General features: G+C 44.7%; 31 protein-coding genes and 1 tRNA gene. 20 read left to right on the forward strand and 12 right to left on the reverse strand.

The window, feature by feature from the left end:
* The 3 genes from EII32_RS09045 to EII32_RS09055 all read left to right on the forward strand — a co-directional run.
* The coding region (locus EII32_RS09045) for a transposase (protein WP_233582361.1) at window positions 1-374 on the forward strand (374 nt) is incomplete at its 5' end.
* A 172-nt stretch (window positions 375-546) separates the two neighbouring features.
* Window positions 547-810 carry a hypothetical protein gene (locus tag EII32_RS09050; protein WP_125235105.1) on the forward strand — a complete coding sequence of 88 codons (264 nt, stop codon included), beginning with the start codon at window positions 547-549 and terminating at the stop codon, window positions 808-810.
* 22 nt (window positions 811-832) lie between these two features.
* Window positions 833-1,228: a DUF4840 domain-containing protein gene (locus EII32_RS09055; protein ID WP_158611164.1), complete on the forward strand. Its 396-nt coding sequence runs from the start codon at window positions 833-835 to the stop codon at window positions 1,226-1,228.
* A gap of 399 nt (window positions 1,229-1,627) precedes the next feature.
* On the opposite strand, the gene EII32_RS09060 is transcribed toward EII32_RS09055, so the two are convergent.
* The 7 genes from EII32_RS09060 to EII32_RS09090 all read right to left on the reverse strand — a co-directional run bounded on the left by EII32_RS09060 (window position 1,628) and on the right by EII32_RS09090 (window position 12,750).
* A complete protein-coding gene (locus tag EII32_RS09060; protein WP_125235107.1) occupies window positions 1,628-3,103 on the reverse strand; it encodes a leucine-rich repeat domain-containing protein in 1,476 nt (491 codons plus the stop codon).
* Between the two features lie 959 nt (window positions 3,104-4,062).
* Window positions 4,063-5,376, reverse strand: a complete 1,314-nt coding sequence (locus tag EII32_RS09065; RefSeq protein ID WP_125235108.1) for a DUF1302 family protein — start codon at window positions 5,374-5,376, stop codon at window positions 4,063-4,065.
* 1 nt (window position 5,377) lies between these two features.
* Window positions 5,378-6,157: an outer membrane lipoprotein-sorting protein gene (locus EII32_RS09070; protein ID WP_125235109.1), complete on the reverse strand. Its 780-nt coding sequence runs from the start codon at window positions 6,155-6,157 to the stop codon at window positions 5,378-5,380.
* A gap of 71 nt (window positions 6,158-6,228) precedes the next feature.
* Window positions 6,229-8,580 (reverse strand): efflux RND transporter permease subunit, encoded by a 2,352-nt coding sequence (locus tag EII32_RS09075; RefSeq protein ID WP_125235110.1) that lies wholly within the window; start codon window positions 8,578-8,580, stop codon window positions 6,229-6,231.
* 23 nt (window positions 8,581-8,603) lie between these two features.
* A complete protein-coding gene (locus EII32_RS09080) occupies window positions 8,604-10,334 on the reverse strand; it encodes an ABC transporter ATP-binding protein (RefSeq protein WP_125235111.1) in 1,731 nt (576 codons plus the stop codon).
* Window positions 10,335-10,356: 22 nt separating this feature from the next.
* On the reverse strand, window positions 10,357-12,111 hold the full coding sequence (locus EII32_RS09085; RefSeq protein ID WP_125235112.1) for an ABC transporter ATP-binding protein: 1,755 nt from the start codon (window positions 12,109-12,111) through the stop codon (window positions 10,357-10,359).
* Window positions 12,112-12,135: 24 nt separating this feature from the next.
* Window positions 12,136-12,750: a TetR/AcrR family transcriptional regulator gene (locus EII32_RS09090; RefSeq protein WP_125235113.1), complete on the reverse strand. Its 615-nt coding sequence runs from the start codon at window positions 12,748-12,750 to the stop codon at window positions 12,136-12,138.
* Between the two features lie 372 nt (window positions 12,751-13,122).
* On the opposite strand from EII32_RS09090, the gene EII32_RS09095 reads away from it, so the two are divergent.
* On the forward strand, window positions 13,123-13,848 hold the full coding sequence (locus tag EII32_RS09095; protein WP_125235114.1) for a nitroreductase family protein: 726 nt from the start codon (window positions 13,123-13,125) through the stop codon (window positions 13,846-13,848).
* 209 nt (window positions 13,849-14,057) lie between these two features.
* On the forward strand, window positions 14,058-16,130 hold the full coding sequence (locus tag EII32_RS09100) for a M6 family metalloprotease domain-containing protein (RefSeq protein WP_125235115.1): 2,073 nt from the start codon (window positions 14,058-14,060) through the stop codon (window positions 16,128-16,130).
* 23 nt (window positions 16,131-16,153) lie between these two features.
* Here EII32_RS09100 and EII32_RS12160 read toward each other — a convergent pair whose 3' ends face one another.
* Entirely contained in the window at window positions 16,154-16,318 is a 165-nt protein-coding gene (locus tag EII32_RS12160) for a hypothetical protein (RefSeq protein ID WP_158611165.1), read from the reverse strand.
* Window positions 16,319-16,434: 116 nt separating this feature from the next.
* On the opposite strand from EII32_RS12160, the gene EII32_RS09105 reads away from it, so the two are divergent.
* From EII32_RS09105 to EII32_RS09155, 11 genes are all read left to right on the forward strand, one after another.
* Window positions 16,435-16,941: a hypothetical protein gene (locus EII32_RS09105; RefSeq protein WP_125235116.1), complete on the forward strand. Its 507-nt coding sequence runs from the start codon at window positions 16,435-16,437 to the stop codon at window positions 16,939-16,941.
* Between the two features lie 159 nt (window positions 16,942-17,100).
* Window positions 17,101-19,209 carry a methionine--tRNA ligase gene (metG, locus tag EII32_RS09110; RefSeq protein WP_125235117.1) on the forward strand — a complete coding sequence of 703 codons (2,109 nt, stop codon included), beginning with the start codon at window positions 17,101-17,103 and terminating at the stop codon, window positions 19,207-19,209.
* Window positions 19,210-19,287: 78 nt separating this feature from the next.
* The gene (locus EII32_RS09115) at window positions 19,288-19,629 is read left to right on the forward strand and encodes a hypothetical protein (RefSeq protein ID WP_125235118.1); all 342 of its coding nucleotides are present in this window, start codon (window positions 19,288-19,290) and stop codon (window positions 19,627-19,629) included.
* A gap of 115 nt (window positions 19,630-19,744) precedes the next feature.
* Window positions 19,745-20,176: a hypothetical protein gene (locus tag EII32_RS09120; protein WP_125235119.1), complete on the forward strand. Its 432-nt coding sequence runs from the start codon at window positions 19,745-19,747 to the stop codon at window positions 20,174-20,176.
* A 396-nt stretch (window positions 20,177-20,572) separates the two neighbouring features.
* Complete coding sequence (locus EII32_RS09125) at window positions 20,573-21,808, forward strand: hypothetical protein (RefSeq protein WP_125235120.1); 1,236 nt, start codon at window positions 20,573-20,575, stop codon at window positions 21,806-21,808.
* Window positions 21,809-21,968: 160 nt separating this feature from the next.
* A complete protein-coding gene (locus EII32_RS09130; RefSeq protein ID WP_158611166.1) occupies window positions 21,969-26,777 on the forward strand; it encodes a carboxypeptidase regulatory-like domain-containing protein in 4,809 nt (1,602 codons plus the stop codon).
* A gap of 522 nt (window positions 26,778-27,299) precedes the next feature.
* A complete protein-coding gene (locus EII32_RS09135; RefSeq protein WP_125235122.1) occupies window positions 27,300-28,565 on the forward strand; it encodes an aminotransferase class V-fold PLP-dependent enzyme in 1,266 nt (421 codons plus the stop codon).
* 152 nt (window positions 28,566-28,717) lie between these two features.
* Window positions 28,718-29,188: a DUF4252 domain-containing protein gene (locus tag EII32_RS09140; protein ID WP_125235123.1), complete on the forward strand. Its 471-nt coding sequence runs from the start codon at window positions 28,718-28,720 to the stop codon at window positions 29,186-29,188.
* Complete coding sequence (locus EII32_RS09145; RefSeq protein ID WP_158611167.1) at window positions 29,178-29,714, forward strand: RNA polymerase sigma factor; 537 nt, start codon at window positions 29,178-29,180, stop codon at window positions 29,712-29,714. Before EII32_RS09140 ends, EII32_RS09145 begins: the two co-directional genes overlap by 11 nt.
* A complete protein-coding gene (locus EII32_RS09150) occupies window positions 29,698-30,162 on the forward strand; it encodes a hypothetical protein (protein WP_125235125.1) in 465 nt (154 codons plus the stop codon). The genes EII32_RS09145 and EII32_RS09150 overlap by 17 nt, the downstream gene beginning before the upstream one ends.
* Window positions 30,159-30,608 carry a DUF4252 domain-containing protein gene (locus EII32_RS09155; RefSeq protein WP_125235126.1) on the forward strand — a complete coding sequence of 150 codons (450 nt, stop codon included), beginning with the start codon at window positions 30,159-30,161 and terminating at the stop codon, window positions 30,606-30,608. Before EII32_RS09150 ends, EII32_RS09155 begins: the two co-directional genes overlap by 4 nt.
* A 58-nt stretch (window positions 30,609-30,666) precedes the next feature.
* Here EII32_RS09155 and EII32_RS09160 read toward each other — a convergent pair.
* Window positions 30,667-30,738, reverse strand: a tRNA-Arg gene (locus EII32_RS09160).
* Window positions 30,739-31,187: 449 nt separating this feature from the next.
* Here EII32_RS09160 and EII32_RS09165 point away from each other — a divergent pair.
* From EII32_RS09165 to EII32_RS09185, 4 genes are all read left to right on the forward strand, one after another.
* Window positions 31,188-33,542: a polyribonucleotide nucleotidyltransferase gene (locus EII32_RS09165; RefSeq protein ID WP_125235127.1), complete on the forward strand. Its 2,355-nt coding sequence runs from the start codon at window positions 31,188-31,190 to the stop codon at window positions 33,540-33,542.
* Window positions 33,543-34,885: 1,343 nt separating this feature from the next.
* The gene (locus EII32_RS09175) at window positions 34,886-36,481 is read left to right on the forward strand and encodes a leucine-rich repeat domain-containing protein (protein WP_125235128.1); all 1,596 of its coding nucleotides are present in this window, start codon (window positions 34,886-34,888) and stop codon (window positions 36,479-36,481) included.
* A gap of 3 nt (window positions 36,482-36,484) precedes the next feature.
* Window positions 36,485-38,236, forward strand: a complete 1,752-nt coding sequence (locus tag EII32_RS09180; RefSeq protein ID WP_125235129.1) for a leucine-rich repeat domain-containing protein — start codon at window positions 36,485-36,487, stop codon at window positions 38,234-38,236.
* Window positions 38,237-38,247: 11 nt separating this feature from the next.
* Window positions 38,248-38,445, forward strand: coding sequence for a hypothetical protein (locus EII32_RS09185; RefSeq protein WP_125235130.1), 198 nt, complete (start codon window positions 38,248-38,250; stop codon window positions 38,443-38,445).
* A 529-nt stretch (window positions 38,446-38,974) separates the two neighbouring features.
* On the opposite strand, the gene EII32_RS09190 is transcribed toward EII32_RS09185, so the two are convergent.
* The 3 genes from EII32_RS09190 to EII32_RS09200 form a co-directional block, all read right to left on the reverse strand.
* Complete coding sequence (locus tag EII32_RS09190; RefSeq protein WP_125235131.1) at window positions 38,975-39,613, reverse strand: thymidylate synthase; 639 nt, start codon at window positions 39,611-39,613, stop codon at window positions 38,975-38,977.
* A 25-nt stretch (window positions 39,614-39,638) separates the two neighbouring features.
* Window positions 39,639-40,469 (reverse strand): DNA adenine methylase, encoded by an 831-nt coding sequence (locus EII32_RS09195; RefSeq protein WP_125235132.1) that lies wholly within the window; start codon window positions 40,467-40,469, stop codon window positions 39,639-39,641.
* Window positions 40,470-40,535: 66 nt separating this feature from the next.
* Window positions 40,536-40,769, reverse strand: coding sequence for a hypothetical protein (locus EII32_RS09200; protein WP_125235133.1), 234 nt, complete (start codon window positions 40,767-40,769; stop codon window positions 40,536-40,538).
* Between the last annotated feature and the right edge of the window lie 411 nt (window positions 40,770-41,180).

Genomic DNA, 41,180 nt, shown 5'->3' on the forward strand with positions numbered 1-41,180 from the left:
GGGATAAGAGAGTATGGTCTGTTTTTACAAAAGTGCCATACGGAAAAGTGTTTGCCGACAGGGGATACATCAAGCAGGAATTATTTGAGAGTCTCTTTGACAGGGGGATTCACCTTGTGCATGGGCTTAAGGCCAAGATGAAGAACAAACTCATGCCCATATGGGATAAGATAATGCTCAGGAAGAGATACATCATAGAGTGCATAAACGAGCTGTTGAAGAACAAGGCTGAACTTGTGCATTCAAGGCATCGCTCCATACATAACTTCATCATGAATCTATGCTCGGCGCCGGCGGCGTATTGCTTCTTTGACAACGAACCGAATGTACTACCGGTATATGTGGAGAATACAAGGCAATTGCAACTTTTTTAGAAACGGATTATCCCGAACTGGCGTATAAATCAATAAAATACAAACAAAATCCGCTATGATTACCAAATTTTATGATGAATTCTTATCCCGAACTCGCGTATATAATTATTAAATACACGCGCAATAATATCATATAAAAAAGCGTTATTTAAAAAACAAATTTTATATGAATATGAAAAATATTAGTTTGCCGAGAATAATGGTGGTGGGAATTATGACATTGGCATTCTCATCTTGTTTCAATAACGGATACCATGTTGAGAAAAAACTTACAACAAAACAGAAAGAGGATTTCGGAAATACCATAAAGGGTGAATATAAAGGTAAATATATTATATATTACACCAATGCAGAATCCGGTTATACGACCGGTGAAAACGGTAAGGTGAACAAGAGCGGAAAAGAAAATAGAAAATGTCATAATGACTGTCGGTGACTACGATTTAAGATCGATAGCGATGCATAAATTTCCCATAAGCATATTGTCGAACATTGTGGATGCTGATGCCGACCTAAGCAAGGCTCTTGCATCATTGCCGGATATGGATCTCTCTGCCAAGTATCATATCAATTACGAAACTAACTACACAGACATTTTGTTCTACATACAGCCAAACGCGTTATATCTCACGTTGAACTACCGCGGAGCAGACCATCACATACGAATTGAATTTGATAACAGCAATCGTGTATATTGTTTCCATCCGAAAGACCTTGAAAAACAACATGCCTTTAAATCTGTAAACGATATAGTAATGAATCTCTTGGCAATATACAACGGGGCAAAACTCGTGCAGAAGTTTGACCTTTGGGAAGGCAATGGAATGTATGTAATGTTCGATATTGACAATTGAAACTTATAGTTGAAACTAATCATGAGACCGCATGACCTCCCCCAATGATTTAGTCTTTAAAGAACAAAAAACGAAACAACAAAAATAAAATTCACGTTTTATTTGCATCTTACTTAAAAAACACTTACCTTGACACTCGCATTACAGTATCATGCTGTTTTTGCCGGACTTGTAGTTCAGTTGTTATAGCGACAAACTCATAATCCGGAGGGCTCCGGTTCAAGTTCAGGTTGGTTCACATTAAAAATCAGGGAATTAGTCGTCCCTTGAAAACTATATTTCAGCGTGAACTTCGATTTTACAAATTTCGTGCAGAAATATAGTTTTCAAGGGACGACTAAATAATGAACATTCGATAGGTTTCAGCCTACCAAATGGCCATTACGCTTGTTTTTATTTTTACAGAGACACTTTATAAGTATTCTTTCCCACTTGCGCCAAATAAAACCCTGTTGGCAATGGGATTTCAGCATGGCTTGTCATTTTTCCTTTCCATACCGTAGTTCCACTTATATTGTAAATGTTTACCGATACGGACTCGTAGTTTCCGTTGCCCGTGGCATCAATACACAGCATTCCGTTGCTACCATATACTTTATATGCTGTAGTTGGCACATCAGGTGTGATGATTGAAGAAGGCCATTGCCATTCCTCCAACTCAACAATGTCCGGGAAATCTTTGAACACTTCTGACTGACGGTAAGCCTCTGCCGAGCCCTTGGGAACATAAAGAACTGCATTGTTTACAGACGACTCGAAAGGCATATGTGCGAATACGTCTGTCTTTGCATTGGTTTTAGGGGGAATTATTGGACGTGCATACACCTTCCGCAACTTAGAATTGTTCCAAAATGCTTCTCTTCCTATAAAAGTCACGCCCGCCGGTATATCAATAGAATCCAAAGGGGCTGAACAGAATGATGTTATTCCTATGTAAGTAACGGTGGAAGGAATGTCTATTTTTTTTAACTTGGTGAGGAAAAAAGCTCCATTACCTATTCGGGTTATATTATCGGGAATATTTACTTCCTCCAATGCACTGCACCAATGAAAGGCCATATCACCTATTTCCGTCAGTTTGTCTGTTAAGATGGTAGCTTTTCGCAATCCTGCGACAGAGGAATAAGTTTCTTTGAGCACTCTTACATTTTTTGGTACAACCACTTCTTCTATGGTGTTGATTCCATAATACGCTGACCCATCCAAGACTTCAACGGTTTCGGGTAATATGGCAACCGCAGGATTGATCTTGGTGCAGCCATAAAATACACAATTGTGCAATTCACGCAATTTAGAAGGTATATTAACCTCTTTCAGATTGACGCAATTCGTAAACAAATAATCGTTAAGAATTTCAAGATTATCAGGTAGTCTTACTTTTTCAAGTTTATAGCACCAAGCAATTGCACTTTCACCTATTTCTGTTACGTTTTCAGGAATAACCAACTCTTTTAGTACAACATTAAAATTTAATGCCTTGCTACCTATTTTCTTTAGAGTTTTGGGTAATTTAAGGCTTATCAGGTAAGTTCCGTGGAACGCATCGTTTATCAGGGTGTCGCCTTCCACTCGGGCATCTTCTAAATCCAAGTGGCGCAGATTGGTTCGTGGGTCATCTTCCATTCCTTCATCATCTTCCTTTATTTTTTTGATTAATGTTTTCTTATCCAGTTTAGGATCGGGCCAACACAAGCGATGAAGGAATTTGATATCTTTGTTGTTGAGCGTACCTGTAACCTTTATGCTCTTAAGTTGGTTGGCATTTTCCCCTATGACATCCTTCAACGTTCCCGGAGTATCCACATGATATTCCTGCCCATAGATGACGCTTGTACATGTAATCAATAAAAGCCCCAAGTAAATTTTTAGTCTCATATTTATTCTGTCTTATTATTTGAAAAATGAGGGAAGCGTACATCAAATACGCTTCCCTTTGATATAAATTACTCTTTCACGAACTTTGCGGTTTCCTTAGTATTTCCGTTTCTTTCCATCACAGTGACAATGTAAATGTCCGGTGACAAATTGGAAACATTGATTCGCATTTCTTTCTTTGCACTGCCAACATGATATTTACCGTAATTCATTTGGTTCTGTGCACCTGCAGTACAACGGGTCGTACTCGTATTGGTCGGCTGTCAATGTTCTGACATATCCCTCGTAGGAATTTAATTTTATATTTCCACTTGTGAGAATATCTGAAACTTTCCCTGCTTCATCCTTGTAAAAGGATAGAATTATTTCATCTTGGGACAACGTCTTTGCGATATCAGTCTCACAGCCTTGTGCCTGCATGCTTAAACTGTACACAAAAGCAAGTATTAGAAGTATAAAAGATTTCTTCATGATGACATTAATTTTAAGTTAACAATTAAAAGTTACCCCATAACGGATTCTTCTCCTTTCTTGAAGTATGGTGTTAAAATTAAACTTTAAATTATTAGGTAAATCTATTATTTTCTCGAATTTATTAATGTACCTCACAAATATATACAAATCTTTTTATTTTCGCAAATTATTCATAAACTTTCTTGGTTTTTCTCTTCTTTTTATCGAGTTCGGCATTAAAATTCTTGTTAAATTCATCGATAATACAGAAGATTTCCGGAGTGTCCTTGAACGAAGTGAAAAACTTTGTACTCGGTAATAATGGCGGATTTTGTTTGTATTTTATTGATTTTGAACACCATAAAGATGCAACGGTTTCCGCATATTACCAAATTTCATGATGAGTTTTGATCCCGAACTCGCGTATTTATAGATATAAAGTTGCGAAAAAACGTTTCACTACTACAACTTTTTAAGCACTTTTCTTATGGCGAACTCATGTAATATTAAAAACTATATTTCATTTTTATCCATGCTTCGGAATTTTCCCCGTACATGGCAAACACTCCTTTGTCGGCATGGAAAAAGTCGTGTCCTGCGGTGAGTTCTATCTGGTCGTTAAGGGAATATGAAGCCGAAAAGCGGTTGAAGACACCACCGTTTGTCACATCTATATATGCGAAGGTGGAAAGTTTCAACGTGTTTCGCAGCAGTTCTTTCGAAATTCTTGCCGTGGCAAGTCCGGCATTGCGACGTACGGAGAGACCATCGATGTTGCCCGATGTGTATTTATGGCAATACTGCATGCTGACATTCCAGTCGTTGGATGGATACCAATCCATACCCACGAGGGCGTTGAGAGTGTTGCGCCGTGCCACATCTTGTCCCAAACCACCTCCCTGCGCTTCTCCGATACAGCCTGCGATTTCGCCACGAAAGACAAACTGACCGATGGGCAACGAACAGTCGGCACCCAGCATCGTCATACGACGATATTTTCCGTTTACTTGCAGCGACTGCCCGTCTTCCGACAAAAGCAAACAAAGAGCAGGCATTTTGTTCCATGTTCGCAAGGCACTCACAGAGAAGTCTATCCCTCTGAGATTTACAGTTATTTTTCCGCCGAACTCCATATTCCCGAATCTCTTTTCCGGTTTGCCGCTTTCCAAGTCAATGGTATATGGAAGTGATACGTACGGTAACCGAACAGCCCACGGATTGCGTTCGTTTGTAGGCAGAACAAAAAAGTCAACCACGGGATTGCACACAGCCTCGAAAGTTACCGAATGCAATGTGTACTTCGCACGCAGTGCATTTACCGGAATGCGTATGTCGTCATAGTCTTGTGCAAGAAACTCGGTATAGTCAAACGGCGACACGCGGTCGGTAACGCGTATTGCGTCTGCCACACCCCATACGATAATCTGTCGTCCCACGCGCAGATCGAAATTCCCCTTTGCGTAGGACAGATAAGCCTCGCGCAGTTCCACTCCGGTACGTTCTTTCAATATTCCGTTGTAGGTGGCGTTCACGGACAGAAAAAGAGATGCCGTGCCTTTTTCAATCTTCACTTCTCCCCGTGCACGGGTTCTTGAAGCCATCCAATCGGTTTTCCCCTCGGTTCTTACGGCATGGTAAGTGTCAAGGAAACCTTTTGCCTGCACTTGCAAAGCGTTGTCGTCAATATCCTCGACTTCTTCCAACGGAGTATATTCCGATTCTGTCGAAATATTCTCTACCGACAATGTGTCAATTCGGGCTTTTGCTTGTACCGAGAGCATCGGCACAAGCAAAAGAATCCATAATCGCAGTATTTTCATATCATAGTCCTTTCTCCAATTTCGAAACGGTGAACAGATTGGGTGAAACTTTCACATTGAATTTCTGATTATTCATGCGAATGATGGTTTTATGCCCGGTCTGTACATTTATCATCTGCATTAGGTGCATGGTCCAAAATCCCTGTACTTTCTCTATGTTTGAGATTGTGAGTTGACGATGCAGTTTGTTCAGTTTGTCGTAGTATTCCACCTTTACAGCCATGAGGTAGTCCTGCCTAATCCATGTTACTCGCCGTGCATAAATTTCGTCTTTGTCGTTGGGTACAGACTGCACCACCCAACATTTGTGACTGCCCAGCGTTTCCTCTCGCAGAAATTGGTGTTTCTCCTCGTCCACGCTTCTTGTGCTCATGTCATTGTATGTAAAGTCGCTGCCCATGAAATAATCGGTCTTTGACGATTTTCCGCTGATTCGCCTTGTCTTTTTCATTGCAGGGAGGTACAGCCACTTGTCGTCTGTCTTGTTAGGATTGTCATAGTCCCAAGTGAGAAATCCGGTTCCCTTTACATCGCCGGGATAGGTAAAGAACATGATTTTCTTCGTATCCTTTCCTTCGTCTATTGCCCACGATTCGAGCTTTCGCACGCGCTTGTGCCCGCTTTTCTGGATGAGTGTCATTTCGATGGTGGCATAGCGTGTGTCGCCGTCGGCACGGTTTTTCACTTTCTGCATGATGTCTCTGCCCGACAGCCCTGCTGCCTGTGCGCTACAAACCGCCAGTATGGCGATGAGCGATAATGTAAAATGTCTTGTTTTCATTTCGTTGTATGATATTTATGATTGTTATATTCTGGTTTTTGTTGTTCCTTGGGAAGTCCTCTTGTCGTTCCTTAGGAAGTCTTTTGGTCTTTTCCGAATACACGCAGGTATTTGAAGAGGATCGGCGTGAGAAACAGGTCTGCCAGCAACGCCGACACCATGCCTGCCACGGCGAGAAATCCCCAGTTGCACATCTGTGTGGCATCGGAGAAGATGAAACCGGCAAAGGTTGCCGAAATGATTGTCGTGGACATTACGATGGCGAGTCCTTCGGTACGGAAGGTTCTGTTTATGGCTTCGTCGTAGTTGTTGCATCTGTCGTATGCCACATGGCTGTGGTTGATGAAGTGAATGGTGTCATCGACTGCAATACCCAATACCATAGGTATGAGCGAGGCGGTCATCATGTCGAGCGGATAGTCCAACCATCCCATCATGCCCCCAACGATTATGGCGGGTGCAATGTTCGGTATCATGCCTACGAGTCCCACTTTCCAATTGCCGAAGATGAGCACGAGGATAACGCCTATTACTAATACCGACAACAACATCGACCACATCTGTCCGCGTTCGACATACTGTTGCATCACTGTAAACTGCGGAATGTTGCCCACCACCGAAACGTGTGCGCCGGGAAAGAGCCTGCGTGCCTCTTCCTGCAGCATGTTCATTTCCTTCTCTGCCTGATTGGAGTTGTAATTGTCCAGTTCCAGTTGCAGTCGCAGCCGCTTGTAGTCGTAGTCCATCCAGTATTCCGACTCCGTTCCTCCGGCATTCTCGTAGAGCAGCAGTAGCTGTGCCACCATGTCGGAATTATCGGGAATACGATAGAATTGCCGCTCGTTTCCGTTTAGCGTGCAGTTCATGTCTTTTATTATGTCGGTGATGGAATTGTGGCGTTTTGTCAGTTTGTACCCTCCGGCAATCTCCGACAGACGGTCGAGTTTCTGCAAGTTCTCCGGTTTCTTGGCATCATTCTCATGCGGCAGTGTTATCATAAGGTCGTAGGCATACATCGATCCGAGTTCGGTCTCACATAGGTCGAGGAAATTCTTAACATAAGGAATCTTCCGCCCCATGGTCTTCTCTATGTCGAACGCCGGCTCTATGAAGAAAAGTCCTATGCCGCAGAATACGGTCAGCACTACCGATGAGGCGATGACAGAGCGATGATTGCGCATTATGAAACTGCCGGACCGTTCGAAGCGTTTGCCGATGTATCCCTCGAAACTTTTGGACATGTCGGCATAAGGTTTGCGATCTTTGCCGAACGACAATACGATGGGTGTGATGAGCAGACAGGTAAGCAGCACGGCAAGCAGGCACAGTGAGGTGTTGATGCCGATGGCTTTCATCGGGACTATTTTCATGGATAGAAAAGTCATCATGGCTGCAATGGTGGTAAGTCCCGACAGCAATACACCCCAACCCGTTTCGCCCACGGCTTCTCTGATGGATGCTTTTCGCTTTCCGGTTTCGACAAACTGCGTTTTAAAGAAATTATACAAGTGAATGTTGTAGGCTATGGAGCAGGCAAAGGTAAGAATCACGGCAATCATTGCAGTACTCATGTCGATGTAAAGGCCTGTCCAGCCGATTATTCCGAAGCCTATGAGAAGTCCGAAAACAGAGGTGAGCAGCGGAGCGATAACACCGCGCGGCGAGCGTGTCACCACGAGCATCACGATGATGGATACTATGAAAGCGAACAAGAACAGCCGTCCCAACTCGCCTTTGAGATAAACGAATTTCTCATAAGCCAGATACGGCATTCCCGCTGCGTTGGGTGACAGTTCGGCATATTTTGCCTTGCCGATGATGTGTCCTGCCTCCTTTCCGGTAATCATGTCGGGAGCGATGTTGCTTGTTTTCTTCCAGACACTGTCTTCGGGGAATGGGCGCAGTTTTACCATAATCCACGTCATGGTACCGTCTTGCGACACCATTTTCTTTGCCAGATACGGCTTGCTGTATGCTTTCCGTCGGATTTCACCAAGTGATGCATTGTCCGAAGGTATCTCGTCAGGCACAATCTGCTCTATTGTCATGCCCTCTTCCGTACCCACGGCAAACTCGATGTCGGTCAGCGACGTTACTTTCTCGGCATACGACAGACTGTCTTTCAGTTCGTTGCTGAGTTCCCGGATGAGCGTGAGGCTGCGTTTGGAGAATATGTCTTTGTTCTTTACAAGTACCGCCACATAGTAGTCGTTGCCGAATATGGACTTGAACTCGTTAGTTTTGAGAAGCATCGGGTCGTCGCTAACAAAATAGTCGTCGAACGATGTTTTCATAATAATGCGTTTCGTGCCTGCGAATGAGAAGGCAATGAGAACTGCAAATATCCCTGCTACCACAAGACGGTGGCATAGAATCCAGTCTGCAAACTGCTTGAATTTACTGTTGATTTTTACGATTTTCATTTTTGTTATATTTCTTTTTATTGTTATTTATCGCTGTTTTCTTGTTGAAGTTTCACCATTCGTGCGAACTCGCCGTTCTTTGCCATCAGTTCGTCGGGCGTACCCTGTTCGCTTACCATTCCTCCGTTAAGAACCACTATATGGTCGGCATTGCGTACGGTTCGCATGCGGTGGGCAATGATTATGACGGTCTTGTCGCGCACCAGTTCGGAGATACCGGCTTGTATCTTTGTTTCGTTCTCGGCATCAAGGCTTGCGGTGGCTTCGTCCAAGAGTATTATTGGAGCATTCTTCAGAAGAGCGCGGGCAATGGAGATGCGCTGACGCTCGCCTCCCGAAAGCGTTTCTCCGTTTTCGCCTATTATCGTGTCGTAACCGTTCGGCATGCGATTGATGAAATCGTCGCATTGTGCCAATCGTGCCACACGGCGCACTTCCTCGTCGGTGGCATCGCGCTTGCCTATGCGGATGTTGTCGGCAACGGAGGCGTTGAAAAGCAGTACATCTTGAAATACAATGGCATAGTTTTTAAGCAACGTTTCGGGATCAATCCCTGAAATGTCTTTTCCGCCTACCAATATCTGTCCGCCATTGATGTCCCAAAAACGTGCGGCGAGTTTGGTGGCAGTACTCTTTCCGCCACCCGACGGTCCCACGAGGGCGGTCACCTCTCCCTGACGGGCTTTGAAAGAAACGTTTTGCAATATCTGCTTTTCGCTTTCGTATGCGAAACTTACGTTGCGGAACTCAATGTCGTATCCGTTTATCTGCACTTCCTTGTCCCCCTCTTGCGCCGGCATCGCATTGATTTCCTTCACGCGGTTGATGCGCACGTCGAGAAAGGCGAGTATGGCAAGATTGTTGCACACTTCATGAATGGGGTTATAAACCATTGCCGAGGCTATAAGAAATGCCAGATAGGTAAACACCGACACATCGCCGTACTGCAGCAGCCATGCTCCCACGAGAATAACCGACGGCATGCCCAATTTCAACAACACGGCAGAAAGATTGACGAGTACGCCTGCCACCAATTCGTGGTCAAGCAAATCTTTTTCGTAGTTTTTCAGACGTTGGTCGAAACTGTGGCAATATTCCTGCTCGCCGCTGTACGACTTTATTTCCTGTACACATTCGAGTCCTTCCTGTATTTGTTCGGTAACACCTCGCTTTACATGGTATAGGTGTACGAAAGCTTTGGCGAGTTTATGTCTCGATAACAGCAGCGTAGCCACGCCAAGCGGTACTACCCAGAAGAGAGCGGAAGCCAATCGCCAATCGTAACTGAATAGTCCTGCGGCAATGAGGATTATGCTCAACGCGGAAGCGAATATCTGCGGAACGGCATGCGAGAAAATATGTTCCAGTTGCGTGCAGTCTTCCATTACGGTAGAGGTGAGGTCGGAAAGGTTGCGTTCGCCGAAAAATGCCAGTGGCAGTCGGCGCAGTTTCTCCGCTATGCCAATGCGACGTTGCGCACTTTCGGTGTATATGGCTGTGTAGGTGCTGTCGTACTGCCATCGGCATATAATAAACATCACCACCGCCAATCCTGTTGCCAACAACAGATAGAACCACAACGTATGCGGCTGCATTTGCGGCTGCGTGCCGATGTATTCCATTAGGAATAAGAACAAATAAGTGGGTGGCAGCATTAACGCAAGGTTGAGCAGCGTTGAGAAAACTATTCCTCGCCGCAGATCCTTTGCCCCTTTTTCCGACAGGGCGAAACGGTTTTGAAAGTATCTTGTCATTGTCGTATGTGTTTTTTAATGTTTACAGTTTCCATGTTACCGATTTTTGGTATTCGTTCCACATATTATAATATATATTCTTCCGTATCATCAGTTCATCGTGGGTACCCTGTTCGGCAATCCTGCCGTTCTCCACCACCACGATGTTGTCGGCATTCCGCACGGTTGTCAGTCTATGGGCTATCATCAATACGGTCTTGCCGTGAGTGAGATGCGCGAGGGCTTCACGGATGAGATGTTCGTTTTCGGGGTCGGCAAAGGCAGTTGCTTCGTCAAGCAGTACGATTGGAGCATCTTTAAGAATGGCGCGGGCAAGGACAATGCGTTGTTGTTCGCCGCCGGACAGGTAAGTGCCTTCCGCACCGATTATGGTGTCCAATCCCAGTGGCAGCCGGTCGATAATCTCACGGCTCTGTGACAAATCTATGGCACGATTCACCTCTTCGATAGTTGCTTCGGGACTGCCGTAACGTATGTTTTCCAAGACAGAGGTCTTGAACAGTCGGGTATTCTGAAAAACGAATGACACATTACGCATCAGTTCCTCCTTGTCTGTCTGTCTCACGTCTGTTCCGCCGATGCTCACGCAGCCTTCCCTTACGTCCCAAAAACGGGGAATTAGTCTTGCGATGGTGGTTTTTCCGCTGCCGGAGGCTCCCACAAGTGCCACCGTCTTTCCTTCGGAAATGGTAAGATTTATGTGGCTTACGGCATCTTTTTCCGCTCCCTCGTACCGGAACGAAACATCATTAAGACGTATGTCGAATGCCTTTATTCTCTCCGGTGTATCGCAGTCCGGAAGCGGCGGCACACAAGTGAGTTTTTCTAATCGTTCCACCGCTTCGTTCGCAAGAAACAGGTTCTGACTGAGATGCATCGCTTTCATTACATTTGCAGAGATAATCGGTGCAATCAGCACATAAAGAATAATATCGGCAATGATGCCTGCCGTTTGTCCGCCGTGTTCCAACAGTATAATACCTGTCGGCACGAGAAAGAAAGCGAAAGCATTAATGGCGACGGTGTATGCAGACATCGGTTTGCGCCACAGAAGGGTGAATCTTATTACAAGGTCGCGGTAGTTGATAATGCTGTCATAAAAACGCTTGAACGAGAACACCGTTTGTTGAAAGACTTTTACCACGGGGATGCCTCGTACATATTCCACTGCCTCGGAACTCATTTTCTCCTGTGCGTCAAGATACATTCGTTGGAAATGGTTGTTTTTCGGATTCATCATATATCCCATGATGCCGAAAGCACATACAATCGGCACCATCGAGGCAATGCCCAACTGCCAGTTTACTGCGAGCAGGAGAATGATTACTCCAATCGGAGCGACAATGCTTCCGGCCGCATCGGGCAGTATATGTGCCACGAAAGTGTGTGTCTGTCCGGAATCTTCGTCTATGATTTTGCGCATCTGTCCCGTGTTATGCGTGTCGAAGAATCCCGGCGGCACACGCATTAGCCGTTCCATCGCACTGCGACGCATGTTGGTTTCTACACGGAAAGCGGCAAGGTGTGAGAGCATAAGGGCTGCGAAATAGAGCAGCACGTTTACTACGGATACCACGAATGCCGCAAGGGCATAGTTCCATACGGGTGTGTCTGCAAAATTGTTTTCCTCTGTGAGCAATGTGCGCACCACAAGCCATAAAAGAACAAATGGAACGAGCGACAGCAACCCGTTTACTGCCGAAAGTACCATGGAACAGGGCAGCAGCAGCCTGCGTTCTCCCATGTAAGTTCCTAAACGTTTGAGAGTTTTTATCATATCCTTATATATTTAAAATAGTTTTTACGGTTTTATTAGTTCTTTCCAGCCCGCCATGCTATAAGCCGCATATTGTTTTAGTGCACGAACCATTTCCCTATCATCATATTCCTCGTGTTCCACAAGTTCGGAAAGAACGCTCGTCCAAGTGGAACTGACAATGTGTAGGAAGAAAGGAGAAATGTCAATGTTTATGTGCGGATAACGCTCCTTTATAAGTCGCAGGTATTCTATGCCTGTTCTTGTTTGATGCTCGATAATTCTGTCTTTATATCCGGCAAGTGATGTTCCTTCGGCATTGAACAACAGCAACCGTAGTTCGGGGCGGAAGTTCTTTACTAGCGTATTCATTGCAATGATGTATTCGTCCTGGATTTTTTTTGAATTGAACACATCGAGTCTCAGATGCCTTTCCGAATTATGCGATTGTATATAACGGTCGAGTGTATTGATGAGCGGACGAAGTACTTCGCGGAACAATTCGTCCTTGCTGCCGAAATAGTTATACACGTTGCCCACGGCAATACCCGCCTTGCCCGCTATCATGCGAACTGAGGTGCATCTTACGCCGTGAGTGATGAACTCCTCGCGAGCAATCATGAGAATGCGTTGTCTTATGTCATCTTTCAATGTCTGCATATAAAGTGAGATTTATCAATAATGAACAACGTCCTTTTTCGTTCATAAAAAAAACGCACCATTCTTCGTTGGAACGGTGCGTTTTACACAATGGGAGTTTATGCCCATGTCGTATTTGGTGTTTATTTCTTATCATAAGATGAAAAATTTTACTGCTGCAAAAGTAGAAAGAAACATAGAATGCAACAATACCTAAAAATTGTGATTTTAATCAATGGTGTCTCAAAGTACATTTTGTAAATCATGTTTCAAACGTTGTGTCTGTTATATTTATTAACATAATATTTTGTATTTATTATCAGGAAAAACATATCTTTGCATGACAACTTTGTGTAAATAAACATTTTTTAAAATAGAAATTAGGAGGAATTTATGTCATTGCGAGAGATATTGGAGCATAGACGCGCCGTTAGGAAATACGATGCGACAAAGTTTGTTGACGAAGAAAAAGTAAAAGAGTGCATACGTCTTGCCACGTTGGCACCCACGAGTTCCAACATGCAACTTTGGGAATGCTACCACGTAACCAACCCGGAGGTGTTGAAGCAGTTGGCAACGGCATGTCTCGGACAAGGTTCGGCAAAGACTGCACCGCAAATAGTGGTGTTCGTTACGCGGCAAGACAGATGGAAAAGTCATGCCGATGCAGTACTCAAAGCAAATATAGAGGAGATAAACCTTAACAGTCCGGAGGAGCGTAAGGCACATCGCATAGCCATGCAGGAAGATTATTATGCAAGATTGATGCCGTACAATTATAAGCGGTTCTTCGGCTTGTACGGCATGTATCGAAAACTGGTAATTCAGACAAAAGGCATGTTCCGCCCCGTGAAACGTCAGATTTCGGAACATGACATGCGCGTTGTCGTACACAAGAGTTGTGCACTTGTCGCGCAAACTTTCATGTTGGCAATGAGCGAGCAGGGATATGATACATGTCCGCTGGAAGGATTCGACAGTCTGCGCGTAAAGAAAATACTGCACTTGCCGAGCGACTGCGGCATCAACATGGTTATTACATGCGGCGTACGTTCCAAAGGAGGAGTGAGAGGCGACCGTTACAGGCTGCCCTTGTCGGAGTTTTATCATAAGGTGTAAATATCGAAATGTCGTTCGGTATCGTGTGCGGGGAACCATTTGCAACGCTAATTGCTTATTTGCGAAATGGTTGCACGATAGGTGGCGTTGTCGGAATGAAATGTTATTAAATCATAATTCTGTTTGGATAATAAATGAATTTTAATATAAAGAGTTATCTTTGCAAAAGTATTAATTATCATCAAGGAAAACACAATTAAAATAGAAGAATGAAAAAATTATTTTACTCGCTGGCAATGTTGTTTATTGCAATTACGGCGACGGCCATTCCCGCCAAGAAAGGAGTCAAGACCACATTGAAACTTACGGACGGAACGCAGGTGGTTGCAGAACTGCGTGGTGATGAGTACGGACATTACTACGAGGCCGCAGACGGCAGAGTCTTTGTGGAATCTGAAACACCTAACATTTTTACCGTTGCCGACAAGGCAAAACTCATTGGTAAGGCCGATGAAAGAAGGAAAGCACGCGATGCCCGCCGTGCTGAAAGACGGAAAGAGTTCGGAGTTCCCACGTCATATACCGGCAAGAAAAAAGGTATCATAATACTTGTCAACTTTGCCAATAAGACATTCAAGACGGAAAACAACAATGCACTCTTCCAAAGAATAGCGAATGAAGAGAATTTCTCAGAAGGATCATTTGTAGGCTCTGTACATGACTATTTCAGTAAGCAGAGTAACGGGAATTTCGACCTCACTTTCGACGTGGTGGGTCCGGTGACCGTTTCCAGAAACGATTCGTATTACGGCAGTAACGACATATATGGAAATGACCTGCGCCCACAAGAGATGGTGGTAGAAGCATGCAATCTCGTGGCAGACATGGTTGATTTTAAAGATTACGACTGGGACGACAACGGTGAAGTGGATCAGGTTTATGTCCTCTACGCAGGTAAAGGCGAGGCGGACGGCGGACTGCCGGTCACAATATGGCCGCACGAGTGGGAACTTTCTGCCACGGGCAAGGTTCAGAACATAGACGGAATGCGCATCAATACATACGCTTGCGGACCGGAACTTAACGGATCGGGAAAAATAAACGGCATAGGAACATTATGTCACGAATTTACGCATTGTCTCGGACTCCCCGACTTCTACGATACGGGATACCAAAACTTCGGGTTGAATGCATGGTCGGTAATGGACTACGGGTGCTACAACAACAATGGTTTCACACCGTGCAACTATACCGGATACGAGAGAATGTTCTGCGGTTGGGTAAACCCCACCGAACTTAAGGCTCGCAACACCACGGTGACAGACATGAAATCGATGGACGATTTCGGAGAGGTGTTCATCATGCGCAATCCCGGACATGATGACGAATACTATATCTTGCAGAACGTGCAGCAGAAAGGATGGGACTTGTATGCAAAAGGCAAAGGACTGCTGATTATGCACATTGACTATAACAAGGATATATGGAAGAAAAACAAAGTAAACTCAAGTTCGTCGCGTCAACGATGCACAATCTTCCCTGCCGACAATTATCTTAACGCCAATTCGCTCGCCGGCGACCCATTCCCCTATGGTTCGAAAAACAGTTTCGGTAACGGCACGTTGCCTTCTGCCAAATTGTACAACAATAACAGCGACGGTACGAAGAAAATGAATATTGAAATAACAGACATAAAGATGAGTAGCGACGGAACCATATCGTTCAACTTTGTTAATAACAATGAGGGAGCAGAAGAACCGGAAGACTTACTCTTCAAAGAGACTTTTGACAAATGTGCAGGTACAGGAGGAAATGACAACAAATGGAAAGGAGGGATAGCAAACGCGGCATTCGTTCCCGACAACGATACATGGACCGTACAGAGTGCGTACGGTGCCGACCGTTGCGCACGCTTCGGCACAGGCAAGGTGAGCGGAATGGCAACAACTCCGGAATTTACAGTTAATGGTTCGGCAGTATTTAAGTTCAAGGCAGCACCTTGGGGCGATGAAAATAGTACGTTGAACATAACTTCATCCAACCAAGGAATAACGCTGTCGGATGCCTCTTTCGCTCTCAACAACAACACTTGGAACGAATGTACGCTGACACTTACAGGCAACGGTACGGTAAAAATTTCTTTTGCTGCAACCAACAACCGATTCTTCCTTGACGACATGACTGTTGCGAAAGAAATTACCAACGGTATAAGCATAGTCAACCCAATTGTGAATGCTGGCAGCAACCGCATATACAGCATCGACGGACGTTATCTTGGCAACGATATCAATGCACTCGGCAGCGGTCTGTACATCGTGGGAGGAAAGAAAATAGTGAAATAAAGAAACAGGCAAATGCCACGAACTCACACGGACAGATGTGTGTATTTCGACACATCGTCCGTGTTTTTCGTGCCGTTACTTTTCCCGTTGCCGGCATGTCCGGCTTCCCGCGATTTGTTTTTCATGCCTGCCGAAAGAATTGTCGCAGACGTGTAAAACAACACCATGTGCGCAATTTCATGTGACATATTTTCTTGTTTTAGAAAGAAATCATTATATTTGCGAAAAATTTCGCAATAAATAACAACCTGTATGTCAAAGTAATATAGATTATTATCAATAACCAATAAACAACGATTTAAGAATGAAAAGAATTATTTCGGCATTGATGTTGGCAATGGTTGCCGTTTGTGTAAACGCACAGTCGTTTAACGTGTATATACAAGATTCCGAAGGACAGTACACAAACATAAGAAATGCCCCCGGAGGCAAGGTGGTAAAGAGACTTGTAACGGGAATATACGCCTTGTGTGTGAGAAACGTGAGAAACGGCTGGTGGGAGATTGTTCCTAACACCTTGGAAGATGTTGAAAGTCAAGAAAAAGTATCAATGAACGATGAGAAAAGCCCATGCTTCATACATTACTCCGCAATAGCCGTGGCAACACGCAATTATGACGGCAGGCAACTATATCTGCGCAAGTTGCCTGACGGCAAGGCGGCAGTGGAGTTTTCGTTTGGCGATGAAAAAGAACTCAGGCCGTTGAAAATAAAGAACGGATGGGTGAAAGTGCGGACATTGGACAAAAAACACACGGGCTGGATAGAGGAGGAATGGCTCTGCGGAAACCCGGTGACAAACTGTTCTTGACCGCAGATTGTTGACAAAAATACGGTCATGGTAAAATATCAAGGTTGCCGGGAATGTCATAACTGACAGGTGCGATGAGAAGATACGTTCATTTTTGAACGCCTGCTTACATGTTTTTCGGAGTATTTTCGTAACTTTGCGCCCAAATAATTGAATAGAATGGAACAGAAAAGAAATTTCAAGCGCACGACGGTAACATCGGCACTGCCATACGCAAACGGTGGAATTCACATCGGACACTTGGCCGGAGTGTATGTGCCTGCCGACATATATGTGCGCTATCTGAGGCTGAAGAAAGAAGAAGTGATGTTCATAGGAGGCTCGGACGAACACGGAGTGCCGGTAACTATGCGTGCAAGGAAAGAAGGGATAACGCCGCAGGACGTGGTTGACCGCTATCATAAAATGATAAAAGACTCGTTCGCAGAGTTCGGAATATCGTTCGATGTATATAGCCGCACCACAAGCAAGACACATCATGAGTTTGCCTCCGATTTCTTCCGAAAACTCTATGAAGATGGAAAATTGGTGGAGGAGACAACAAAACAATACTACGACAACGAGGCACAACAGTTTCTCGCTGACCGTTACATAACGGGCGAATGCCCGCACTGCCACAGCGAAGGGGCATACGGAGACCAGTGTGAGAAATGCGGAAGAGACTTGTCGCCTAACGAACTTGTAAACCCCAAAAGCACGATAAGCGGTTCGGAACCGGTGTTGAAAGACACCAAAAACTGGTATCTGCCGCTCGACAAGTATCAGGACTGGCTCAAACGGTGGATACTCGAAGGACACAAAGAATGGCGACCGAACGTTTACGGGCAGTGCAAGTCGTGGCTCGACATGGATTTGCAACCGCGTGCCATGACGCGCGACCTCGACTGGGGAATACCCGTACCGGTGGAAGGAGCCGAAGGTAAAGTGTTGTATGTATGGTTCGATGCACCGATAGGATATGTCTCCAACACAAAAGAACTGTGCGACAGTAATCCGGATCGCTGGGGGACATGGCAGAAATGGTGGCAGAATCCCGATACGCGCCTCGTGCATTTCATCGGAAAAGACAACATCGTGTTCCACTGCCTCATCTTCCCGGCTATGATGAAAGCGCACGGAGAGTACATCATGCCGGACAACGTGCCGGCAAACGAGTTCCTGAATCTCGAGAACGACAAGATAAGCACAAGTCGCAACTGGGCGGTATGGCTGCACGAATACTTGGCGGAGATGCCGGGCAAACAAGACGTGTTGAGGTATGTACTTACCGCCAACGCGCCGGAAACCAAGGACAACAATTTCATGTGGAAAGATTTTCAGGAGCGAAACAACTCTGAACTGGTGGCAATATACGGGAATTTCGTGAACCGCGCACTGCAACTTACCAAGAAATATTTCGACGGGAAGGTGCCGGCGAGAGGAGAATTGCTCGACATAGATAAGGCGGCACTCGAAGAACTTGCCGCCGTGAAAGCGAAAATAGAAACCATGCTCGACCAATTCAAGTTCCGCGAGGCACAGTTCGAGGCAATGAATCTCGCAAGGCTCGGCAACCGTTACATTACCGAATGCGAGCCGTGGAAAGTGTGGAAAACCGACCAAGGGCGTGTGGCTACGGTGCTCAACATCTGTCTGCAACTCACGGCAAACCTGTCCGTCGCTTTCGAACCGTTCCTGCCGTTCTCGTCAAAGAAACTGCAAGGAATGCTCAATATAGACATCACGGACTCGACTTCAAACTGCATGCAGACATCTGACGTGAAACTGTCGTGGGAAAGTCTCGGAAACGCCGACCTGCTCGAACCGGGACACCAACTGGCAGAGCCTTCGCTGCTGTTCGAGAAGATTGAAGACGAGACGGTGGAACGCCAGATAAAGAAACTCGAAGATACCAAGAAAGCCAACGAGATTGCCGCATACGAGCCGGAACCGGTAAAGGAATACACCGATTTCGACACCTTCGAGAAGATGGACATACGCGTCGGGAAAGTGTTGAGATGCGAGAAAGTGAAGAAATCCAAGAAACTGCTACAGTTCGCGATAGACGACGGGAGCGGTGTGGAACGCACCATACTCAGCGGCATTGCGGCATACTACGAGCCGGAAAAACTCGTTGGCAGGCAGGTGTTGTTCATTGCCAACTTCCCTCCGCGCAAGATGATGGGCATCGAGAGCAGGGGAATGATACTCTCGGCAGTAGATGCCGATGGCTCGCTGCATCTCGCTTCGGTTGCCGATGAGGTGAAACCGGGAAGCAGAGTGGGATAGGCACCGAAAGGCAAAGAGCGTTCTTTCTCGCTCTTGCCATTAAACCCAAATCGGTCATTATACCGCATTTGCTCAGATTTGCCATTGCCGTTACGCTTCCCTACTGCTTTAGCCCGCTTGCTGCCATCTGCGCAGCCATTACATCCCGACGCAGCCCTCTACGCCTTCGATGAAACGGCTGCACATCTGCTCAACAATCGGACAAAATCAGTTGAGGGTTCTAATGACCGATTTGGGTTAAAACATAAGATGCGGAACTGGTGGAATTGTTTTTCAATTCCGCCCGTTTTGCTTTCCGAATTGGGCGGTTTTGGTCTGCAATTCCGCCTAATTTGCTTTACAAAATCGGCTGAACTGATTGCAGAAAGGGATGCGGGGCACGGACAATATGCAATAAAGCACCATGTGTTATGCCCGTGATAACGTTCTTGGCAAAAAACATTGACAACTTTGTTTTTATGTTACGAGTTTTATTATTATATTTGCAGACATGAGAATTGTATCCTGAATGACAAACATGAAAATTTGGAAAACCATGAGAAAACTTATTTTTGTTTTTACAATTTTGTTCTTTGCCACGCAGATTTCATCGGCGCAAGGCATAAAAAAGAAAGTTGAAAACATACGCAGACAATATAATACTGCACAAATGGTGGCGAAAGGTATTGGCACGGAAGAGTGGAAGGAAAACGGATGCCACACGCTGACGCTCAATTCGCAGATAAACTATTCCGGAGGAGGTCAGGTGGAACATGATACGCAGATTCTGCTAACACGTTTCGGCGGCAGTAATGATTATTCGGACAGTTTCAACACATTTGTGCCATTGTTGACACGCGAAACCATCAAGAGACCTTTCATTATATACCGTGAGATGTTGTTTGACGAGTGTACGGGCGAACTAATATTCTGTTATCAACGACTGTCGCCCGACGACGTAACGACAAAAGAACTGCGCTACTACTAATAAAGTCAGAGCCGGAATACAAAGAGGAAATTTTTGTATCTTCGCCCAAGGACATACTCTCCGTGGCAAATGCCATGAAGAGCCTCGTGCGGAGTTACAACACTGTGGATTACTGATGTATGTATCATGCCATTCTTTTTTGAATGCAATGTTTATGAGGCAGATCTTATCGCGAACAAGGAGCGGTCTGCCATTCTCACTTTTGTACGGAGAGTGACAGACCGTTCCCAATGACATAAAGAAAACATCGAAAATACCGCGAAACTCTGCAAACAATACATTTCTCCCCAATTCTGCCAACGGGTTAAATATACATAAAAATATTGAGGTTATTATTTTTTTGTGTATTTTTTTTGTTACCTTTGCATCAATCTAAACAATTAAAATATATAGAATATGAGAAAAACTTTACACATTGCCCTCGCGGCATTATTTTCGACATTGAGTCTCGGTGCTTATGCACAAGGGCAGACCGTTATCTGGGAAGAGAACTGGCAGACGGCAGAAAAAGGTAAACTTGTAAGTGAAGTTGTAAACCAAAAGGCTGTCTATACCATCAACACAAAAGACGGTGCGGCACCGAAATACGCCAAAATTTATACCAATTCGAAAGATGAGGCAAACCTTGAACTACTTCTCCCCCAACCTGAGAATAATGAGACATGGAGTGTTGCAATTAACGACTTACAGGGTAAAAGCGGCATGTTTACGCTTACATATAAATATAATCAAAGTAAAATAGAAATTACATCTTCTACCGAAGGCGTAACCGTAACGGAGGTTAGCAAGACAGGAGCAGTAATCAACGTTCCTGTGGGAGCAACATCACTCTCGCTTACTTTTAAGAATATTGTAGCTAAAAAGAACGGACGAATAGATGACATCAAACTCGTTGCAGGAGAGATACAGGAGGTTTATACCGAGGTTGACAACATCGCGGCACTCAAAGCACTCGGAGAGGGTGCGAAAGCTATCTTGAAACTGACCGATGCGCGTGTGAATTTCACAGTTGACAGGGACATGTTCATTGAGGACGCAACCGGTGCAATAGATTTCTACGAATGCAACCTTCCGTTCACAACAGGACAGAAACTTAACGGCACAATAAAGGTTAAGGAGTATAAATTGTATAAAAAAATGCCGGAAGTTACTGCCGTAACCGAGAACAACCTTGTGGCCACCGATGGCGAAGTTATGCCAAACGAGATTTCGATAGAAGATGTAAGTGCCGCAATGTTTTGCAAATTGGTTAAGGTTTCGGGAAAAGTATCTACCGTAGAGGAAGAGTACACCGATAATCAAGGTAATAAAAAGACTCGTATAAACTATTTCCTTGAGGACGAGGATCATAACACCGTCCAGTTCTATCGCAGGTGGGGTACATTAGAAGGGACAGACTTATCGACACTGGTAACCGGCGATGAAGCAACGGTAACAGGTATAATTGTTCCCTTGAAAGATAATATTGTCATCGGTGTGACGGCATTCCAAAAGAACAATTCTACCGGAATCGATGGTGTAAATGCCGAAGCAGACACGAATGCCCCCATATACAACATCGCAGGACAGCGCGTTGAGAATGTGGGTAAGGGTATATATATCCGTAACGGGAAGAAATTTGTTGTAAAATAACAACCCGGCGATAACATAAGAGGGAACATTCTCCGGTATAGGAGAATTTCCCTCTTATTATTAAAAAATGTTGCAAGCCATAATTGAACAGGTTTGCCCACCAATCACTAAAATTCTTTTAGTACGTATTTTTTATTTACCTTAAATTATAATAATGCTTATGAGAAATCTGAAAGTCTGTTTATTAATGTTTTTCGGGTTGTTGGCAAGTTTATGTGTCAATGCTCAAGACGATGTGGTGAACGACTACAAGGTCGATTTTAACACCCCGATAACAACAAACTCAAATGCCCACGGTGCCGAAAACCGTGACTTTTTGGTAAGTTTGGGCTGGGGACACATGGTTGGAGTGGAGAACATCGGCTACGGCAACGTGCCGACTTACGTTCCATACACTTATAACACAACGGGCGGCATTGATAATACCGGTTGTTTGCAGGCGGGCGCGGGTGCGGTTTATGACTCGTATGCCGAGGACTATGTAAACATTTGGGACTTTCTTGTTACGCCGCTCGTGAAAGGAACCGTGACCATAAAGATGAAAAAGGTGGTAACCAACGGTTTCATAGAGTTCTACACCATGCAGAAAAACGGCGACAAATGGGAAAAGGGTATTTTGCTTGATGCGAAATCGTTAATGCTTCCGAACACGAACGATTTTGTTACTTATACCCTTCCCGAACTGAAAAACTATACCTACATAGGTATCAGAATGGTGTATTGCTATGTGGATGATTTCACTGCCACTACAGCGAATTTCAAAAAGATGGCAAGCCTGAAGGTAAACGACGTAATGCCGAACACCGACCAACTCATCGACGCAGATGCAGAAGGTAAATTCAAAGTGACGTTTACCACGACGGTGACGAACAACGGAGACTTCGATTTTGCAAAGGGAACCGAAAATTACAGCGTTTCGTTATACAAATATAATGCCGGGGGCGGAGCAGACAAGGCCGACCATGTACACATCGTGACAGTGCCTGTTGACGAAGACCTTGCAATGAAAGCCACGTCGGGAGAACTCACACTTACGGCCACACTCGACAAAGACGACTATCCTGCGGCTGAAACAAACGGTATCAGTTTCCGGATATACGAGAACATCTCGGGGACGTACAAATCAACAAAGAATGTGAAAGTGGTACCTTATGTCCCTATTATCAAATTGCAGACCAAGACCGGAAACTCCACAAAAACATATTCGAGTGGCGACGAGATGTATCTCGGTGCATCTTTGTCTGCATTGACACAGGATGTCATGGCTCTGAACGATGGAGGCGCACCGCTGGAAATACAGAGCGTGACAGAGCCGGAAGGCTTTACAACAACACTGACGGCACAGAACATCGAACCGCACAAAAGTGTGAAATTCAACATCGCCACCACGGAAACTGCCGGAATGAAAGAGGGCGACTTGTTGATAAAGAGCAATGCCGGCGACTTCACGCTCAAACTGAGAGCGGTAATTGTCGGGACAGACAAGTATTTCGTAGATTTTGAAACAGACGACTCCACGATTGGCATGATTGTGGAAAGTATCAAGGACGGATATTACGAATACGGATGGATGACAAAAAACACTAGCGATGCCGGCTATCCCGGAAACGAGAGGAACGCGTTTATGAAGACCTATGTCAGTCCGAAAGCGCAGGGACCGTTCAAGATGATAACGCCGTTGCTCGACTTTACCTCCGGCGATAATCTTAGTTTTGAGGCGGCACGCTACTATTCGAAAGACGGAGAACTGAAGGTTTATTACTCTGCAAACCGTAAGGATTGGACTTTGCTGCGCACGTTGAGCACGGCAGAAGGTACACCGGCAGAAGACAAGTTCTCGGAGAAGAATGCCCCGAAATACGGTTATGAGTTCTTGCGATATACCATCGGCAACATTCCTACCGGGCAGTATTATGTCGCTTTTGAGGCTGGAAACAACAAACCGGTATTCGTTGACAACATCATCGCTCCGAAGAGAGTTGACCTGCCTCACGAAATATACATAAAGGCATCGATGCCCAATGAGGGTGTCGTAAACGAGAAGATGACGGTATCGGTAAATGCACAGAACATGCTCGCAAAGACAGAGAACGCGACAGATTATGTGGTAAAAGTACTTTTCAACGAAAAAGTTGTCAAGGAAATACCGGGAACAAGCATCGCGTCAGGTGGCAAGACCGACTTTAACTTTGATGTTACTCCACACATGGCAGGAGAATTCGATGCTGTTGTAAAGTTCGTGTTCGCCGACGGATACGAGATTTCTTCAGAGACAATGAACGTTAAAATATCCGAGGAAATATTCTCTTCTGTTATTGAAGTTGGCGGTCCCGCACAGGGAAACAGTTACCATGCACCGGTAGGTACATATTACAAGAAGAGCGAGGCACAGTCTGTCTATCTCCCCTCCGACCTTAACGGAATAGCACCGGGAAGCAAGATAACGAGCATTACCTACCGCGGTCGTAACACATCGATGAATGATGTGCCAATCAACCTGCAAGTGTATATTGGCAAGACCGAACTCAGCGAGTTCGCAAATCCGCTCACACCGGTTGACAACGCAACGCTCACCAAGGTATTCGACGGAGAAGTTACGCCCAACAAGACACAGACAACCGATGCACACGAAGATCTCATTACGTTAAATCTATCCGAGCCTTATGTATATCAGGGTGGCAACATCGTGATAAGTGTACGCTCGTCTGTCGAGAATTATAACATGTCGTTTGGCATAGACTACAGTATTTGCGAAACAAAAAAATCGATACGTCGCGGCATAGACAATGGAGATTTGGAGACAGCATCGTGGGTGATCGCTTCAACGAGTACTTTCTCATCTACACCGGTAATCTTGCCTGTTGTTTATTTCGGTATAGAGGCAGAAGCACCGAAACTAAGCGGTATCGTTACCGACAAGGATACTGACCGACCGATAAACGGCGCCGCGGTGACGGCAACTGCAGGCGATGTGCTGTATGGCACAACGACCGACAGTGAGGGCAAATATTCCATGACTATAATGAAGCCCTCGCTTGCTTACGAACTTAAAGCCGTTGCCGAAGGATATACTCCCTCGAAGGAGAATATTGACATGAGCGGCGGCTCGGTGGAGAACAAGAATCTCGAACTGCAACCTGCAAAAGGATTTTTCATGGAGAAAGCCGACATGCCGATGAAAGGCATGGTGAATTTCAAATACAATGCCACGGCAAAGGCAACCAACTACACAACGGAAGACTTTGCCGCCGGAACGTACACCGCAAAACTATATGTTAACAACGAGGCGGTGGCAGTGGCAGAAGCCGTCGAGGTAAAGAAAGGCACGAGTGCCAATTTCGCATTCTCGTTCACGCCTCATGTCGAGGGAACATTCCCTGCATACATAGAGTTCGTTCAAGGTGGGAACACTGCCGCCACAGAAACGATGGATATAGTGATCGAAGCAGAAAATGCAGGCGGTCTGATACAAGTATGCGATAGTACGACAAAGACCACCGATACTCCGCTCAACATGTATTATAACAACTCCGTGAGCGACATATACTACACCCCGGATATGCTGAAAGCATACGGAGTGGCGGTAGGCGGAACAATCACGAAGATAAAATATAAGATGTGGGCATCAATACCTAAAAACAACATCAATTTCACATTGAACGCATGGTTAGGAACGTCAGACGGCGACCCTGCAAACATCAAGTCGGTTACGCCCGAAGAGAAGACTGCCGCAAAAGAAATGATGACACACGTAATCGTGGATAAGACATACGAGAACATCGCACCGGAAGGAGCGACAAACTCAACACCCGCACTTACCGAGATAGAACTCGACCTTACAGAGAATCCGATAGTGTTCGACGGGGTACACAGCGTGCGCATAATCTTTGAGAAAACTTCTCCGGGATGGGTAGGCGGCTGCCAGTTTGCAATAGATGAAAATTACTACACTTGTTTCACGAACAAGAACGACCATGCCACACCGGAGGAACTGGGTACCAATACGAAAAATCGGACACCTGTTGCGTACTTTACCGTGAAAGTAGGAAACAAGATGTCGGGAACGATTACCGATGCACAAACCTCACAACCCGTAAAGGGTGCTTCTGTCAGACTGAAGAGTGGTGACGTACTATACAACTGTACGACAGGCGATGACGGAAAGTATGAAATCAACGTCAAGCAGATTCAGTTGGAGGATTATGTAATGGAGGTTGACGCGACCAAAGACTATGAACTTAAGAGTGTTCAGATAGGTAAGGTAGAGGAAGGAACGGTCAGAGACGTAACACTCCGCAAGGCTGCCAAAATCAGTGGTAAAATAACTTCCGCACGCGACAACAGCATCGTTGCAGATGCCGAGGTAACGTTGAAAGATGCCGCCGGCAAGGTGATGGCAACGGTAAAGACATCTGCCGAAGGAATATATGGCTTCAAATTGAGACTGCTTGATGCCGACTATAAGTTGACCGTTAAGGCGGAGTCTTTCGTGGATGCCGAGGCAGAGATAAATGCCCTTACTGCCGATGTTGAGCAGAATTTTGCACTTGAGACTGTTGCCAAGAAGATATACGGGGTGGTGCGCGACTTGAATACCAAAGAGCCCTTGGCAGGTGTGGAAATGTCATATTCGATAGGTTCCGAATACACTGTTACGATAAACACCGACGAAAACGGAAAGTATGAGATGATGATTGCCGACCCGTCGGTGCAAGCCACACTCGGTGCTAAATTGGAAGGGTATTACACCAAACTTGTCGATGTTATGCCGTTCGCAGAAGACAAGGAGGTTGATTTCGACTTGGAGAAAGAGCCTGTAAACGACATCGATGGTATTTCTGCCGACAAACTCGCAGGTGCCAAGGTGTATGACCTTGGCGGTCGTCTCGTAAACATAGATGGTGACACGAGCAACCTGAAGCGCGGACAGATATATGTCGTAAACGGCAAGAAAGTAATGCTTAAGTAACACGGTAACCATTTTTAAGGAGGATGTGCCAAACCGGCACGTCCTCCTTTTTTGTCTACATACCGGTTTATTTCGACAGACCAATTCAAAATTGGTTACTTTTGCAGAAGTCTCTAACCGTTTACCCCAAATTCGGTCTAATGACTGATTTGGGTTTATACTTAATCGTGTTACAATTTCACCGATTTTACCGACCAATTTCGGCGGTTTTACTTACCAATTTCGCCGAAATTGCCGGACGGTTTCCGTATGATGACAAACATGCTCGTTGCCAACTCGCGACAGAACGTGTGTCAATAAAAAATATATACGGATATTATTATGCGGAATTATTTTTCAATATCTTTGCCAAAGTAATTACTTTTACCGATGTCTTTTCGAGTACCCGCTTGTCGAAAAAGATGACACTTTGTTGTCATTCTCACCGAAAATGATTAAATTTGCAACCATAAAGGAGGCGTGTGCACCGGTTGCAATCTCTTACCTTTCCGTTAGTTTAATGTTTAACCCACATCATACGAAGTGTACGATATAAATAAGATTCGGGAAGATTTTCCGATTTTGAGTCGCAAGGTCTATGACAGACCACTGGTATATCTCGACAATGCCGCCACGACACAGAAACCGCGTGCGGTAATAGATGCCATGACGGAAGAATATTTCAACGTCAATGCCAACGTGCATCGCGGCGTGCATTACCTTTCGCAGCAGGCAACCGACCTGCACGAGGCTGCCCGCGAGCGTGTACGCAGATTTATAAATGCCGAAAAGACAGAGGAGATAATCTTCACGCGAGGCACCACCGAGAGCCTCAATCTCGTGGCATCATCGTTTGCAGAGCAGTTTATGAAAGAAGGCGATGAGGTCATCGTGTCTGTAATGGAACATCATTCAAACATAGTGCCGTGGCAACTTCAGGCTGAAAGGCGGGGCATCCGTCTGCGCGTAATACCAATGACCGACGACGGACGGCTGCGGATTGACAAATACGAGCAACTCTTCTCCGACCGTACCAAGATTGTAAGTGTTGTCCATGTTAGCAACGCATTGGGCACGATAAATCCCGTTGGCGACATAATACGCATAGCACACGAACATGGTGTGCCGGTAATGATTGACGGAGCGCAGAGTACTCCGCACTTCAAGGTCAACGTGCAGAAACTCGACTGCGATTTCTTCGCATTCTCGGGGCATAAGATGTACGGCCCCACCGGCATCGGAGTACTTTACGGGAAAGAACAGTGGCTCGAACAAATGCCGCCGTATCAGGGCGGAGGAGAGATGATAGACCGCGTGACATTCGAGCATACCACTTTCGAACGACTGCCTTTCAAGTTCGAGGCGGGCACTCCCGACTATGTTGCCACACATGGTTTGGCGTGTGCCGCAGACTATCTGGAGTCTCTCGGAATGGATAACATTTCGGCTCACGAACACGAACTGACACGCCATGCAATGGAAAAACTCGGTGCAATCGACGGACTCGAAATATACGGCAAAACCGTTGCGGCACAAGCAGAAACGCACGATGCCGTAATATCTTTCAATCTCTTCAACACCTCATCTTCGTCCGGAACACCCGATGCCAAACCCGTTCATCACCTCGATGTGGGTACTCTTTTGGATCGTCTCGGCATCGCCGTTCGCACGGGGCATCACTGTGCACAACCACTTATGGACCGCCTCGGCATTCTCGGAACGGTGCGCGCCTCCTTCGCTTTGTACAATACCAAGGAGGAGATAGATGTTCTTGCAGAAGGAATAGCCCGCGTCGCCAAAATGTTCTGACGCTTTATGCGGTGAAAGTCCTTTCCGTGATCTTTTTAATCGGGGAAGGATTTTTTCTTGTTATTGCTGAAACAAAATCATCGGAAATGCGTCATAGGTATAGAAAGCGCTTCAGAACAAAATATATTATTAACTGAAAAAAGAAAAAAGCAATGAAGAAATTATTTGTGACTTTGGTTGTAGTGCTTACGGTAATGCCTATGGCGGCACAGACCTTGCAGAATTTTATCGACAAATACAGTGCCCAGAAAGGTGCGCAAGTGGTGAACCTCAGTGGCGAAATGCTCAAAAATGGATACATGCGAGACGGCATCGATATAGACGATATGGATTTGGTTCCTAAAAACATGAAATGCGACTCGATTACGGTGGTGAACATCAAAAACGTGCCGAGGCTGTTGAAAAAGTTCATAAAAGATGCCCAAAAACTCGATTTGACGGCAGAAGGATATTCCGAAATGGTAAATGTGTTGGACGATGACGACTATTCGAGGATATTAATAAAAGGCAACGGCACTGAAGCGAAGGAAATGCTTATAATGACCACCGACGATGATGACAACTCTATAGCATTGGTGCGCATCATCGGCAAGATAGGGTTGGAAAACATGATTGACAACTGACAATGCAACGCTGATGACAGCTTCAGAATTCAAATGCCTCTTTCTGCCTTGTCACAAGCAGATGTACTGGGTGGCGATACGTCTCACCGAAAATGCAGAAGATGCCGAAGACTTGGTGCAGGAGGCGTTTATGAGACTGTGGCTGAAGCGTGGCGAATTGCCAAAAGTGGATAGTCCTATGTCTTTCGCAATGCGTACCATGCGCAACATATTCATCGACCGGAAAAGAAAACGTCGGATGGAAAAGAGCGACTGCGAAATGGCTGTGACAGGCTTCACCGACAATTCGACTGCCGACGACCGATTGCTGGCGGCAGAAACGATGCAACAAGTGCTGCTGTTGATAGACAAACTGCCGGAACAACAGCGCAGGATAATAACGATGCGAAACCTCGAAGGAATGCCGATGGAAGAGATCGCACGAAATACGGGGTTGTCGGAAGCGGGAGTGAGGACATCGCTTAGCCGCGCAAGGCAGGCAGTGAAACAACAATTCAAACGAAATGATAATGATGGAAAAATCTGAACTGGACATATTGACGGAGAAATTCTTCAACGGAGAGACAACCGACGAAGAGGAACTGCGGTTGCACGAAGCAATGAAATCTGTCCAACCCTCAACATTCCTCTCTGCACAACCTCCCGTGCCCGATGGTTTGGAGCAGCGTCTGTCAAGGCAGATAGACCAATGGAACATCATCGAGAAGAAAACGGAAAGAAGTACGCGTACAGTGGTAATGCGCCGGGTGATAGGCGTTGCCGCAAGCATCGCACTCGTCGCGGGCGTGGGATTCATGGCTCTGCAAAAACCGGATGCCGCACAGTTTGCCAATGAAGAAGAAACCTTCAACGACCCCGAGGCGGCAAGTATGAAAGCGGAGAAGGCTCTCGCAAAATTCTCCCATTCCATCAACAAGGGACTTGAAATAATGGATAATGCAACAAATAAAAAAACAAAAAAAAGAAACAAATGAGAAGAATATTAATGGCTGCCGTGTTTGCTGTGTTGTGCAACATCACATTCGCACAGACAACGGTGTTTGAAAAGTATAAGAACAACAAATATGTGTCAACCGTGTTCATTGGCAAAACAATGCTGTCGATGACCCAAGGGGCAAAGATTGGCGGACACGACATCGGAAAACTCGGTTCGCAAATAGACAGAATACGCATAATAGAATGTGAGAAAAGGAGTCTTTTCGCAGCATTGAGAAATCACGTTGTGTCCGACATGAAGAAAAACAAGTACAAGGTGGTAATGACGGCGAGCGAAGAAGACGAGAAAGTGATAATATACCACAAAACACTGCCGGGCAACAAGAACGACTTTGTACTGCTCACCATAGAAGACGACGAACTGGCGATAATAAACATCACAGGCTCTGTTTCGCTGCAAGACATACGGAGATTCGCCGATTAGCCGCGACATTTGCAGACATAAATAAAAAAACGAGCAGGCTTCGACAGTATTAAGGAAGTAGTCCCACCGAGAATCGAACTCGGATCTAATCTTTAGGAGAGACTTGTTCTATCCATTGAACTATGGGACCGTCATAACTTTGCAACCGCGATTCGATGTAAATTCAAAAAGTCGAATCGCGGTTGCAAAGTTACTGTTTTTATGTATTACCACCAAATTTGCCACATTATTATTTACGAAAATGTGTGTTTGTTTCCGCATTAACCCCAATCGGTCATTAGAACCCTCAACCGATTTGGGTTTAATGTCAAATTTACACTCGCGTATGTTCTCGTGAATAACCGTTGCCCGTTACTATAATGACAAACTATCTTATGTTCGGAAAAAGATATTGCTAAAAATAGATTATGGAAATTATTGTCTTTAATGATTTTGACACAATCTTTGCACTTGCCGGTTGACTCTGCACACAGGAGTATTAATTCCTAAAAAACAGTAAAATATATCACATCGTTCTTTTATTTCTATATAAATGAGTATCTTTGCGCGATTTTATTATTATAGATGTTTATAAACAAGATGAACGTAATTACGAAAACAATTCAATTGTCTGATGGAAGAACCATCACGATTGAAACCGGGAAAGTTGCAAAACAGACCGACGGTTCGGTCATGCTCCGCATGAACAACACCGTACTGCTCGCAACTGTTTGTGCAGCAAAGGATGCAGTTCCCGGTACCGATTTCATGCCTTTGCAAGTTGATTATCGCGAGCAGTATGCCGCCGCAGGACGTTTCCCGGGGGGGTTTACAAAGCGCGAGGGCAAAGCTTCTGATAACGAAATACTTACTTCGCGCCTCGTTGACCGCGTGCTTCGACCGCTTTTTCCTGCCGACTATCATGCGGAAGTGTTCGTAAATGTAATGCTTCTCTCTGCCGACGGCGTAGACCAGCCCGATGCACTTGCAGGTTTCGCAGCGTCTGCCGCATTGGCATGTTCGGATATTCCTTTCGAATGCCCAATTTCCGAGGTACGCGTGGCACGCGTGAACGGCAAATATGTTGTAAACCCGACCACCGAACAGATGAAACATGCAGACATGGACATCATGGTGGGAGCGAGTGCCGAGAACATAATGATGGTTGAAGGAGAGATGGAAGAGGTGTCCGAGCAGGATCTGCTTGATGCACTTAAAGTGGCAATGGACGCCATAAAGCCAATGTGCCAACTGCAAACGGAACTGAGCAAAGAACTCGGAAAAGACGTAAAACGCGAGTACTGTCACGAAATAAACGACGACTCGCTGCGCGAACTGGTTCGCAAGGAATGTTATGAAAAGGCTTACGAAGTTGTGGGCAAGGCTCTCGAAAAGCACGAACGTGCAGATGCTTTCGAACAGATAGTTGCCGACTTCAAAGAGAAATATTTTGCAGAACATGAGATTGCAGACGATGCGGAGATAAGCAAAGAAGACGTCGAGGCAATGATAGACAAATACTACCACGATGTAGAACGTGACGCAATGCGTCGTTGCATTCTCGATGAGGGCAAACGTCTCGACGGTCGCAGAACAGACGAGATACGCCCGATATGGTGCGAGGTAAGTCCGCTGCCAATGCCGCACGGAAGCAGCATCTTCACACGCGGCGAGACACAGAGCCTTACCACCTGTACGCTCGGCACGAAACTTGACGAGAAACTGGTTGATGATGTTCTCGACAAGAGTTACATGCGCTTCCTGTTACACTACAATTTCCCGCCATTCTGTACCGGCGAGGCAAGGGCGCAGCGTGGTGTGGGGCGTCGCGAGATTGGCCACGGTCATTTGGCATGGCGGGCACTCAAAGATCAGATTCCCGCAGACTACCCCTATACGGTTCGTTTGGTAAGCCAGATAATGGAGTCTAACGGCTCCTCGTCCATGGCAACGGTTTGCGCGGGTACTCTCGCACTGCTGGATGCCGGCGTGCCGATGAAAAAACCGGTGAGCGGAATAGCAATGGGACTCATCAAAAACCCGGGCGAGGACAAGTATGCCGTACTCTCAGATATTCTCGGCGATGAGGATCATCTCGGTGACATGGACTTCAAGACGACGGGTACACGCGACGGACTCACCGCAACGCAGATGGACATAAAGTGCGACGGATTGTCGTTCGAAATACTGGAAAAAGCTCTCATGCAGGCTAAGGCAGGACGCGAACATATTCTCGGAAAGATAACCGACACCATGTCAGAACCGCGTGCCGAACTGAAACCGCAGGTTCCGCGCATCGAGCAGTTCGATATTCCAAAAGAGTTCATCGGTGCCGTAATCGGTCCCGGCGGAAAGATTATCCAGCAAATGCAGGAAGATACCGGTGCCACGATTACCATTGACGAAATCGACGGCAAGGGTGTCGTTCAGGTTTCGGCTGCAAACAAAGAGAGCATCAATGCGGCAATGGGCAAGATACGTGCCATAGTGGCAGTGCCGGAAGTGGGCGAGATATACGAGGGAACTATCCGCTCGATAATGCCATACGGCTGCTTCGTAGAGATACTTCCCGGAAAAGACGGATTGCTGCACATCTCCGAAATCGATTGGAAACGTTTGGAGACAGTGGAGGAAGCCGGAATAAAGGAGGGTGACAAGATTACTGTCAAGTTGCTTGAGATTGACCCCAAGACCGGAAAATACAAACTGTCACATCGCTGTCTTATACCTAAACCGGAAGGATATGTGGAGCGCGAGCGTCGTCCGCGACCCGAGCGCGGAGACAGAGGCGAACGCCGTCAACGTTCCGAGCGCGGAGACAGAGGTGACCACGGTGAACGTCGCCAGCCGAGATTCAACGAGCATAGCCAAGACAGAGGTAATGATTTCTTTGACCCGATGGGAGAGCGTGAGCCGAAAGGTTTCACAGACATACTTGACAACAAGGATTTCTAAAAATATAAAAGTGAGGATGTGTCAAAACAGGCACATCCTCTTTTATTAATGAACACTTTAAAATCAAACCGTCAATAAATCTCTTTGCATAAGTAGGGATTTATTCCCCATCGACCTACACTTGCATGAGTATAACACCGCACCCTACAATTAATTTTGCCCAAATTGAAAGGCAAGAGATGTGCGAGTTCAGTATAAAAAACTCATCATACATAACACATTTCAGTCATGTTCCCAATGTTGTGAAGATTGAGTTTTGTTATCCACAACAAGTATTATTCCGTAATTTGTATAGCCTTCTAATCTTTTAGACAACCAATTGGTACTACAAGCACACCATCTTTAGGGCGTTTGTATGCATAGTTACCAACACCGGTGAGAACCATCAAGAATGAAAGTTTCTTCATTTTTGTTGTGTCTCAAAAAACAATCCAAAAGAATTCAAATCACTGATAAGATCTTCTGCCCCGAGTCCTAATGCTGCTGTTGCTATGGAAGGAAAGGTTTTGACTCTTTGTGTCATGATCGATCATGAAAAGGATACTGTTAGACTGTTGACTTGCAAGTGTTGTCTTTTCGCAATATTTCGGTTTTTCTATTAGAATTGCCCCCATTGCTTCAAATTTATCAGCAAATGTGGCGTTTGGCTTGATTTTGATGTGACATTTGGACTGGTTTTAATATGGCATTTGGCTTATTTTGATGTTATACTTTACGAAAAATAACATTAAGATTTGTCACTCGGATTGGTTGTTTATTTGCAACTTTCAAATCGAAGACCAAGAGAAAAGTTAAAATTTCAGACACCAAAAGATGAGTTTTTCAATAAGATATTGTAATTTTGCACTTGCTGGTTGACTCTACAGACTCTACGCGCACCCTCACGGATATTCTGCAAAACCTATTTTTTTTGCTTTTTCTTGTCATTTTAAGAAAGTTTTATTACCTTTGTCCCCGTATTATAACGAAGAGAATTTGAATACATCAGAGCGATATAGTTATCCACCGCATTTCTCGATAATATATAAAGATATTTGCGCATTGCAGGAAAAAATCTATTTTCCTATAAAATGTGTTGAATTATTTGGTAGTTCCAAATAATTTGATACTCTCTCTCATAGGCACTACTGGTGTAACTACTTTTTAAAATATTTTTGCATACGCGCGCGTACAGCGTGCCGAAACACCAATAGGAATATGGATTTTCGAAGATCCTTGTTCTTGATTTTTTGTGTCCGTATGTTAGATTTCTATTATAGATTTAATCCAAGGATTTATATCAAAAACGTTTGTTAAATCCATTGAGAGTTATTCAATATTTCTAATTTAAATATATAAACAAAATGAAACAATTAAGATTTTTATTGTTATTATTGTTGATGTCGGCACTGTCCATAACCATGGATGCCGCCAACAATAACGACCGGTTTACGGTAAATGGTATTACCTATCGTATTTCCAACATTACTGCTCACGAAGTAGATTTCGAAGGTACAAATAAATCAGGAAATATAGTTATTCCTCAAACTGTTAAAGACTCGGTAAACATTGAATGGAAGGTAATCTCTGTGTATTATGGCAAATGTCCTAACATGACAAGTGTAACAATACCAAATACAGTTAGAAAAATTTATGAAGGTGCATTCGGTGATTCAAAATTGACAAGTATTACGATCCCCCAATCGGTTACGGAAATCGAAGATGGTGTTTTTTCAAATTGCACGTCACTTACGGAAATAAATGTAGCAAGTGGAAATACCTCTTTTTATTCTCATGAAGGTGTTCTCTATGGAAAAAACAATGGCACCCCCAAAAGATTAATACAATATCCTATTGCTAAGACCGGGGGTACTTACAGTGTTCCTGAGGGGGTGGTATCAATAGCCAAGCGTGCTTTTCAGGCATGTAAATTCTTGAAGACATTGTCTCTTCCTAAATCCCTCTCCAATATAGAAAAGGACTTGGTTTCCTCTTGGGCGCAAGAGGTTTCTCCATTTGTCTATAGTTGGTCTATTTCAAAAATAGAAGTTGCTGCAGGCAATACTACATACAAGAGTGTAGATGGTGTAGTGTTGACTGCCGATGGAAAACAACTCGTTGTATGTCCTGTTGGAAAAACGGGAGATGTCAATGGTCTCTATACCATTCCTAATGGAGTAGAAATTATAACTAATGTAGCATTCAGTACCAACATTAAGATTAAAAAACTGATATTCCCTACAACGTTGAAAGAAATAAAACCTTATGCATTTTATCGCTGCTATGAACTTATGACTGTTACTATTCCCAAGAGCGTTACAGAAATTGGTGTTTCAGCTTTTTCTGCTTGCGAAAAATTGACAGAAATCAACGTGGAAAATGGGAACAGCAAATACGACTCATACAATGGTGTACTTTACAATGCCTCAGGCACCGAGTTGCTTAATTGCCCGGCAGGAAAGACTGGTGAATATACTACCAAAGCATCTACCATTACTATTAAGGAGGGAGCTTTCTCTCTTTGCAAAAAAATAACCAAAGTGACTGTTTCCAACAAGGTGCAGGCTATTGAAAGTGCTGCTTTCAATAGCACGGAAGCAATGAAGCAAATCGTTTTTGCAACCACATCTTCATTGAAAGAAATCAAGGGAGATAAAGTTTTTACAAGTTCTGGAATTGAAAAAATAGACTTGCCAGCTTCATTGGAAGTCATAGGCGAAGGAGTCTTTAACAGTGCTAAGAAGTTGAAAGAAGTAACTATTGCAGCCAACTCCAATTTACAAAAGATAGAAAACTTAGCTTTTTATCATGCAGAAAATCTCACCTCCTTCAAATTTCTTGGTTCTTGTAAATTGCAAACTATTGGCAGCAACGCCTTTGCACAAGCCAAGAAACTGCAATCGTTTGCCTTCCCAAAGTCGGTTACAAAAATTGGACAAAGTGCTTTCAATGGTTGCTAAAGCATGACAACTGCAACTTTTGACGATAATTCCATACTCGAAACTATCGGTAGTGCGGCATTTCAGAATTGTGGTTTGGAGAGTATATCAATAGGCAAGAAAGTGAAAACCATCGAACAGTCGGCATTCAACAGTTGCCACAAGCTGAAAACGGTGAACATCCCTGCCTCTACGACAAGCGTTGATCCACGTGCGTTCCAGTTCTGCGGTAGCCTGAAAGCCATTAACGTGGATAAGGGAAACGCAACAAATTCGAGCGTGGATGGTTTCTTCATGAGTAAGAACAAGGAGAAACTCGTCATCTTCCCTCCCGGCAAGGCAAGTACCTATTACACCATGTTGCCTCCGACGATTAAGGAAATCGGTGATTACGCTTTCTATTACATCCAGAATTTGGAAAATGTTACCATTCCAAAACTTGTAAACAAGATTGGCAAGCACGCGTTCGACATGTGCAAGAAACTTGATGCCATAGCATTCTTGGGAGAGCACCCCATACCTGCTGCCAATGTTGATGAAACAGCATTTTATGCTCCCAACATCGACAAGACAAAGATTGCCATTTGTGTGCGTGAGAATGCTTACAACGAATATAAGGTTAACACGCTTTGGAATCAGTTTGGCGTTATAACCAAGTCGTTCAAGGTAAATGCCGACGGCAACGGCAACGTGGAATACTTCCCACTGTCGAGAAAGGCAGTCTCGCTGGTCGATGTGCAAAGCGATGTCTTTACATTGGTAGTGCTCAAAACTGTAAAAGACGCAGCCAACAACAAGGACTACATAGTCAAACTGATTGCCGACTATGCCTTTGATGCTTGTAAGACCAATGTAAACGAAGTGGTAGTAAAAGCAGACATAGACTATATAGGTATAAAAGCTTTCTTGAAGCATAACAATACTACAACTGTGAAAAATGTATTTTTCATAGGCAAGACTCCGGCAGTGGATTTGAGTTCTGTGAAATGGGAACTGACCAATGGGGCAGACGTGGAGTTTACCACACAAAAGATCTACGTCAAGAAGAGTGTGGAGAGTGTATATAAGAAGGCTTGGAAAAAATATGCCAACAAGATAAGTTATAAGATTCCGGACGTTAAAATTGGCACAAAATACGGTACGTTCGCAGGTGAGTTTGACGCGGATTTCTCTGAATATAAGAGAGAAAAAGGAAACACTGATGTTGCCGCATTTGTGGCAGGCAACAAACTGTCTCTGGGATCGGGCGACTACGGCACAAGTACACATCATGTGCATATGCTCAGCATTGACAAGAAAGGCGGTGTGGCAGAATCTTACGGATACGTGCCTGCCAACACAGGCGTACTGCTAAAGGTACTCGACAAGGAAAGCACTGATACGGATTTCTTTTACACCATCGGTGAGAAGGACAACAAGACATACACTGTTACAGAAAACATCATGTATGGCGTGACAATAAAAGACCAACGTGTGGATGCTTCTGCCACGAGCCCGGTATATGTGATGCAAGGTGGTATTTTCCGCAAGGTAACCTCTGTCATCAACAAATTTCCGGTACACAGGGCGTACATGAAAATTGCCAACTTGCCAGCAGGCGCAAAACTCATGTTCGACTTTGACGAAATAGACGGCTTGACAACTGGTATTGAAACCATCGCAGAAGACAATGCTACGAATGCCGACAATGTCTATTACAACCTGAACGGTCAGTGTGTTGAAAATCCGCAGCATGGAGTCTATATTCACAATGGAAAGAAAGTAATCATTAAATAAGAAAACGAATTATGGAAAAGAAACAGTATATACAACCCGGAACCAAAATTATACGCCTGAAACCGGAAGGTCTTATGATTACTGCGAGTCCGGGTGTCGGTGGAGACTACAATCCCAATCAGCCCATAGAGGCAAAGCCCGAAGTCTTTGACGAGGAAGATGAGGAATTAGAATACCGAAAGGGTGGAATGAATCTCTGGGAAGAATAGAATAGACAGGAAGCGGTGTTCCGATGAGTATTTATTTGTGGGACACCGCCCTGTTGTTCCTAATAATAGGACACTATTGGATTTTCAGGACTTACAGCTCAGTTTTGTTGTGTGAATTGGCTATTTTTATCGCTATTTCGACTAAAATGTGCCAATATTGGCATGTTTTAATCGTGGCTGTTTGACTAATTGAATAAATACCTTTGCATTACCAAAAAGCGCCATTGGTACGTGAGTTCGGGATAAGATCCATTAAAAAGAGTTCTAACTGTCTCGTTTTTTACATGTACCGGCAATGCTTGTGGTTTGTTCTCAAAGAAACAATATGCACTAAGTGCCGAGAACAGATTCTTTATGAAGTTATGCACAGACCTATGTCGTGAATTATAATCCGCAAAACGAAGCGTTCCGAAAAAATGAAACGAAGCGTTCTGTCTTGTAAAACGAAATGTTCTTTTTTTGAGCCCCCCTCACAACGAAAAACGCCCCAAATTTCTCTGGGGCGTTTCTTGTTTCTTATCATTCTTTTTCAAACATTCAAGTCAAACTTCACAATCTCATCACCATTAAGCAGCAACCTTGTTTGTTCCAAATTATTCTCGTATATGTGTACGTTTCCGAGATTCAGCGTTATATTCTTCAGCGGTATGTCAATCTGTCGGGACATCAAATAGAGATGATAGATGTCTGCCGGAAGACCTAAATTCGCATCTGAACTTCGCTGATAGGCGGAGACGACCAGTTCCCCACCGTCTATCTGAAACTGTACAAGGCTGAGGCATGGTGCCTGATTACTCTCCGCCCCTGTCTCTCCCAAGAACAGCACATAATTCTTGCTGTTGCGCCTTTCCCTATTTATCTTCTCGATGAGCGGCGGAAGCTTCTCAAAATAGGTCGGGTAACTATTGACAAGCACGGAACCGCAATAGTCCCACCAGTTTATGCCTGCATCTCGGTATCGCTCCACATTTCGCTCAACCTGCATAAACAGTTCCAGTTCATTCCTCAATTTCTTGCGTGCAATTCCATGGCTCTCGAAGATGTCGAGCAGGTCGGCAGGTGTCAGCGACAACTGCTCATTCAGAAGGTAGTGGATATTGCCCTTCCTGTTTTGTTGGACCTTTCCTGAAGCCAGTATCTTTTCAAGCGTATGATAGTATTTGTTCATAATTCCAATGGTATTTGAAAGCCGTTTAAACAGCATCTGTATAAAGCATAATATCTGTATAGGAAGAGTTGTAATTCATGCGGGCATTGAACTCCCTGCGCTGGCAGTTCTCAAACGGGTTGCCGATCAGTTTATGCTTTCCTATCCATTCACACAGTTCCACGATAGAGGACTTGTTAGAGGTGAAATAGATAAAGCGGTGACCTGCGAGCACGGTCAGCACATTGAGGTAATCTGACATTTTCCAATACATTTTATAAGTTTGGGCATCAGTGCTCAGGTATGGAGGATCAACAATGAACACGACATTCGGAACGTCCTTGTATTTTTCAAAAAGTGTCTTGTAGTCGCAGGAGGTTATTGTCAGCCCTGCAAGATAATCCGGGCAAGGTGGATAATCCGAAGCCTTGATGTTGTTGTAAAGCGTTTCTTTTTCCAAGTCAGAGAAATTTGTCGCATATTTCATTGAGAATAGAACTGATGATGACAGCGTTATGTAGTCTATGTAACCATAGTCCCTTTCATATTTTCTTATACATGACAGCACACGTTCCCTTGACTGCCCCAAGATGGCCTTGTGTTTTGGCACATCTATCATTCCTCTCAGTTCCGCCAGCAGGGCGTTGGTAATGGGCAGAGCGTCCAAACGCTGTCGATAACCGTCAAAATCGTTATACACAACAGTGGAATTGGGCTTCTGGCACTTTGTTATATGCGACAGCAGACCACTGCCACCAAACAAATCCACGAAAGTCGTACCGTCAGGAAACTGCTGGAGCACCTTGATGTACTCCTTGGCAAACATCCGTTTCTGTCCCTGAAATGGAAGCGGTGCCGAAAGGTATTGTTTTCTCATTGTCTCACTAAATTGATACGGCAAAGTTCGTCATATTCAGTTAGGTGTAAGAACTTTTGCGCCAAATCATACTGCAGACATCTTACAGTCGCTTTTGAAGCGTTTTATAAGCCCATACACCTTACGCTCGCTTATGGCATATTTGTCAGACAGGCATGCCACAATATATGACACCTTCTCGCCATTCTCAAGTAATGTGCTATAGTCATTGTACAAGTCCACAAATTGCTCATCTTCCAGACGAATTCCCGCTATTTTTAGCCTTTTTATCAACTCCCTGTTAAATTTCAACACCTTCATATTCACAAAATTTTGTATCTTTGCAACGTCTCACTTACATTAACGAAAAAGCGAACTCGCGAACGAGGGTATTACCCCCGGTCGTGCGAGTTCGCTCGTGTCGTTAATATGTAGGTGGGATGACTATTAACAGGCCGGGGGCTTTTTTTATTCCCTACCCCCATAAAAACATTCTCATTCGTTGATTTTTCTTTTCAACTCTGTGCGTGATTTAAGGATTTCTCTTTGTAAAATTAATACTAAAAAATTACTTATAATTAAAAAACGCCCACCCCGCAGCCGTTCACGCCACGTCGCCACAGGAAACCGCGCAATCTCATAGGTTATAATTCCGTTATTCATATATTACTGCAATAATTAAAGTAAAACTTTTAAACCATTCATTCGCCGGCAGAATCTGTTGAGTTTTCT

This window comes from Prevotella sp. OH937_COT-195 (assembly GCF_003932845.1).
Lineage (GTDB): Bacteria > Bacteroidota > Bacteroidia > Bacteroidales > Bacteroidaceae > Prevotella.

Bases quoted from the DNA above. Each gene is read 5' to 3' on its own strand.
- EII32_RS09050 (WP_125235105.1), top strand. From the start codon at position 547: ATGAAAAATATTAGTTTGCCGAGAATAATGGTGGTGGGAATTATGACA.
- EII32_RS09055 (WP_158611164.1), top strand. From the start codon at position 833: ATGCATAAATTTCCCATAAGCATATTGTCGAACATTGTGGATGCTGAT.
- EII32_RS09060 (WP_125235107.1), bottom strand. From the start codon at position 3,103: ATGAGACTAAAAATTTACTTGGGGCTTTTATTGATTACATGTACAAGC.
- EII32_RS09065 (WP_125235108.1), bottom strand. From the start codon at position 5,376: ATGAAAATACTGCGATTATGGATTCTTTTGCTTGTGCCGATGCTCTCG.
- EII32_RS09070 (WP_125235109.1), bottom strand. From the start codon at position 6,157: ATGAAAACAAGACATTTTACATTATCGCTCATCGCCATACTGGCGGTT.
- EII32_RS09075 (WP_125235110.1), bottom strand. From the start codon at position 8,580: ATGAAAATCGTAAAAATCAACAGTAAATTCAAGCAGTTTGCAGACTGG.
- EII32_RS09080 (WP_125235111.1), bottom strand. From the start codon at position 10,334: ATGACAAGATACTTTCAAAACCGTTTCGCCCTGTCGGAAAAAGGGGCA.
- EII32_RS09085 (WP_125235112.1), bottom strand. From the start codon at position 12,111: ATGATAAAAACTCTCAAACGTTTAGGAACTTACATGGGAGAACGCAGG.
- EII32_RS09090 (WP_125235113.1), bottom strand. From the start codon at position 12,750: ATGCAGACATTGAAAGATGACATAAGACAACGCATTCTCATGATTGCT.
- EII32_RS09095 (WP_125235114.1), top strand. From the start codon at position 13,123: ATGTCATTGCGAGAGATATTGGAGCATAGACGCGCCGTTAGGAAATAC.
- EII32_RS09100 (WP_125235115.1), top strand. From the start codon at position 14,058: ATGAAAAAATTATTTTACTCGCTGGCAATGTTGTTTATTGCAATTACG.
- EII32_RS12160 (WP_158611165.1), bottom strand. From the start codon at position 16,318: ATGTCACATGAAATTGCGCACATGGTGTTGTTTTACACGTCTGCGACA.
- EII32_RS09105 (WP_125235116.1), top strand. From the start codon at position 16,435: ATGAAAAGAATTATTTCGGCATTGATGTTGGCAATGGTTGCCGTTTGT.
- metG (WP_125235117.1), top strand. From the start codon at position 17,101: ATGGAACAGAAAAGAAATTTCAAGCGCACGACGGTAACATCGGCACTG.
- EII32_RS09120 (WP_125235119.1), top strand. From the start codon at position 19,745: ATGAGAAAACTTATTTTTGTTTTTACAATTTTGTTCTTTGCCACGCAG.
- EII32_RS09125 (WP_125235120.1), top strand. From the start codon at position 20,573: ATGAGAAAAACTTTACACATTGCCCTCGCGGCATTATTTTCGACATTG.
- EII32_RS09130 (WP_158611166.1), top strand. From the start codon at position 21,969: ATGAGAAATCTGAAAGTCTGTTTATTAATGTTTTTCGGGTTGTTGGCA.
- EII32_RS09140 (WP_125235123.1), top strand. From the start codon at position 28,718: ATGAAGAAATTATTTGTGACTTTGGTTGTAGTGCTTACGGTAATGCCT.
- EII32_RS09150 (WP_125235125.1), top strand. From the start codon at position 29,698: ATGATGGAAAAATCTGAACTGGACATATTGACGGAGAAATTCTTCAAC.
- EII32_RS09155 (WP_125235126.1), top strand. From the start codon at position 30,159: ATGAGAAGAATATTAATGGCTGCCGTGTTTGCTGTGTTGTGCAACATC.
- EII32_RS09165 (WP_125235127.1), top strand. From the start codon at position 31,188: ATGAACGTAATTACGAAAACAATTCAATTGTCTGATGGAAGAACCATC.
- EII32_RS09175 (WP_125235128.1), top strand. From the start codon at position 34,886: ATGAAACAATTAAGATTTTTATTGTTATTATTGTTGATGTCGGCACTG.
- EII32_RS09180 (WP_125235129.1), top strand. From the start codon at position 36,485: ATGACAACTGCAACTTTTGACGATAATTCCATACTCGAAACTATCGGT.
- EII32_RS09185 (WP_125235130.1), top strand. From the start codon at position 38,248: ATGGAAAAGAAACAGTATATACAACCCGGAACCAAAATTATACGCCTG.
- EII32_RS09190 (WP_125235131.1), bottom strand. From the start codon at position 39,613: ATGAACAAATACTATCATACGCTTGAAAAGATACTGGCTTCAGGAAAG.
- EII32_RS09195 (WP_125235132.1), bottom strand. From the start codon at position 40,469: ATGAGAAAACAATACCTTTCGGCACCGCTTCCATTTCAGGGACAGAAA.
- EII32_RS09200 (WP_125235133.1), bottom strand. From the start codon at position 40,769: ATGAAGGTGTTGAAATTTAACAGGGAGTTGATAAAAAGGCTAAAAATA.